Source organism: Clostridium sp. AM49-4BH, from assembly GCF_003478335.1.
Classification (GTDB): domain Bacteria; phylum Bacillota; class Clostridia; order Lachnospirales; family Lachnospiraceae; genus Butyribacter.
Genome location: NZ_QUFB01000025.1, coordinates 1 through 43572, shown reverse-complemented (window position 1 = coordinate 43572; position 43572 = coordinate 1). Strand labels below are relative to the sequence as shown.

General features: G+C 39.0%; 52 protein-coding genes and 2 pseudogenes. 5 read left to right on the top strand and 49 right to left on the bottom strand.

Annotated features, from left to right (window positions below):
- Positions 1-241: 241 nt before the first annotated feature.
- The gene (locus tag DW981_RS08590; RefSeq protein WP_118507421.1) at positions 242-1555 is read left to right on the top strand and encodes an IS30 family transposase; all 1314 of its coding nucleotides are present in this window, start codon (positions 242-244) and stop codon (positions 1553-1555) included.
- A 430-nt stretch (positions 1556-1985) separates the two neighbouring features.
- Here DW981_RS08590 and DW981_RS08585 read toward each other — a convergent pair whose 3' ends face one another.
- The 30 genes from DW981_RS08585 to DW981_RS08440 form a co-directional block, all read right to left on the bottom strand.
- Positions 1986-2603 carry a PBECR4 domain-containing protein gene (locus DW981_RS08585; RefSeq protein ID WP_118507420.1) on the bottom strand — a complete coding sequence of 206 codons (618 nt, stop codon included), beginning with the start codon at positions 2601-2603 and terminating at the stop codon, positions 1986-1988.
- A 633-nt stretch (positions 2604-3236) separates the two neighbouring features.
- The gene (locus DW981_RS08580) at positions 3237-4370 is read right to left on the bottom strand and encodes a site-specific integrase (RefSeq protein WP_118507419.1); all 1134 of its coding nucleotides are present in this window, start codon (positions 4368-4370) and stop codon (positions 3237-3239) included.
- 79 nt (positions 4371-4449) lie between these two features.
- Positions 4450-4656 (bottom strand): excisionase, encoded by a 207-nt coding sequence (locus DW981_RS08575; protein ID WP_118507424.1) that lies wholly within the window; start codon positions 4654-4656, stop codon positions 4450-4452.
- Between the two features lie 5 nt (positions 4657-4661).
- A complete protein-coding gene (locus tag DW981_RS08570) occupies positions 4662-4919 on the bottom strand; it encodes a hypothetical protein (RefSeq protein WP_118507418.1) in 258 nt (85 codons plus the stop codon).
- Between the two features lie 10 nt (positions 4920-4929).
- A complete protein-coding gene (locus tag DW981_RS08565; protein ID WP_182434198.1) occupies positions 4930-6804 on the bottom strand; it encodes a bifunctional DNA primase/helicase in 1875 nt (624 codons plus the stop codon).
- The gene (locus tag DW981_RS08560) at positions 6788-7132 is read right to left on the bottom strand and encodes a hypothetical protein (RefSeq protein WP_118507416.1); all 345 of its coding nucleotides are present in this window, start codon (positions 7130-7132) and stop codon (positions 6788-6790) included. Before DW981_RS08560 ends, DW981_RS08565 begins: the two co-directional genes overlap by 17 nt.
- Positions 7133-7188: 56 nt before the next feature.
- Positions 7189-7497, bottom strand: coding sequence for a hypothetical protein (locus DW981_RS08555; protein ID WP_118507415.1), 309 nt, complete (start codon positions 7495-7497; stop codon positions 7189-7191).
- A gap of 2 nt (positions 7498-7499) precedes the next feature.
- Positions 7500-7673, bottom strand: coding sequence for a hypothetical protein (locus DW981_RS15105; protein WP_022306165.1), 174 nt, complete (start codon positions 7671-7673; stop codon positions 7500-7502).
- A complete protein-coding gene (locus DW981_RS08550; protein ID WP_118507414.1) occupies positions 7666-8016 on the bottom strand; it encodes a hypothetical protein in 351 nt (116 codons plus the stop codon). Before DW981_RS08550 ends, DW981_RS15105 begins: the two co-directional genes overlap by 8 nt.
- 160 nt (positions 8017-8176) lie before the next feature.
- Entirely contained in the window at positions 8177-8923 is a 747-nt protein-coding gene (locus tag DW981_RS08545) for a phosphoadenosine phosphosulfate reductase (protein WP_118507413.1), read from the bottom strand.
- Positions 8924-9095: 172 nt separating this feature from the next.
- Entirely contained in the window at positions 9096-9275 is a 180-nt protein-coding gene (locus DW981_RS08540; protein ID WP_118507412.1) for a hypothetical protein, read from the bottom strand.
- Positions 9276-9316: 41 nt separating this feature from the next.
- On the bottom strand, positions 9317-9877 hold the full coding sequence (locus tag DW981_RS08535; RefSeq protein WP_147352629.1) for a hypothetical protein: 561 nt from the start codon (positions 9875-9877) through the stop codon (positions 9317-9319).
- A complete protein-coding gene (locus tag DW981_RS08530; RefSeq protein WP_118507410.1) occupies positions 9870-10127 on the bottom strand; it encodes a hypothetical protein in 258 nt (85 codons plus the stop codon). Before DW981_RS08530 ends, DW981_RS08535 begins: the two co-directional genes overlap by 8 nt.
- 13 nt (positions 10128-10140) lie before the next feature.
- Complete coding sequence (locus tag DW981_RS08525) at positions 10141-10665, bottom strand: sigma-70 family RNA polymerase sigma factor (RefSeq protein ID WP_118507409.1); 525 nt, start codon at positions 10663-10665, stop codon at positions 10141-10143.
- Complete coding sequence (locus tag DW981_RS08520) at positions 10634-11257, bottom strand: ERCC4 domain-containing protein (protein ID WP_118507408.1); 624 nt, start codon at positions 11255-11257, stop codon at positions 10634-10636. Before DW981_RS08520 ends, DW981_RS08525 begins: the two co-directional genes overlap by 32 nt.
- A 65-nt stretch (positions 11258-11322) precedes the next feature.
- Positions 11323-12039, bottom strand: coding sequence for a hypothetical protein (locus DW981_RS08515; protein ID WP_118507407.1), 717 nt, complete (start codon positions 12037-12039; stop codon positions 11323-11325).
- A gap of 19 nt (positions 12040-12058) precedes the next feature.
- Positions 12059-12475, bottom strand: coding sequence for a hypothetical protein (locus tag DW981_RS08510; protein ID WP_118507406.1), 417 nt, complete (start codon positions 12473-12475; stop codon positions 12059-12061).
- Between the two features lie 90 nt (positions 12476-12565).
- On the bottom strand, positions 12566-13018 hold the full coding sequence (locus DW981_RS08505; RefSeq protein WP_118507405.1) for a single-stranded DNA-binding protein: 453 nt from the start codon (positions 13016-13018) through the stop codon (positions 12566-12568).
- 13 nt (positions 13019-13031) lie between these two features.
- A complete protein-coding gene (locus DW981_RS08500; protein WP_118507404.1) occupies positions 13032-13520 on the bottom strand; it encodes a hypothetical protein in 489 nt (162 codons plus the stop codon).
- A complete protein-coding gene (locus DW981_RS08495; protein WP_118507403.1) occupies positions 13492-13749 on the bottom strand; it encodes an MBL fold metallo-hydrolase in 258 nt (85 codons plus the stop codon). Before DW981_RS08495 ends, DW981_RS08500 begins: the two co-directional genes overlap by 29 nt.
- Positions 13750-13758: 9 nt before the next feature.
- Complete coding sequence (locus tag DW981_RS08490) at positions 13759-14505, bottom strand: hypothetical protein (RefSeq protein WP_118507402.1); 747 nt, start codon at positions 14503-14505, stop codon at positions 13759-13761.
- Entirely contained in the window at positions 14505-14873 is a 369-nt protein-coding gene (locus tag DW981_RS08485; RefSeq protein ID WP_118507401.1) for a hypothetical protein, read from the bottom strand. Before DW981_RS08485 ends, DW981_RS08490 begins: the two co-directional genes overlap by 1 nt.
- Positions 14866-16857, bottom strand: coding sequence for an AAA family ATPase (locus DW981_RS08480; RefSeq protein WP_118507400.1), 1992 nt, complete (start codon positions 16855-16857; stop codon positions 14866-14868). The genes DW981_RS08485 and DW981_RS08480 overlap by 8 nt, the downstream gene beginning before the upstream one ends.
- A 98-nt stretch (positions 16858-16955) precedes the next feature.
- Entirely contained in the window at positions 16956-17162 is a 207-nt protein-coding gene (locus DW981_RS08475) for a hypothetical protein (protein WP_118507399.1), read from the bottom strand.
- Between the two features lie 106 nt (positions 17163-17268).
- The gene (locus DW981_RS16165; protein WP_347474545.1) at positions 17269-17613 is read right to left on the bottom strand and encodes a phage antirepressor KilAC domain-containing protein; all 345 of its coding nucleotides are present in this window, start codon (positions 17611-17613) and stop codon (positions 17269-17271) included.
- A 187-nt stretch (positions 17614-17800) separates the two neighbouring features.
- On the bottom strand, positions 17801-17950 hold the full coding sequence (locus DW981_RS15365) for a hypothetical protein (RefSeq protein ID WP_207663991.1): 150 nt from the start codon (positions 17948-17950) through the stop codon (positions 17801-17803).
- 113 nt (positions 17951-18063) lie between these two features.
- Positions 18064-18501 (bottom strand): hypothetical protein, encoded by a 438-nt coding sequence (locus tag DW981_RS08455; protein ID WP_118507396.1) that lies wholly within the window; start codon positions 18499-18501, stop codon positions 18064-18066.
- An 11-nt stretch (positions 18502-18512) separates the two neighbouring features.
- Positions 18513-18857: a hypothetical protein gene (locus DW981_RS08450; protein WP_147352628.1), complete on the bottom strand. Its 345-nt coding sequence runs from the start codon at positions 18855-18857 to the stop codon at positions 18513-18515.
- 53 nt (positions 18858-18910) lie between these two features.
- Entirely contained in the window at positions 18911-19627 is a 717-nt protein-coding gene (locus DW981_RS08445) for a Rha family transcriptional regulator (protein WP_118507394.1), read from the bottom strand.
- On the bottom strand, positions 19627-19869 hold the full coding sequence (locus DW981_RS08440; protein WP_118507393.1) for a DUF739 family protein: 243 nt from the start codon (positions 19867-19869) through the stop codon (positions 19627-19629). Before DW981_RS08440 ends, DW981_RS08445 begins: the two co-directional genes overlap by 1 nt.
- A 168-nt stretch (positions 19870-20037) precedes the next feature.
- Here DW981_RS08440 and DW981_RS08435 point away from each other — a divergent pair, with 168 nt between their 5' ends.
- The 3 genes from DW981_RS08435 to DW981_RS08425 are packed head-to-tail and all read left to right on the top strand — an operon-like array spanning position 20038 to position 21945.
- Positions 20038-20622, top strand: coding sequence for a transcriptional regulator (locus DW981_RS08435; protein WP_118507392.1), 585 nt, complete (start codon positions 20038-20040; stop codon positions 20620-20622).
- Positions 20623-20640: 18 nt separating this feature from the next.
- Positions 20641-21069: an ImmA/IrrE family metallo-endopeptidase gene (locus DW981_RS08430; RefSeq protein WP_118507423.1), complete on the top strand. Its 429-nt coding sequence runs from the start codon at positions 20641-20643 to the stop codon at positions 21067-21069.
- A gap of 12 nt (positions 21070-21081) precedes the next feature.
- Entirely contained in the window at positions 21082-21945 is an 864-nt protein-coding gene (locus tag DW981_RS08425) for a hypothetical protein (protein ID WP_118507391.1), read from the top strand.
- A 712-nt stretch (positions 21946-22657) separates the two neighbouring features.
- On the opposite strand, the gene DW981_RS08420 is transcribed toward DW981_RS08425, so the two are convergent.
- The 19 genes and pseudogenes from DW981_RS08420 to DW981_RS08330 form a co-directional block, all read right to left on the bottom strand.
- Complete coding sequence (locus DW981_RS08420; RefSeq protein WP_118507390.1) at positions 22658-23458, bottom strand: class B sortase; 801 nt, start codon at positions 23456-23458, stop codon at positions 22658-22660.
- Between the two features lie 42 nt (positions 23459-23500).
- Positions 23501-23875 (bottom strand): DUF3795 domain-containing protein, encoded by a 375-nt coding sequence (locus tag DW981_RS08415; RefSeq protein WP_118507422.1) that lies wholly within the window; start codon positions 23873-23875, stop codon positions 23501-23503.
- Between the two features lie 101 nt (positions 23876-23976).
- A complete protein-coding gene (locus tag DW981_RS08410; RefSeq protein ID WP_118507389.1) occupies positions 23977-24561 on the bottom strand; it encodes an LPXTG cell wall anchor domain-containing protein in 585 nt (194 codons plus the stop codon).
- A gap of 600 nt (positions 24562-25161) precedes the next feature.
- The gene (locus DW981_RS08400; protein ID WP_118507388.1) at positions 25162-26244 is read right to left on the bottom strand and encodes a GGDEF domain-containing protein; all 1083 of its coding nucleotides are present in this window, start codon (positions 26242-26244) and stop codon (positions 25162-25164) included.
- 181 nt (positions 26245-26425) lie between these two features.
- Positions 26426-28117: an EAL domain-containing protein gene (locus DW981_RS08395; protein WP_118507387.1), complete on the bottom strand. Its 1692-nt coding sequence runs from the start codon at positions 28115-28117 to the stop codon at positions 26426-26428.
- 46 nt (positions 28118-28163) lie between these two features.
- Complete coding sequence (locus DW981_RS08390) at positions 28164-29882, bottom strand: methyl-accepting chemotaxis protein (protein ID WP_118507386.1); 1719 nt, start codon at positions 29880-29882, stop codon at positions 28164-28166.
- 399 nt (positions 29883-30281) lie between these two features.
- Entirely contained in the window at positions 30282-30680 is a 399-nt protein-coding gene (locus tag DW981_RS08380; protein ID WP_118507385.1) for a hemerythrin family protein, read from the bottom strand.
- Between the two features lie 55 nt (positions 30681-30735).
- Positions 30736-31107, bottom strand: coding sequence for a transcriptional repressor (locus DW981_RS08375; protein ID WP_347474544.1), 372 nt, complete (start codon positions 31105-31107; stop codon positions 30736-30738).
- A gap of 141 nt (positions 31108-31248) precedes the next feature.
- Positions 31249-31680: a flavodoxin family protein gene (locus tag DW981_RS08370; RefSeq protein WP_118507383.1), complete on the bottom strand. Its 432-nt coding sequence runs from the start codon at positions 31678-31680 to the stop codon at positions 31249-31251.
- 532 nt (positions 31681-32212) lie between these two features.
- Positions 32213-32377, bottom strand: coding sequence for a hypothetical protein (locus DW981_RS15095; RefSeq protein WP_182434196.1), 165 nt, complete (start codon positions 32375-32377; stop codon positions 32213-32215).
- A gap of 113 nt (positions 32378-32490) precedes the next feature.
- On the bottom strand, positions 32491-33081 hold the full coding sequence (locus DW981_RS08365; RefSeq protein ID WP_118507382.1) for a cytidylate kinase-like family protein: 591 nt from the start codon (positions 33079-33081) through the stop codon (positions 32491-32493).
- A gap of 13 nt (positions 33082-33094) precedes the next feature.
- On the bottom strand, positions 33095-34462 hold the full coding sequence (locus DW981_RS08360; RefSeq protein WP_118507381.1) for an MATE family efflux transporter: 1368 nt from the start codon (positions 34460-34462) through the stop codon (positions 33095-33097).
- A gap of 499 nt (positions 34463-34961) precedes the next feature.
- Positions 34962-35687, bottom strand: a complete 726-nt coding sequence (locus DW981_RS08355; RefSeq protein ID WP_022024839.1) for a response regulator transcription factor — start codon at positions 35685-35687, stop codon at positions 34962-34964.
- A complete protein-coding gene (locus DW981_RS16160) occupies positions 35680-35919 on the bottom strand; it encodes an ATP-binding protein (RefSeq protein ID WP_347474543.1) in 240 nt (79 codons plus the stop codon). Before DW981_RS16160 ends, DW981_RS08355 begins: the two co-directional genes overlap by 8 nt.
- Positions 35920-35957: 38 nt before the next feature.
- Positions 35958-37652 carry a DUF4118 domain-containing protein gene (locus DW981_RS08350; RefSeq protein ID WP_347474541.1) on the bottom strand — a complete coding sequence of 565 codons (1695 nt, stop codon included), beginning with the start codon at positions 37650-37652 and terminating at the stop codon, positions 35958-35960.
- A complete protein-coding gene (locus DW981_RS08345) occupies positions 37636-37977 on the bottom strand; it encodes a hypothetical protein (RefSeq protein ID WP_118507380.1) in 342 nt (113 codons plus the stop codon). The genes DW981_RS08350 and DW981_RS08345 overlap by 17 nt, the downstream gene beginning before the upstream one ends.
- 37 nt (positions 37978-38014) lie before the next feature.
- Positions 38015-38661 (bottom strand): annotated as a pseudogene (locus DW981_RS08340) (TrkA family potassium uptake protein).
- A gap of 18 nt (positions 38662-38679) precedes the next feature.
- Positions 38680-40016 (bottom strand): annotated as a pseudogene (locus DW981_RS08335) (potassium transporter TrkG).
- A 134-nt stretch (positions 40017-40150) separates the two neighbouring features.
- On the bottom strand, positions 40151-41353 hold the full coding sequence (locus tag DW981_RS08330; RefSeq protein ID WP_118507379.1) for a helix-turn-helix domain-containing protein: 1203 nt from the start codon (positions 41351-41353) through the stop codon (positions 40151-40153).
- Between the two features lie 326 nt (positions 41354-41679).
- Between DW981_RS08330 and DW981_RS08325 the strand changes: the two genes are divergently transcribed.
- A complete protein-coding gene (locus tag DW981_RS08325; RefSeq protein ID WP_347474542.1) occupies positions 41680-43194 on the top strand; it encodes a methyl-accepting chemotaxis protein in 1515 nt (504 codons plus the stop codon).
- Positions 43195-43572: the final 378 nt, after the last annotated feature.

Sequence of the window (43572 nt, the reverse complement as noted above, 5' to 3'; positions counted from 1 at the left end):
TTTACCCATATTGCAGCTCCTTTCACACAAAAAGAGCCTCAATACTCAAATTTAATCATATCATAAAGAGGCTCAAATGTAAAATCCTATATTTCGATCTGCTCGGACACCTAAAATGAAATTTTAAATTCCACTGCCCCACGGGTCGGTGGAATTCAGTCCTGCACAGTAGATATTTACTCTTTCATACATCCGTGTTATTGTAATAATTCCTTCTGACAGCAGTAGAAGGAGAATTATCATGAGTAAATATATCCCTGGAAACCAAAAGCATTTGACACTTAATGACCGTATCTACATCGAAAACGAATTATCCAAGGGTGCAACTTTTAAAGACATTGCGGCATTCCTTTGTAAAGATCCTACAACCATCTCAAAAGAGGTTAGATCACGACGTCTTTCTGACTGGTGCCACAAAGGAACTTTCTATAATGCCAAAAACTTTTGTGTACACCGCTATCACTGTAAAAAAACAAACGCCTGTGGAAAAATCATTCTCTGCGGTGTCAAATGCACATCCTGTCCAACCTGCAACCAGACCTGTAAGGATTTCGAAAAGGAACGGTGCAGCAGACTTGATAGGGCACCTTATGTATGCAATGGTTGTCCAATGAAAATCAATCATTGTACCATTGCCCATAAATATCGCTATGATGCCCGCTTTGCCGACCGTAAGTACCGTGAATTATTAAGCAGTTCCCGTGCCGGAATAAATATGACCAGGCATCAGCTGCACCAAAAAGATCAGATCATTACTCCGTTGATCGCTCAGGGACAGTCACCCTATCAGATCCTGATCAATCATCCGGAGCTTGATATGTCTGTCCGTTCCATGTATACATACATCGATAAAGGACTGTTCACAGCCAGAAATGTAGATCTGAAAAGGCAGGCAAAATTTAAACCAAGAAAGTGCCACAAAACACAGATCAAAGACCGCAAAGTGTTTACCAACAGAACCTATGCAGACTTCTGTTCTATGGAATTAGATTCTTATGTACAAATGGATACAGTAAAGTCATCAAGGGATTCCCATAAAACACTGTTGACTATGATCTTTACAGAGGAAAAGCTGTTTCTTGCATTTCTTCTTAACCGGTGCACAAAAGGTGCTGTCCGTGCTGTATTTGACCGTTTGGAAAAACGTATGGGAACGTATGAATTTACATCTGTTTTTAAAAATGTCTTAACTGATCGTGGCTCTGAATTTGGTGACCCGGAAAAATTGGAAACCGGTATTAACGGCATCCAAAGAAGCAGCATTTATTATTGTGATCCCATGCGGAGCGGACAGAAGGGAACCATCGAGCAGGCGCATACAATGCTCCGCACGATATTGCCCAAAGGATCATCCTTTGAATTTCTGACTCAGTGGGATGTCAATCTTATTGTAAATCATATAAACTCTACTCCAAGAGAAAGCCTTGGTGGCCAAACACCGTATGATGCTTCCCTGAAAACACTTGGAGAAGATGTTCTTAAAGCATTTCAGCTCAAGCCGATTTCACCAGATGAAGTCAATTTAACGCCTAAGCTGATACGCTTTAAGAAGTAACCAATCAACTGATCGAAATCTGCTGTCAGACTGGAAGTAAACATTTCACATTTTTATAATGTGGCTGGTGGAATTTAGTCTAGCACACCGAATTCCAGTAGCCTGTTTTTCATGCCATAAAATCAACAAAATTTCGATAAGTTGGCTTAATTATAGCAGAAAGTAGGAGATTTTGTTAAAAAATCTCCTGCAAAATCAATAAAATTTAAAAGCCCGTGGAATTTACTCTTGCACTGGAATTTACTTTTTCAAATCAGCTCCACACATTCGACAAAATTCGACACCACTCCTTAACTAACCAGAAATTTTACAATTATTTTTAGTAATTTTCACAAACATAAAATCTTATTTCCAGCTCGTAAAAAATGAATAGCTGCAATGATACTTTTTAAGCTTCATTTATTGATTCATTTCTATACTGCCCCTCACCTTATACCAAATCATCACTAATCTTCATCCTTATTGCTTCCGGTATTGTGCCCATTTCCTTATCCCCCTTATAGGATATTATTTCATATTTTGATTCATTGGTCTGCTTACAAAAAATGAAATCCACTTCATATAATTCTCCGAACTTTTCATTTCCAATTTGTTCTATCCGAAAAGAATATGGCACCAGACAATCATCAATCAATTTTCCGTGCTTATCCCTGTTTTCTCCACACAATAAAATAAACTGCAAATCTGTAATACCTATCTTGTAATTTGCTGTAAAGGTAACCACATCCTCTGTGATCAAAACTTCCATATTCGTAATCCTATATAAATCCTCTAAATGATCCGTCTTTTTTTCTGCCAGATCATATGGATGATTTTTATCAAAGAAAAACTCTTGTACTTTTAATCCATTCTTAGTTTTCGCATGTTTATAAAACTCTTTTGCCCTTAATTTCGTATTTACACCAGTTAAATGTAAAAATGAGGAATTTTTAAAAACTACTTCAATGCTTTTTCCTTCATATACATACATAAAAGTTTTTCCAGCCAAATATCTCTGATAATTCTTCGCAGCATTATGTATCTTCTTCAAAATCGCAGATTTTCCCATTTGTACTCCTCTCTAAATAAAAAAGGGAAGCGAAAACGCTTCCCTCTGAATAACCACTGGCAGTTCGCTTGAACATTTCTGCTCAAACCAAAAGCATATGACTTAATCCTCATACTGGATATGGCAACATCACCTCAGATACTGTGCCACGCAGGTCGCTATAATGTATCACTATAGCAAATCCACAAATATTTTACATCCTTTGTGCGGATGTCCAGTGCTTTCTACTATTATATTATGCCCATGTAATCCATTTGTCAATCAATAAATTGATTTTTTTCAATAATTGACAAGCATCCGTCACGCAATCTATAAGATTCATATTTTTTGAGTACCGAGGCTCGTGATATCACTTCTAGTTTCATATTTTTCTTTTATCCATCAACTTGCCATGTACCAATTATGTACCAATTTTCTACTGAATAACATAAAGTTATAACAACTTTTATCGAACTAATTTTTATCGCAATCTCCCATTTTATAAGGCTTTAAGGACATTTATCAAGATATAGAAACCTACATCGAAATTGCTAGTAAATCACAATTCCTAGTTTCATTTTATCTTATACCTATCCGAAAACATCCCATTTTAAGGGGTTTTCGCCTTTCTATATTTTTTTACTACACAATTTACTACACAATTTTTAGGGCTTTTTCTATCTTTTCTACCTCTTTTACCTTTTCCTCCTCAGTCACATGAACATAAAGATTCATAGTAATTCCCACATTGGAATGTCCGAGAATCACCTGCAAGGTTTTAGGTCGCATATTTGCTTCAATACACCGTGTAGCCATAGTATGTCGAAGTACATGCATCGAAAATCTGTCTATACCAGCCTTATCACACAATTTGAACAATGTTGAGTCGTACGCTGAGTTCTTTGTAGGCTCGCCCTTACGATTCAAAAACACAAACTCTGAAAATTCCATATTAACAACTTTCATTTTTGTCATCTTTTCCTTCTGTGCTTTCAATAATCGAATCGCTTCTTCCGTCAAAGGAACATCCCTGTATCCCGATTTACTTTTAGGTTTGCCTATTCTCCATTCACCAACAGAATGCCGATATTCCATTGATCGTTGAATATGTGCGACCTTCTTTTCAAAATCAATATCAGACCATTTAAGGCCAATCATTTCGCCTGTTCTTAATCCAGTCTGTAATACAAACGCAAACTGATTGTAATTGCTGCTGTCTTTCGCCACTTCCAGAAATTTTTTCTGTTCATGCACTGTCAATGCCCTTATTTTCTTAGGATCTTTACCAATATTGTATTTAACTGCTTTTGTAACCGGATTTTTTGAGATCACATCATTCTCAACCGCATCCGCAAACATACAATACAAAGTAATCCTTGCCTGATATATTGTCGATGTCCTATATCTGGTTTTCATCTGATTTAGAACATTCTGGCAATGCATTGGTTTTACATCAGATAACATCATATTCCCTATGCAATCTTTGATATTGTGTTCAAACCTTTCCCTATAATTTCTTATCGTATTTGGCCTGATAGTATCGCCTTTTATATTATTAAGCCAATACTCAAACCAGGCTGTGACTGTCATATCACCACCGGCATTGATTTCACCATGTTCATCTTGAAACCTTGCATCAGCATACCAATTACGACATTCCTGCAACTTGGGAAAATATCTTTGGACAGACCTTCCTGTGCGCTTGCTAATAAATCTAGCTGTATACAGCCCATCTTTTCGCTGACATATTCCTACGCCAAGCTCTCTTCCTCTTAGATCTTTGCCCATAAAATCAACTCCTTCCAAAAGAAAAGAGCCTTGATACATTTTAATATATTATCATATCAAGGCTTAAAAGTCCATATTTTCAAATTTCAACAGATTTCGCTATATATTGTTCAAACTCTTTTCTTTTAATAAGCTTCTTTCTCCCTATATACAATACAAACGAACAGTTTGGAGCCTTTGCCATCTCATCTATTTTGTTAATTCCTATATTGCTATATGCGGCGGCCTCCTCTATCGTCAAATTCATCTTTTCCCATATCGGCACATCTAATCTTCCTCTTGCCATTTCCGTCATCCCCTTTCCTTTGTTATTGCTTTGCTTCTGCGCCGCACCTCACCGATCAGGTCAAGGCACAATTCCCTAAAAAACGGTTGTAATTGATGCGTCCTGTATTTGTTATTCAAATTCCTCACATCATCACACAGACAATTCCAAAAATGAACTGCCTCTTTGGATTCGTTGTGAATATCCGGAGGAAATCCATATTTTTGCAGTAAAATATACCATTCTCCAAAAAATTCCTTTTCTCCTTCTATTTTCTTTGCCATTCGCATTCCCTCATTTCTCAAATGGATTTTCCATATCGTCTGGCATATTGAAAAATCCATCAAAATTCTGTTGCTCCGGTTCGACCTTCCAACCAGTCTCGTAGAAAAAATCTTTCTTGGATCTGTCTATGATTCGCCGTGATCTTTGATCATACCAGAGATCAATGCCATCTTTCTTTGTCAAATTTCCAAACCAGCGGTTTTTGCTCAGAGACAAATAATTGTGATCCGGTGTATCTTCATCTCGTTTGAATGTCATCACTATATCCGCTGCATTGGTTATATCAGCCGAACCGCTCACCGCATCGTTTTCATCGCTTGTAAAGCTGTTTTTTCGTGGATGTGCGACTAAAATCACGACAACATCCAACCGCTTCGCTAACCGACTCAACTTTTTTACGAACTTGCTTTGACAGCGATATTCATCTGCAGCCATATCCACATCTAACGCCGTCATAAGGTTGTCCACAATGACCAACTCAATGCCATACTGCATCACGGAATGTTCTATTGTCGTTACTAGATCCACAAGCTCATCATCTTCAACATCATTATTGCTATATAAGTAAAATTTACCCCGGTACCAATTTTCAATCTGATCCTGATTGCTATTTGTGATAAAACGCTTTACAGAACCATCCGGTAGTGTATTTTCCACAATATTCTGCGGACCGGCAATTTGAAAATCAATCCAGCTTTTATATTGCCAGTCCGGTAGCTCTCCAGAATAGGCAAATATACTCTTACCCTGCTGCAGTGCAGACACGCAAAACTCATTTGCCACTGTGGATTTTCCTTGTCCACGCTTTCCAGTGAGAATTATAAGCTGCCCACCGTAAAAATACCCGCCAAGGAATGAATCAAGTTGTCGAAATCCTGTCTTGAACTTTGGTATATCCTTTAAGTCGCGCCGTTTAACATCTGCAAGCTCGACCACCTGTTTCACCGGCTGTTCAATAGCATTTTCAACTGCAGTCTTTACAGCATCCTTTCCATACTTTTGCAAGATTTCATTTGCATCTTTGCATCCCCTATAATCTTCCTCTTGCACATAGCGGATCTTGTTCGGGAATCGCTTACGGATGTCTTCAAGCAATGTCATATGATCACGCTCATAATCGCCAAAAACCACAATTTCCTCAAATTCGCACACCCAATTCCAACAATAAGGGATCCAACGGAAGTTATTCATTCCACCCGGTACACTTACTGCGCATCCAATTCCTGCCTCTGCCACCGAAAGGCTGTCCATCTGTCCCTCGCAGATCACCAACCGCTTGCGATCCTTCCCGCATTGTTTCATGCCAAATAAAATCGGCTTGCAATCTTTTTCCATCCATTCCTTTGCAGCTGCCTTCTGCTGTCCATCCCTATCTATATAGGTTTTCCCCTTGAAAAAGGTCGTGTCTCGATATTTGACATATTGTAGCTTTCCATTTTCATCAAAAAACGGAAACACCAAGACATCATCCCGCTTTGCATGCACTGTAATCTCATATTGTCTTGCTACTGCCTCCGAAATTCCTCTACCCTCCAAATACTCAACAGATTCAGGTAGTGGCTCTATAGGCTTGCTAGGCGTCTTCAAACGCCTGTACTGTTTTCTAGGCTGATAGTATTCATCAACCTCTATTCCCAATGAAAAATCAAAGTCCCTTGCCAAGGTGATCATATTGCCGGAAATACTGCAGCTTGATCTGAGACACTTAAACTGTCCAGTTTGTAAATTGATAGAAAAGGTTCCCTTGTCCTTGCCACCTTTGCCGCCTCTACAGTATGGACAATGAAAAAATTGAAGTTCACGCCCTCTTGCCTTAGCCTGAATATGTACATGTCTAGCGAAAGAATAGGCATCCTCTTCCTTAAATTCATACAGTTTCCCCATTTTTCGGTTCATCCTCTCCGTTCCACATATCTATTCCCGGTTCTTCTTCCGGTTGTTGCGGTCCTTTTGGCTTTTCCTCTTTCACTTCATAATCCGAATAAATGCATTTCTGCAGCCACGAATCCGGACAGTTCAAATATTTAGGATCTTGTCCATCCTTTGCTCTAGCATATGCCTTGGCCGATGCAATCAACATTTCCTCTTTAATTCCCTGCACTATCAATTTGGCATATTCCTGCTCTGCCATTGCCTTATGCTCTTTCCTTGGGTAGGCCTTCCAAAATTCATCAAATTTCTCCACAATCTTAACCTGTGAGATGTCATCCACCGATTCTACCGACTTCCCACTTTCGGAACTTAACGTATATACATTGTCGCAAACCTTTAATTTCTTGTATTCGCTCTGATGTACAGTAGGCTTATACCGATCTTTTCGAATGCTATTGCATATTTTCCAATGTGCCACAACCACCAAGCCATTGGCCATCTGTAGTAGGTAACCTCTGTCAAATAAAGTCCTATAATCCTCCTGCGAAGCTCAACAACCTTTCGGATCCGGTTTGCATTGTTCACAAAGCCATCATCATCCGCCTCCATGCAAATATGCATATAAAGCCCCTGTGCGGATAACGGAAGTTCCAAGAACTGATCACTTTCCACCAGTTCACGGGAAAACATTCTTTTTTCTGCCATAGCTATCCCTCACTTTCCTGCCGTAGCCATTCCAATGTGCATTGATAACAGTTTTTATTCATTTCTCCGTTGCATCCGCAACTCTTAGTAAATGCCACATCGTACTCTGCTGGACACATAATAAATATTGCTAAATCTTTGTCCGACATCTGTTTGATTCTTTCAGCATTAGTCATTCTTCGCACCCGCCTTTACTATCTCGATTGCATCATTTGTGGCTTCTATTTTGTAGCCGTATTGCAGACAATCTTTGTCTTGTAATTTTTGTAATCTTTGATACAGAGATAGTCTTTCTTTCAACTGTTTCACAACCCAATCCACATCATATGCTACTGGTACATTTTTAATATTGTTAGCCTCTTTATACCCTTGATTGTACCCCTCTATATTTCTAATCTTTCTATGCTCGTTTTTTAATTCTCTAAGCATTTTCAGCTCTTCTAGCCACTCAGCCAGTTGCTTATTATAGTCGCTTGCATACGCTCCTTTTAGGTCATGTATTGCCCTATCAATCGTCATTTTCTGCTCCTTTCTTGCCTACATCCCACCCGACGGTGTATAATATCCTCATCACCAGTTCCGGGAGGAGTATGGCATTGCTGTATTGTCGGTGTCCGGTCTCAAACTGTTTTATCCCGTGAACACGCGACAGCTGGTGTTATTTTCATGCAAAATGTAATTATTCACTTTCTGCTAAATAGCACATAATCCCACAATCGGGGAAAATCTCTGTATTCATGTTTCCTCTGTTCGGATCTAATTCATCTAAAAAAATCGGCTTACTATTGCTATCTTTCAAGATGGAATATCCTACGTCTCTTTCCAACTTCGCCCGGCTTTCAAATATTTCCGGGAAATCCTTGCGTATATTGTTCCAATAACCCATGCCCCCCTTGATACATCCGATACAGTTATTGTTCGGATAACCAAGTTCGTACATTTTTGGCCGGGCAAAATCAAAAGTCCGTTCAAACAGTCCATGAACCTCTTCTTTTGATAATTGCCTGTCGAGAAGCGGAAACTCATGGTTTGCCTGCGGATTCGCTTCAATCGTCCTCTCTGCCCGGTTCTTCTCTTTTAGATCAAAGCCCCAGATATAGGTCAATTCGTAATCCTTGTGCTGCTCTTCCCATTCTTTCCGCACTCTCTTTTTCAACCAGTTCGTGCATGGTGCGAAGCCATTTCCGGGATTTCTAAATCCCCCGAATACTCTGACGCACCCTTCTACACTGCTGTACTCTTTTGATCGTAGTATCTCGATCTCTTTTCCGATTGCTTTCTCACAATCTTTGATAAATCGAATACTATCCGGGTGCTGGTCAGCTATGTCAATATAGATCCATTTGTCTACATTTCCGGCAAGATAACCTGCCATAAAGCTTGATATTCCTGCGCTGATCCAGCATACTGTTAGTTTTTGTTTCATAACACCACGAAACAAATTCCGTTCGTGGATAGGGCATTACGCTTCCCTTGCTACTTCAACATGGCTTTCACAAGATTGTTCCCACTCATGCCTCTTTCACGCTACTGTCAGCCCTTTTATTCTTGCCACTTTTCACGCTTTGGCAGTCAACCCGGTTTACCGGGATTCGTTATTACTCCTTTCCAAACGTTTCTATTTCTTGTTGCTCTGCATATACTGCTTCTTCCTCCAAAAGATGTATGAACTCTTTTGCTACTTGAACCGATTCACAATCTTTCTTGTCCGAATGCTTTAATACAAAATCATCAATGCGATTTTGCAGCTTTTTGATCACTTTCTTTTCGTCTATCATGTTTATCCCTCCAGATATTCCGCAAGTTCTATCTGTATTTATTAAATAATAATCCCTGTTTTTTCCCTCGTCTGTCGCACATACCATGCCACATCATGCCCATCCGGATCCAGTTGCAATTTCAAGTATTCATTTGCACAGTACTCCAGCATGACATCCAACCTTCCTGTTTTCTTCTGATTAAACGCCATACCATATTCCCCGTTTAGGACAGTAAACATTAGTGCCAGCGATGAAATGAAAAAATCATCTCTTTGATTGCAATAGATATGCTCCACCACATCCGCAGGGTGTTCCATCAGAAGCAGATCATTAAATTTTTCAACAATTCTATCTGCATATACTTTTAGAACAAATTGCAATCCAGAATCATCAAATCTTGCGGCTTCCTTATTGCACTTTTCCAAAAAGTTGTATATTCGCCGCCTGCGGAATCCGTGCAAATCATACAACAAATTAGCTGCTACGCAGAAAGCAATGGTTCTACCGTCCAATTTGCCCTGCTCCGCAGCTCTTAGCATTACGCCAGTGGACGACTTATTCTTCCCAATTTTTGCTCGCTGCTTTCTTTCACGGCGCATTGCCGCTCTTCGGCTACTCACTTTCCAGCGCCCCTTTCACGACCTTTACAATCTGTTCCGCCTTGACAATTCCTATCCCCTTAATGGTAAGAAGTCTCTCGTTTAACATGTTAAAATCCATCTGTCTCGTATTGGATTTTTCCGTTGCCTGTACAGCTCCATCCTTGAAACCACTCTCATACAGTGATCGCGCGAACCGCTCCATCTGATTATGATCATATCTTTTAATATCTTTATATTTTGCCCTGTTTATCAACTGCTGCTTTGCCATAAAGTCCCTCCAATCAATCACAACATAACATCTTTTCCACACGTCTTTTCACTCTGGAAACATTTGCCTGAGTCACTCCCATTATTTCAGCGATTTCCCGTTGCTTAAGACCCATTTCAAAAAATTTCAGTACCTTGCTGTCTGTCTTCCCTAATTCTGCCACGACTTCCAAATACATAATTCTGCTTAACGCCTCGTTTTCCACAGATTCAAAAGACTTAAGCTGATCAAGAAGAATGCTCTCTTCCCCATCTTCATTTTGAACAACCGACGGGGCATCATAACTGATCAAATATTCATTCATCCAACGCTTGGGCATCATTCTTGCCCTGTGATCCAATAGAATTTCGTTTCTGATGCATCTGCAGGCATAATTTGAGAAAGATCCGTTATCTGATTGATAACTTATAGCAGCCTTGCAAAGTGCAATCGCAGCCAGATCATAATATTCTTCTACTGATTCATTCATTTTGTGGATCATAAAATAAATCAGGTTATGGTTATTTTCAACCAACAGCTTTTGTTCTTCTGTCATCATCACAACCACCCTCCAACAATTCAACTACCTTTGCTCCTGCCTCATTTGGATGGCAAAAAAGAAAATGCACACCATATTCTTGTTCCATTGTAAGCATCGCCTTTGCGAGTGTCTCTCCCTTTGTCGGAGGTCTCTTTGGCAATTTAATGTGCTGCCATTTTCCAAGACCATGCATATATTTAATTTTATTGTATCTGTACAATCTCGGATTCTGCCAACGGTATAAATCTCCAATACAAGCTACTCCATCTTCGTTTTCTACTAATATATATAGCTGCACATCGTTATTTTGAGCCAAAATACATTCATCACGAAATCGATCATGCGACTTGCCGCATATGTTATTAACAATCTCACCTATGTTCTCTTTCGTGTCCACAGCCGTAGAATATGTACCCAAGAAGTCCATTTTTTTTGGCTTAATATTGCGTTGTTCTTTGCGCTCCAACACATTTATAGCCTTGTCATTTGCTATAACATAATCTCCCACCGGCAGCGGTACACGCACCACATCAATACCGTTCTCATAAAACCATTGATTTTTAACTGTGTGTTTTTCCTCTTTCTGCCCCATATCTTCCAATATGATCATTGCTTCTCCTTTCATCATACCGGAGCAGGCAGAAGCCTGCCCCTTTTTCTGTGAACAATGTAAGCCTACGAAATGATTGTGAAACCATCGACACCCTTTAACTGCTCCTCAAGATATTCTTGGATGGATTCCATTGCATGCAATTTCCATGCTCCACCATCTGCTTCGAATAACGCACACTGTACTCCATCATATTTGTCTTCCTTCATGCGAAAAACGAACTGGCTTTCAGGCTGTTCTACCTCTGTAAAAGTTCGATATGGCTTTAAAGTAACCGGACTTGGAATTATTGCGTCACTCTTGGATGCAAGTCCTGTCTTAACTGTAGCCTTCTGCGATACTCCGTCATCTCCATAGTCAGCAATCGTTCCACCCTCTACTGTTCCAGCAAACTTCAAAAGCAAATCAGAATCATTATTCGGAATAAACTTTGCCTGCACACCAATGATAAAATCTTCATGGTCAACAAATTTGTTAAACGGAAACTCTGGAAGTTCCGCATGAACCTCTACCATACACTCGCGAATCCGATCAGAATCCAAATTTGAAAACAAATTAACCTGCGTAGGACTCACTACATGGACTATCATCTGATCACTCATAGTATCAGCTTTTGACTTGATATAATCGACTAAACTTCTAAGAGTGGTCATCTTAATCGCCTTAGCCTTTGGGGCGTAGTCCATGCGAATCAACGGCTTGTCCGCATACTTTTTCCCATCAATATCTGTTATGTTGGTTTCGCTTAAACCAACGACATACTGTAATGCTTCTTTAATCATTTTTACCTACCTTCTTTCTTTATGCCTGCTTTGCTCCTCTAAGATCAATTACACCATCTTCTTTGATTTCTCCCGTTTCTGTATCAACCATGTTTCCATTAATCTCTACCATGTTTTGATCCACATCTTCGAAAGACATCTGTCCTCTGATTCCCGGTCCATATTCCTGGGCATAAATCTCACCAGTTGCCAAATCTTTCTGCGTACAAAATTTGGTGCTCACCGGCTTAACCGCTGCAAGTTTTGTATCCACCGAAATATCACAGGTGCAGTCAGTGCGATCCTCATTCTGTGCAAATGTTATCCCAACGGTGATTTTTCTTTTGTTTTTCCACGGCGTGTTTGGATCCTGCATATTTTGCATAACCTTTTCAAACGCCTGATTTACTTTCTCCTGTAAAGCACCGCCAGCTAACTCTTGTAAACTGATTTCCATATTCTCTTTCCTTTCTTGTCATATGCTGTGTCAACTGTTACTATCTCAAAGCGCTCTGATTCGATTCCTAGTTTTATGACATTTCGGTCATTAATTGGTTGCAAATGGCAACTCCTCTTCAATGGCATCTGGAATGTTCATAAATCCATCGCTATCATTCTGTGCCACATTTGGTCTTGTTGGCGCAGACGCATTTTGATTACCATTCTGCGCAGACGCTGCCTTACTCTCCGCAAACTCCTGCGATTCCACCCACACCTCTGTAGTGAAAATCTTCTGGCCATCCTTATTCGTATAGCTTCCGGTCTGAATACGACCTTCCACTACAATCTTGGTTCCCTGATGCAGATACTTCTCCGCAAACTCTCCACCTTTACCCATTGCAACGCATTGAATAAAATCTGCTGTCTGCTCGTCACCCTGACGCTTGAACCTGCGGTCAACAGCCAAGGTATAGTTAGCAATGCAGGTACTGTTTGCATTATTGGCATATCTGATCTCCGGATCGCGGGTCAGTCTGCCCATTAAAATTACTTTGTTCATTTATGCTCCTTTCCTAAAACGGATCCTTATTCAACTCGACTTCCATTCCCTCATCAGCAACATAAACATCTGCCATTCCTACAACTTCCTTTGCTCTGGCGGCAAACATCTCTGCATCGGAATTATCATCGCTCAGATGCAACAGTACTACATTCCGAAGATCCATGCTTTTGTTTACCTTTAGAAACTCCAATGTTGTTTCTAGCTCCATGTGTCCCCGGCATACATGCTCATAGTTCGGATCATCTTCTTGTATGATCTTTTTGGAATAATTTGCTTCCACCAATATCTGATGAACATCATAAAAGCGCCACTTGACCAACTCCGTATCTGTGATATATAGCAATCGTCCCATCTCCGGATGAGAAATCAAAAATCCATAACAAGTACATTCTGTTCCATCGGCATTTGTGTGCATAAATCTTCTATTCTTATCTGTCAATTCAAAATATTGTATCGTCCATCCTGCACCATCAACGCTTATCTTTTTTTGAGCTCTCATATGGCTTAAGCACCGGGATCCCCATCTGCTCCAGATCCTTAACAGATTTCGCGTGATCCGTATGATGATGAGTGCACACAGCACCCACCACACACGAAATATTCCAGTTTAAGGCTTTCTTAATTTCTTTGATCGGGATCCCCGGATCTATGATCAGCGTTTCTCCATTGCTAGCAATAAGCAGATAACAGTTTCCGCTGCTACCGCTACCCAAACACTTCAGTTTCATATGAGCAACCTAACCCTTCATAAAATCCGGAACTTCTTCCTCTATAGTCTCAGTTACAGCAGTGTCTTCTTCCTGCTTCGGAACAACCTCCTCAAAATCCTCTGTATTGGCATTTGCCTTTATCTCATCTTCCACACTCTGCCGCATCTCTTCCACCGGATATTCCTTAAAATCTCCGTCAATGACCTCTTCCTGTGTGTAGAAACCAAGTGTAAGTTCTGGACAATTCATACGGGCAAAGAATGAAGCAGCTCTGTATCGAAGCATGATCTGCGGCATAGTCTTCCATTTACTCATGCTCTTTGTAGTCCATCCTTCTGCCTTTGCCATTTCCATATCAATGACCGGACCAGTTACTTTCCTTCCATCTTTCATCGTCCAACACTGACAGGAATACGGCTTTCCGTTTTTGTCATTCTTTTCGTCATATTGCAATTCCATGTCATACTTGCCACTTCCATTTACAGATGCAATCAGGAACTGCGCCGACCAGCTCGGTCTGCCCTGGATCACATACAAGTTCTGCATAACCATCAATGGACTGGTCTGTAATCTATTGGCAATGTCGATGGCAACCAATGCATTTGCTTCGTTTCCCTGATAATCCTTTGGTACGATCGTACTGCAGGAAAGAGCTTTCGCCATCTGCCCAGCCATCAACCAGTTATCGGAACTTCCCCAAATCCCTTTGCTAAGTTCTGTGTCATGCTTTACTGCTACCTTTGTTTCTTTCTTTTCCACAATCTCTGCCGCCATCAGTCTTCAACCACCTTTCTCAAAATTTCGAACAGAACATCAAGTCCACGATGTTCTACATCCTTTTTACTGCCCTGCTCCTCTTCCTTAGTGTCTTTCATACCATCAGGACGTTCTATCATCGCTTCTGCAAAGCACACTTTAAGTATGGACTCCATTGTTTTGTCCCCCTGTGCAAAAGACTTAATAGAGCATTGCACTAACTTCTGCAATGATTGAATAAAATTATTAGAACTAATTCCTCGTTTTGCAGGCTGACTTACCATCGCAATTTTACAACCATCTTCTCCCAATACTGCCATATTAAGCATTTCTCCTGTTAAAATCTTCTTTTCCTCTCCATCCGCTTCAATAGTTACTTTAATCATTCCGCATGTCCTCTCTTTCCACTTTTAATTCTTTGTCATCAGTCACCTGCAGCAATACAAGCTGCCCCTCCATCTCTGGAATGTTATAATCATTCACGGCCTCGGCATTATCCACAAAAATTGGTGCGGTCACATCATGCATAACAGACAATGCATGGATAATATCCAATTCGGCTACAATACGATGCCCGGTATTAAGGGCAGAATACGGGACACCATTGACCATACACTCGCAACACTCTACCACAGCACCATTGACCTGCTTGTCAAACAACTTCCAATTCACAATGCCAAATTTCTCATTAACCATTTTTGACAGGATCATCATTTTGGCTTTCATGAACTTCTCCAGCAGATAGAGCATTTTTTCTTCATCTGCCACACTTTGAGCAATCTCACGCATTTCTGCCTCTAACTCTTCGATGCGTTCCTCTTTGGCAGAATTATCTGCTGATGCGATCTGCTTTTCCACGATAGCTAGTTCATCCATCAAACCATTCTTTTTGATTTTCAACTGCTGTCTAATCTCGGCACCGCTGTTCATCTTAGATAAATACTCTTCCTTTAGTGTTATCTGTTCCTGCAGTTTCTGATACTCTGCGTTTTCTGAGCAATCAACCTTGTCTGGTAAAGATTTGAGCAGTTTTATCACTCGGTCTCGTTCTGTTTCTGCACTTTGCAAATTGACTTTGATCTTTTCCTGATTGGTGCGCAGATCCACAATTTTTTCCTGCGTTCGGGAAATTAAATCTTTATAACGATTTCCGTCTGCTACAATGCGTTCCAATGCATCGGTGTGTTCCTTTTCCCAATTTGCTTTCAATGCAACCTTTTTCTCTTCAAATTCTGCCTTAATCTGTGCAATTTTATCTGCCGGGTAGCTTTGCCCACACAATGGACAAACCGTTTCTTTTTCGTCAAATGCCAATGTGTCAGAGTAAACCTTTTCCTTTTCCGCAATCCACTTTTCGTGCATTTCCGCACGCTTTTTCTCATAAGCCGAAATCGTTCCATTGGCATCTCTGATGTTCTGATCACATATTTCCATTCTGCGTTTGCAAGAAGTGATATCATTTTCATATTGCGCTAATTCATCGATGAATGAATTCTTTTTTGTCACATTCCTCTCATTTGCCTTGCGCTCCACATCCGAAAGAGCAAATTTGAGATCCATCAGATCATCAGTCACTTTCTGGTGTGCCTCGTATTGTGCTGTCATATCTGCCTCAGATTTCTCTACTGTAGCAATCTGCTCTTTCAGGCCGTTACGCTGCAACTCCAATTCTGCCACATCAATATCTGTCATGGACTTTCTGACCTCATCAACTCTTGCCGGAATCTCAGTCTGCTTTTTCTTGTACTCTGATAATGCCTTTTTAGCTTTAGCCTGCAGATCTTCCGGAGTGTGTAGCGACAACGCCAGATTTAACTCCGACAACACATCTGGGTTGGATGCGATCACTGTATCGTTATCTACACCCGGTATCATCTTCATTAGTTCTTCACGCTGCTCTTTCCATTTCTTGCTTACAAAAGCCTGTGGATTCGTCAGCAGTTGAAAAAGATCTTCATTGATAATGTCTGACACAAATGTTTTGAAATCCTTTTCTTTCTTTGGAACGCCATCAATTTCATAAAGATTGTCATTGCCCTGCAATGTTGCTTCTAAAGTCCCCCTTTTTTTCACCCAATTCTGTTTCTGTGTCTTGGATAATTCGAACTCTCTACCATCAACATCTAGCGTTACGACAACTTTAATATCCACATGATCAATCGGGTTACCAAAGGCATCCAATGGGCGCACCTGAAACTTAGCTTCTCCTAAGCTGTTCTTATTGAACAAACACCACATAAACGCATCCGCCACCGTACTTTTTCCAACTGCATTCTGCCCGCTGATCTTAGTTATATGGCCGAAGTCAATCGTCTGATCCTTCGTTTTCTTGAAGTTCTCCATATGTAACTTCTTCAATAAAATCTTCACTTTGCAATCTCTCCTTTTCCGTGCTACAATGCACTTGTATGTGATGGACTTTTATAGTCCTTTGTTTTTGGCTCATCGGTACTGCAATACCTATGGGCCTATTTTTTGTCTTCTGGATCATCAATCTGCAAAATTGCTTTGACAATGCCGATAGTTCCGTAGTCTCCAGATTCCTTAGAGACTGCATGCCTTATTTGAGACAACATCGCCTCTTTTGCGATTAAATCCGTGTACTCCGACAATGGAATTGTGATTTCCTTTTTGGTAATATCAAAAATCCCCTTATCGCTTGTCACATTTAACATGGCTAATCCTCTCTTTCCTTGATTTCTGCAACTTGTCCTGCTCTCAGAGTAATCTCAAATCCAATAGCATGTAACTCCAACGCCTCTTCTAATGTCATTTCATCCATTAACATATAACCGCCCTCCTTTCCTGTTTGATTAAAAATTTATTGATAAAATACTGCTGCCCCTTACCGGTCACTTTTGTAGTCCGGTTGATGCGAACAGATCCATCCAGGTTGTTGACAGTGCTTATTTTGGTACATATGACAAAGTAAAGAAAGGTACATATATGTGCACAATGTGTAACTCTACAAAACCACACATTGAGATTATTGAATCTGATAATCAAACTTTGCCAAAATGTCCTAATTGTGGCGAATCTTATTGGTCGCTTATTAACGAACAATAGGTTTCTGAAAAATTTGTTTTTCCATTTCGAGCGTATGTTTCGTAACCCGCAAGTTATCATCCAACAGATGCTCGATTTGGTATTTCTTTTCGCAACGAATTCCATCTTTTCCAAATTGTGAAATATGCAAAATTTTCTCTCCCTTGAATTCATATGTCACCAATAGTGATGTATTTAATGAGAAAATTCGCTTCGATAATTTAAATCGTATTTTACGAAACAAATCAAGCATGTCCATATCCTTTCATTACTGTTCTGTCTTTGTAGGTTCACCAAATAACATTTTCTCCATCTCAAGCGTTTCTGCCGTTATTTGCAGTCCTTCATCTAACAAACATTTTATTTGATAATTTCTCTGAACTACTTCTCCATCTGCAAATGTCTTTGTTATCTGCAATATCTTTCTCCCGTCTGAATTCAAGCATATGATCGTGGTGCTTGGAACCCAATGGACTTCATGTTTCACAAAGTGCTTATGAAAAAAGATTTTTACTCTATTTGCTAATTTAATCATTTTTCACCTGCTTTCTCATATACCGGAATCATGCGAACCCTATAACCTGTTATCGCATTCCTTGCATTTGGCGTAATGGTCGCAATAGTTGTTGGATTTTCTTCATCTGTCTCAACAACAATCTTTTTATATTCCCCTAATGTTTTTTCATCTAACCACTGTTCCAATTTCCCATTCTCAGCAGATCGAAACGGTACAATAAAATGCTCCTTTTCCATTTGTAGCGTTTCTTCTGTAATGTTAAAATCTTCATCTAGAAGGTGTTCGATTAAGTAAGTTTTGCTATCCATCTCGCCAGAGAAATAATCTTTCGTCACTCTAAGTATCAGTCTTCCATCAAGATTAAATGGAATAACCATTATATTAGGAATACACTGAACCTTTGCAAAATGATCATCCCAAAACTCTCTTATCCAATTTTTTAATCTTTTCACTCATTTCACCTCTATTCATTATTTCCTTTCAGCAGATCAGAAATATACATTCCTGCATCACAAATAACTATATACTTTCTATATTTATAAGACACTTCATTATCAGCATCATCTCTTGAACTAACAGCATATTCAATAAGCGTTGCATCTTTTAAATAGCCAGAATGCTTCTCTTTAATTTTTACAGAATAAATATGATAAGCAATATCACATGCTGTCGCTCTAGTGTTATACATTTCGCCTGCAAGTTCATTAGAACCATACTCAACTCTATGTAAAAGAATATTCTTATTCTTATTGCATCTCATTTTGATGGAATACCCACCCGCAATGAATTTTAATATAAACATTTTCAAATTTAACTACTCTCCTCTCCACTCAATCTAGCAAAAAACGAATTTATCCACACCTACCTTTCAAAGTAATCCAGCACCTGATCTGCTATGTCCTGCAATTCCCTGTACTCCTCCACAATATCCATAGGATATACCATCGTTCTTCCGTTTTCTCTGCGGTATTCGTCTATTGCACAATCCACATCGTAATATCTACCGCATTCCTCCAGAATGATGTGATACAACTCTTTGAGTTCCATATCCCTGTTGCGTGTGATGCACCATATTCTTGATTTGTTGCGATCGTACCAGGTTTTCTTTTTGGGAACTAAGCGTTGTAACCGTCCAATCTTTGGCTTTTCCTCTTCCTGTCTTTCAATTTTCTGCAATCTTCTATGCAGATCATTCAACTTCCAGTCAACAATTTCTTCTGGAGTCCACTGCGATAAGCTCTTTTTCTCCTGCTTCTGCTCTACCACTTCCTGCTGGCTGATTGCCTGTTCCATTTCGTGGAAACGCTCAATATACTTTACAGTGAACTCCGTCCCCTTAATTCCTGTCATTTTATGAGCAATGAACTCGCATCCTTTCTTGGTAATGTTGTAGCATTTTCGTTCTTTTTCCTGTTCGTCTAAATATGTAGATAACTTAAAATATTGGGTCGGCTCAAAATTGAGCTGGCTAAAATGCTTCATATATGTTTCAATACTTCGGATAAGATTTTTATGAATCTTTCCAGTCATTTCTGCAACTTCCATAGAAGTTATAGACGCAGTTCCTAAATCATTCATTACTTTCCTTCTTTCCGTTCAACATTTTGAACCCTTGTTGCAAAAAAATAATCTCCTATATCACCATCTGATATATCAAGGAGACTTGCAGCCTTACAAATTTCCTTTTGTTTCCACGGAACCTTACTGTTCATCTTTAAGGACAGTGTTCTTTCAGACAAGCCCATAACTACGGAAAATTCTGACTGTGATCCATATTTTTCTACAATTTTACCACGCAGTTTCCTGTAATCAAATGCCATTATTTTTCTCCTTTCACGTTTTGTTCATTTTTTTGAACTAGTCATATCATATCACCCCCAAAAAATAATGTCAATACAAAAATTCAATTTTTTTAACTTCCAATGTTTTTTTTCTTGAATCTACATTGTAATTATGTTATATTCTTATTAGAAAGTGAGGTGACTATAATGAAAAGAAAAAATACTTCTATACGGCTTAAAGAGATAATGAAAGACCGAAATCTAAAGCAAGTTGATATTTTGAAACTAGCACAACCATTCTCTGAAGAATATCATATAAAACTCAACAAATCCGATGTAAGCCAATATTTATCAGGAAAATCAGAACCGGGACAAGATAAACTCTTCATACTTGGTATGGCTTTGGATGTAAACGAATCTTGGTTGATGGGATTTGATGTTCCAAAAGAAAGATATAATGTGCAAACCTCTCAATACATAGAAAACAAACAAGTTCAACAAGAAATGGAAGGAATATCAGGTATATTTGCAGGTATTGATAATCATCATTCAAACCAAAAACATGCCTTTGAATATGATAGACTCAATTCCAGAGACAAAAAGGATATAGCCAAAGACCTAGATAACATTATGCACAAATTACAGTCCGGTGAGGATGGTCCTGCAACTTTCGATGGTCAGGAACTATCTCCTGAATCAGCAGAGTTGTTTAAGATACAGTTGGAATCTATGCTTACACAATTAAAAGTAATAAACAAGGAGAAGTACAATCCAAATAAAAACAAGAAATAAAGGATTAGGGTGATTTTATTGAAAAAGGATATAAAGAAACTTGTAAGCTACTATATCAAAAAATTTGATACAACAAATCCCTTTGAAATAGCCGATGCTCTTGGAATAATTGTTCAAACAGGAAAACTTGGATTTGAAGGATGCTATATGTTCCTTAAAAACCATAGATGCATATTCTTAAGCGAAGATTTATCAGATCACGATAGAACTCTTGTTATGGCACACGAACTTGGACATGCTATCATGCATCGCAAAGTAAACTGCTACTTCATCCGGAATCAAACACTGTTACTTAATTCCAAAAGGGAAATTGAAGCCAACACATTTGCTATGAATCTATTACTTACTGATGATATGCTATACGAATACAAAGATTATACCATCAATCAACTAAGTCGTTTAACTGGTTATGAAAAAAAACTAATTGAGTTACGATTGCAAAAATAAGGAGGAATCACAATGAAATGTAAAAAATGTAATCAAGAAATGCGTTTTGGTCAAGAAGCATGTGGAACTGACATAAACGGTAATCCCATATTCAAGGATTTCGCATATTGCGATAATTGCAGAATTAGGGTAGAAATCCAACAAACTCCACCGGTTCAACCAACTAATAATGGATTTCAGAGTGCCGGGGTTCAAAATATCAATAATGTCCCAAAGAAAAAGAAACATGGATGCCTATGGTCTATTATAATATTTTTCTTAGTATGTGCATTACTATATCAATGCGGTAATTCGGATAAAGATTCTGATACTAAAAATACAAATAGTACATCCGTGTCCAACAAAGTTACTAACACACCAGCAGTCAAAAAAGACTCACAAAAAAGCAAGACAAATTCAAAGCCCAAGCAAGAGGCAAAATCTAAGCAAAAGGCAAAGCCTAAAAAGACAGCGAAGGCTAAGCCAACATTATCACCGAAGCAGATTAAGGCTAAGGAAAAGAAAGCTGCTAAAGCAAAAAAGGCAAAATTCATAAATGCGTGTAAAACATATAACTACAAAAAGGTAATGCGCAATCCAAACAAATACGTTGGCAAAAAAATCAAACTCAAATGCCAAATAAACCAAATTTCCGAAGATGGTTTGTTCACGCAGGGATTTTTGAGATGCTATTCCTATAGTGGATATGATATATATGCAGATGATGAGTATGTAGTATTTGACGAGCGTGCAGCTAAAACGCCTAAATTGCTTTCCAATGATATAATCACTGTATATGGGACTATAGAAAAGCCGGAGGAAATGACTAGAGCACTTACTGGCACTAAAGATACTGTATTTACAATAAAAATGAAATACGTCAAAATACATAATTAGAATCTTTGGTTACAGATTGGTTGTCAAATGGTTACTTGTAGGTCACATAAGTAGATTAGATTAGTATAGTATAGATTAAGTATAGATAAGAATAGAATAATTAGAATAGTATAGGGGAAATTCAGAAAAATTGACCAATATCTAATTTTTGTATATTGTATTTGAATTTTGCATATGCTATAATGCCAATAGGCAAAGAGAAATGAGAAGTCCATGCAGTTCGACTTCAAAACAAAAACCCCGGTGTTCCAGCACCGGGGTTTTCTATTCCTATTTTTTGGTGTGGAACGGCTTAATTCCACAGGCTGGCTACCGACTATTTGTCACCGTCCAACCATTTGATGATGTAATGGCAAATTACACCAGCCGCAACAGTGACAATAAGAGAAATGATATATTCCACGCAGTTCACCTCCCTTCCGTACCAATCTAGGAGGCGGTAACAAACCTATTTTATCATATAAACCTTGTTTATTCTATAAACTTTTTGTTTACGTGACCTACTTTTCCCTTGTATTGTATTTTAGCATACCAAGATTTGGAACTCACAAAAAGAACTTCAACTTTTATCCCAAACAGTCTTGTAATCAGCTAAAGCACTAGACAATTGACTGGTAAGATCGATAGGCTTACTATTCTTATCATCATCCTTTTTTGTCTTATCAGAATTAGTATTGATCACATTAAGCTCGTCAAATCCCATTGCTTCCTGTTATCGTTTCCTGCAGCCGATTACCATGAGCCGCTTATCTTTCCCATCCATCGTCCGGCAAGTGGAAAGCGTTACAAACTTATATTTCCGAAAGAATGCCTCAGCACTACTTTCATCCATTTCCCTTTTCATCTTCTTTGCCGCTTCACTCTGAAACTTGCTGTGACTTAGGATTTTCTCTACCATCCCGTAATAATCCTCTTCGTTTCCGTAATCCGTGAAGGAATAGTAATCTGCATATTTATCCGATTCTAATACCGAAACGATATGATAATCCTGCTCCTTTTTCTCTACCGGAGTAAACGAAAACACGGGATGTTCCTTAAAAAATGTTTCCTCACGGAAATTTTGCAGATAGCCAAAGTACCGTCTCCCGTTGATGTTGTGACCGTAAATGATAAGATTGTCACTGTCTGTCTTACAGCGGACATCTAAAAACGGTGTCCCATAAAAGCTGTAATCACCATGCACATTCCGGTGAAGATAATACTGCCAGTCACCTTCGTGATGACCTTTGATACCTGTCTGCATAACCGGATAAGAAAAGCCGGTGCCTTTGATTTCTAGCCACCCGATCATATCTTTGTACTTTTTGTGGAGGTTCCGTACACCACCCTTTTCTTTCTCCGTGGTAATCTCTTTTTCTATGTTGTCCTGCTTGATCTCCTGATCCATGGTTCTTTTTAACCAAAGCCCCAGAGCCAAAGCAATGGCTGCTAAAATAAAAAAAGAGAAGAAAAGTATTCTTCTTGAAAATACCTTTCTTCCCTTTGGGGTTGAAATGTTATTTAGTTGGTTCATAATTGTCCTTTTTACTATGTATTTGCATCTACAAACTGGAAGTTATCGCACTCCTGTCAATATAAAATCCATTAACTGTTCTACATCATCAAAATCATCATAATCCCCGTTTATGCCATTTCTGTGATACACAATTCCGTTTTTCTCATTTCTCTCTAAACAGTCCAAGAGCTTTTCTTCCCCATACTTTTTAGCAAATAAGGTAAATGCGTACGGTTTGATTTTGCTTAATAGTCCTTTCCTGCAATTTTCTTCACACTCATAACAATGTGTCAGTCCCTTTGTAATCGAACATTTTTTGTTCTCGCAAATATCATTACCTGAACAACCATTTGAGCCACAGCCGTTACAATCAGCTTTTTCTGTGCATAAACAACATGCAAGACCACATCTAGCAATTCCTAATTCTCGTTTCATAAGTACCACCACAACTTCCAATTTTCCGATTTGCAGGGAACAATTCCTTGTCCCCTGCACCATAATTATACCAAATAAACTCCCAGGCATCTACAAAAATCTTATTTCTTTACCACTGTTCTTCTCTTCCAAATCATCACCGCTGCACCAATTACCATAAGCAATCCTGCAGCAATCGGAATGATTGGCATGTTTCCACCAGTCTGCGGTGTATCCGGTACTTCCGGAATCGGCGCATCCTTAACCGTCACTGCCTGTACTTTCCCAGTATCCTTAATCGTCAGCTGTACCGGCTTTGCCAACTGATAACCGGATGGAGTGGAAGCCTCTGTAAAGGTGTAAGTCTCCCCAACGACCAGTTTTCCGGTGATGTCATAAGCATCATCTTTTGCAACAAATTTCATCACTTTATTTCCTTTGGAATCTGTTACAACAAACTTTGCACCGCCAAGAGCCTGTCCTGTCTCCTTGTCCAGTTTCAAAAGCTGGATATGCGCCTGCTCATCCACCATAATGATCTTGTCATCGGTATGATCAGCAAAAGTTCCGTCTTTCTGTTTCACAGCAACTACAGATGTATAAGAAATACCTGTTTCGCCGGATACTGCGCTTCCACTGACCGGATTTACCGTAACTGCACTTCCGCTTGCTACTGTATCTGTTAATACCGCCCAACCCTTTCCCATCTTCGTCCTGCTTATGCAGTGTAATTCTCTGACGGTAATAGGTATGATCTGTTATCGTTTTATAATTTGGATTCTGTAAAATATCTGCATCAACCATGATCAGTTTCTGATAGCCTTTTGTTGCTCCGGTCTTTGAGATGGTATAATAACTCAAACAGACTTCCAATAATATCTCCTAAAATTGCTCCGTACATATATGCCTCCAATCCCCGGATTACTCCGGCGCCTCTCTTTCTCTGTTACAATATGAGTATAATTGAATGGCATCTTTATATGGTCGCTGTCCCGGCGACACTTTTAAGATAAAAAACAAACGCCGATACTATGTGAGTACCGACGTAACATTTACTGATCAATATTTACTTGTAAATTTTTTACTCCAAGAATTTCATTCGTGTACTTAAATAAGGTCACATTCAGCTGCATAATATCATACTGCTTATCTATAATAGCCTTCTGCACGATCAGATCTACCTTACTGCTTGGGCTAAATGCCCAGTCTGCTCTCGCAAGTAAGTCTCTTGTCTGCTGACAGCATACAAGGCTCTGCTAATCTTGTATCTTCCTCAAGTGGATAGTTATCTTCTGCTACTTTAATTACTAGCGAATCGCATCTTCGCCTTTTAATTGTTTTTTATTTGCATACATGGCTGCATCTGCAATAGAACATATATGTTCAAAATCCTCGTCTGCATCCGGCGTGGCAAAACCAATGGCGCAACAATAAAGAGTCTTAGAAAGCTCCCTCCGCATATGATCGATCAGAGCAGGGACATCATCTTTTGAAACCCGTGAACATAAGATCATAAACTCATCACCACCGGTTCGATACAGGTGGCATCCCCTCGGCAGTATATTTTGAATGCACGCTACAATCGTACACAAAGCCGTATCCCCGGCCGCATGGCCATTCTCGTCATTGAATCTCTTCAGATCATTTAAATCAATGGAAATTACCGCTGTCAGACATTTGCTCTTCATCAAACGATCCGCATCCAGATAAAAATACCGACGGTTGAGCGCACGCGTAAGTGGATCCCGCTTGAACTGCTGTGTCGTCAAATACATATAATAATATGCAACACTCACAGCTCCCGTGGTATTGATGAGTCCGTCATAATGGAAAAACGCCTCCAGAATGGCAGCTATCGTGTTCGTCACCGCAATGAAAATTGCGATCAGCGATTCGTATGTATGCTCCATCTTATATAACTTATTAGTCAGGATAACCAACAGAATCAAATAAAAACCGGAGGCAACAAATGCCGAATATCCAAGTGGCCCCCGCACAAATTCATTCTTATCCGAGTATGAAAAACAAACACCTGAAAATAACGCAGTGGAAGCGATCAACATATTCAGAATTCCCGGAAGCGCAATAAATTTCTTAAACTTTTGCGACACTCTGTTACCACAGGAAAGAATGATCACAAAGCATATATTGATTGGTCTAAGCGCATACCCAATAATAGATACTGCCACACGCAGCATTGTCGGATACGGAAGTGTCGCACACCAGTATTCTATACTGTCAACGATAACCAGACACAGTACTGTGCTTATCGCAATGGAAAACAACCGAATTACCTTTCTCTGAAATACAGGATTTACATTGACGAAAATCAACATAAAAAAGGATATTAAGATCGTCGCAAAATTCAACTGTAAAAAATAATGAAGCATAAACTCCTCACCCCTTTTCTATCTGTAAATATACAAATTACACATTATTATAACACAGAAAAGGGAGAATGTCTTTATAGGGACGTTCCTTTTGTCATAGAAAGATGCCGTTATGGATCCATCCTTCTGATAAGACCACAAAATAAGGCAGACCCACATAGCTGAGTCTACCTTACTCTCTTTATTTAACGTTGATGCCACTGGCATATTGCTGCAGAAACTGTTTCTTTCCACATGGTCTTCCAAAATAATATCCCTGCAGATAATCAACCTTCATTTCTTTCATTTTCAGAAGCCATTCTTTTTCCTCGATGCCTTCTGCGCATATCCTGACGTTAATACTATGTACCATGGGGATGATATTTTTATATAATTCATAATCCCTGTCATTGTTCATCGCCTTGGCAGTAAAATCCCTATCCATTTTCACGTAACTTGGATTCATATCACGGATACAATGAAGATTCGAATATCCTGTTCCAAAATCATCAATCACAAAAGGAATCCCGTTCTTATCCAGAGTTTTACGGAATTTACAGAACGAAGGTGTCATATCCATAAATCCGCTTTCTGTCATTTCAACACATAAGCATTCCGGCTGTAATGAATATTTTTGAATTGCACCCAGAATATCCCGCTCCACATTGCCTTGCAGGATCTGAACATAGGATACATTTACATTCATCCGGAAGTCAGGAATATATTTCTGCATTTCACAGCACATTGCTGCAGCTTCGTTCAAAATATATCTTCCAGCGGGAATGATCAATCCGGTCTCTTCCAATAATGGGATAAACTCCATCGGTGAAACAAACTCCCGCCCTTCTTCCGTTATCATGGAAAAACGCATCAGTGCCTCTGCTCCAATGATCTGTTCGGACTGACAGTCCACGATCGGCTGGTAGTATACTTCAAAGCCATCATAATGGTTCACAATAGCATTACGAAGTGTTGCTACGATTCTTCCTTTTCGTAAAAAGACCTCATAGTCATCCTGGTCAAAAATATAGAATCCATTTTTACCCATGCTTTTTGCCTGTTTCAAGGCAAATTCAAACTTTTTGCGGCATTCTTCGGCTCCCTCACAAAATGTTGCTGCATCTATAACACCAATTGAAATAGAAAATATAGCTTCATACTTTTCGGCTACTATGAAATTATGAAGTTTATCTGTAATCTTTTCTTTCAGTGCCACAGCGTCTTCTGCGGAGGAAGCTTCCAGATCCACGATCACATACTGATCCGCTACCAGATGGTAAATTCTCTGCTTGTCTGAAAGGCATTCCTTCATACAGCCGGCTACACTTTTCAGGATATAATTACCATAATCAGCTCCCCTGGAGCTATTGATCGCTCCGAAATCATCAATTCCTACATGCATAAAAAAGCCCTTTGAAATGGGTTCCTTTTGCGAACGCAAGTAAGTAAGGAATTCCGGACCACCAAGCAGTCCGGTGATATTATCAGCCCTTCTCTTGTTGCCGGTCTCATTCAGACACCCGACCAGATATTCCGCATTTCCCTGCTGATCATCGATAACGATACCACGGCAGTTGATCCAGACCGGCATACCTTCTTTATCAAGCCATCTATAATGAAGATTATGTACCTTTTCTCTTCCTTCACATATATCCGCAAGATGCTTTGCAAGCATCTCACGGTCTCCTTCATATACTGCCTTCATAACTTCATTAAACATATCTGTCAGGATATTACTCGGTATATTAAATCGTTTCACAGCTGACTGTGAAATCTCAAAGATATTATTCTGCAGATCAAATATATACAGATAATCGTCCATACATTCTGTAATAATCTCAAATAAAATATCATCTGTCCGCTCTCCAAATAATTGAAATATATCATTAATCACAACAAAAACCTTCCTTCTGACTACTTCACTCTATTCCTGTCATTTTCTAGAATAGCTTAAAGATATTCACACGGTCATGCATCTTGGCTGCTCCCTCTGCCAGATTAATACTGATCGCAGTATTCTCTTCGGAGGATGCAGCATTGCCCTGTACTACGCCGGACAGCTGTTCAATTCCCTGACCGATCTGCTCCAAGGACTCTGCCTGGGAGTTGGCTTTCTCCATGGTGTTCTCTGCAAGCTCTGCAAAGGACTCCATATCTGCAATGATCTGATTGAATGCGTCTGCTGTTGTTCTTGTAATCGTATTGCCCTTTTCGATTTCCACTAAGGTCTTATCGATCAGATCTCTCGTATTCACAACCGACTTCGCACTATCCGCTGCCAGCTTGCCGATCTGATCTGCAACCACCGCAAAGCCTCTTCCTGCTTCTCCTGCTCTGGCAGCTTCAATGGAAGCATTCAGGGATAACAGATTGGTCTGGGCTGCAATATCTTCGATATCTGTGATAATATTACCGATCTCCTTGGAGATTTCTGTAATGTGCTTCATTTCCGTGAGCAGATCGTTCATTTTTTCTTTTTCTTCGTTCGCTTTATTTGCAGAAGCTTTTACACGTGCAGATGCGCTCTGTGTTTCCTTCGCTGTATCTTCCGCCAGATCCACGACTGTATCAACGGTGGCATTCAATTCCTCGATGACTGCTGCCTGCTCTGTTGCACCGTCCGCCAGGGATTTTGATGCATTTTCCACCTCTAATGCATTCGATGATACCTGTTCTGCCAGATTGCTGATCTCGGTCAGGGTACTGTTAAACCGTTTCAGAATATACAGCAGTGATTCCTTCAATTCCGAGAAATCGCCTAGGAAATCTGTAATATCATCACCATTTCTGGTCAGGTCACCCTGCGCTATTGCCTTTACCTCCACAGAAATCTCGCTGACATAATCTGCCAGAATACCCATGGCTTCTTTCAGATTTCTGATGGTATCGCCAAGCTCATCCTCAGACTCATAGGTAAGCATTTCTACATTAGACAGTTCGCCCTTACGCAGGCTGGCAACTGCTGCATCTATCTGTTCTACCGGCTCGGTAATGGATTTGGTAATGATCCCTCCGATCAGTGTCGTCACTACAGCTATCGCAAGACCCGCTGCCACGATCACAATAAATATGATTACAGTGCATACATTAGCCACGGTCTTTGCCCGGTCTAATTCTACCTGGAACTCGTCACGTAATATAGTTAATTTTTCAGTAAAAGCTTTATATTCTTCATACACCTCTCCGATCATCAGCTTTGCTGCTTCCTGCTGTTTACCCTCACGGCTTAACTGCAAAATTTCATCCGAAGCAGCCTTGTATTTTTCCCATCCTTTGCTTGCTGCTTCATAATCAGCTTGTCCTTTTTGAGCATCACTGTCTGCAGCGATGATCGCACCCAGATTCGCACTGGTGTCCTGGATCTGGCTCTCCAGCTTCTGAATTTCTGCTTCGCAGGAGTTCATGATTGCTGTATCTGATTCTACCAGATGCTGATACTGTTTGATTCTGTATTGCGCAGTCATTGTCTCTAAATCCTGCATATATTCCAATGACGGAGACCAGACCTCCGTGATCTTCTCTATATTTGAACGGATCACTAATGTCGATGTCAGTGCCACCAACATTAAAAATAATGTCATAACAAGCACTGTTATTCGATATAGTTTTAATTTTCCTGCAACCTTTAAGTTAGATATACGCTTTTTGAGCTTTTCCATGATAGTTTTCCCTTCCTTTGTAAATTCACATTTGATTATCCATAAACGGTTATAATATAGCATACTTTATTGAAAAAATCTATTAATAAAGTGTTAAATTATCTTCTACTAAATATTAGTGGTTCTATTGCTAGAAACTGGTGAAAATTAATCTAAATTCTGTCTCCTGGATGAACACTTTTCACAATGCTGATTTTTATTCTATTGGCTGAGGTAGACAAAAGAACCGTTGGTTACAGGCGCAGAAAGCTGTCTATAGGAAAGGGAACCCATGCCATGCTTGCACTTCTGGGAACTGCTAAAAAAGCTGCAATTCCGGCAAAATATGTTCTTTTTGACAGCTGGTTTTCATCTCCAAGCACCCTTCATGCTGTCAAACGAATGGATTTAGATGTTATATCAGCCTTTGGGAATTTGACCATCAACATACAGAATGTGGTTTACTAGCCACTCTGTAAGATATGTTAAAATACCCATAATCTGTTCATCCTGATCTTCTACCTCATCATTGTGATGTTCCATAAATTCATCAATCTTATATATAAATTCCTGATGCTGGGTTTTTTGTGTAAATAATTTCTTATAATTGATAGATTCCATATACTGTTCTTCGTCAGCAAAATGCTTTACCGTATAATCACGAAGTTTCTCTAATATCATGTCAATTCTATCATATTTATCTGGTGTGTACTCGTCATGGAGTAGTTCATATGCTTCATCTGCATACAAAAACAATTGCTTATGTTCCTCGTCAATCATATCTATTCCGATATAATATTCTGGTTTCATTTCATACATAACTTAATCCTCCTCTTAGTAATTCTCTACTTCGCTCTTTTCAAATGTTTTAAACTTATTGGTATCCCTTCCTACATTTGGGACAAATGCCTTTAAATGAAATATCATAATCCAAATATTCGATTCCATGCGTGTCATGAATTCTTTCCAGTAAATTCGGTATTTCATCCATATCCACATCTGAAACCTCACCACACTTTACACACCTGACATGGTAATGATTTTTTAATGTGAAATCGAACCGGTTCGGTCCATCCGGAACTTCAACCTTTCTTAAAGCACCTTCTTCTACCAATATATCAAGGTTTCTATATACAGTCCCTTTTCCAATTGTAGGATGTGCTTCTTTTATAAATTCATACACTTCATTTGCTGTAACATGTCTTTTCATCTCATACACAGCGTTTCTTACTAAATCTTTTTGAATGGTATTTCTTCTAATAATTATTCGGCCCCCTTATTAGGATTTATTCTTAACAAGGATTATATATTACTTTTCAGTCGATGTCAAGAAATATAGTAATTATTCCTATTATCACATAATTTTCGCAGCAAAAATACAACCATGTCATAAAGACTGATAAAACTCCATCGCTGCCGCCAGGTCCTTCTCATTCGGATGTCCCTTGGCAATCCCACCAACCAACTTAAAAGGTCCGAATGTATCATATCCCTTACATGAGAATTTCCCTATAACATTACAATGTTTATCTTTTATAATTGTTTCAATGGACTGATATGCAGCACTTCCACCATGCGTGCAGATCAGGAAAACCTCCTTATATTCCGGCAAATTCACAGATGCAAAATTCAACACGGATTGATGAAATTTTCCATAATAAATGCCCGAAGCAAAGCCTATCCGATCATATTCCGATAGATCTTTCTCTTTTACCTGTGTTGCATCAATAAGATCTACATCATTATTCTGGGCAATTTGCTCCACGACCTTTCGTGTATTGCCATGATGTACTGATGCAAATATGATTGCTATTTTCATTACTTACTCATCCTTCCTGCAGTCTTTCTAGAAAATGATGTGAACATCCGCCTTTGCAAATTCAGTATTTAATTGTTCCTGTATGTTTTGTAAGTCCATCTTTTCACCTTCTACATGAATTTATGCAGACGGTCTGCACAAATTACTCTTATTCAATCAGTATGATAATTAGTATCCGGTAGCTGGTCAGTAATGGATACTTATCGGAGATTTGTATCCTATAATCTGCCAAAAGTGTTCGATATTGACCAGTAACTGATCACTTTTTTGACCACTCACTTATAAAATGACCAGTAACTGAACACTTATTGACCACTTTTTTCATCACAGATACTGTATCGGATACTTGCTCCTTTTCCTTCTTTCTACTTCATCAATTCTTTTTTTATCTGCCATATCGATCACCCGCCTTTGTGTTTTTATCTTAACACATTTTTGTCATCTTATGTCGCATCCCAAGGGACATTTTCGACCCTCAAGCTTCCATTAAGCAATATCTCCGCCCGGTCTTTCGCCAATAACTCCTGATTGTTCACAATTTGTTGCGGTAATCATATTTGGAATACCTAAGTTCCTCATTAAGCTCTTCATCAAGAGCCCCTTCCAATAAAACAGACATATCATTCTCCCTGAGATATCCCTGCATCATTTCACGCATTGCTGCTTTTTGTGGTGAATCACTTTTTCTTCTTGCCATAATAAAAAACCTCCAAACTGAGTAATGTTATCTTACATCAGTTTGAAGATTTACACAAACTTTGGGACACTCCTGACAAATAACCCTTTTAGATTTATTCGTCCCTATTATTCTTATATTTTTGCACAGTCCATTATAATTTTATGACACATATCATATCCTAATACAGAGCTGTTCAAAGACAATGTATAATTGCCTGCCATTCCCCACTTCTGTTCCGTATAAAAATTATAGTTTGTTCTGCGTCTTTTATCTGTATCATTTATCATATTTATAGCATCAGTTTCTGTAACATTATACAATTTACATATGCGCTGTACTTTTTCCGGCATATCCCCATGAATAAACACATTTAACACATCATCCCTGTCTTTCAAAATGTAATCAGCATTTCTTCCAACAATTACACAAGGCTCCTTTCCAGCCAACTCCAAAATAACTTTTCTCTGTGCCTCATATACCATATCTTCTATGGACTTTCCTGTAATGTCACGTCCGGCAAAGGCATATGCAAATAAACCTTTCTTTGGAGATAACTCTGCATTTTCCTTAATGTACTCTGGTGACAATCCTGACTGTTCTGCAATCTGTCCAATAATATCTTTGTCATAATATGCAATGCCAAGTTTCTTTGCCACTTCTTCACCGATAAATCGACCACCGCTTCCAAATTCCCTGCTGATTGTAATAATCCTTTTTTCCATTTCCGGTTCCTCCTTAATTCAAAACATCTACTTTATTCTTTCTAATTCTCTTTAAAAATACATATCCTACCAGACATGAAATAACCTCAGTTATTGGAAATGCCCACCAGATAAGTGAAACTCCTATCTGACCATTTCTGACAAACGTAGAAAAAATTCCAGCCAGTGGCAGGATAATGATAAGCTGTCTCAGAAGAGAGATAACCAAAGATTCAACGCCGCCATCCAGTGCCTGATAAATTCCCTGGTAAGCAACATTTATTCCAGCAAACAGAAAGCTTATTGAGATTATCCTCATTGCTCCGATAAAATATTCCCTTGACTGTCCTGCATTGAACAAAGTTGCAAAAGCTCCAGGAAAAATTTCAGTAATTGCAATTCCAAGAATCATTAATACAACTGTATAGATCAGTCCATACCTGATCCCATCCCGAATTCTCTTTTTACTTCTCATTCCATAAGCAAATGCAATAATCGGAGTGATTGCATCTCTAAGCCCAAAGGCAAGGAATAATACAAACTGCTGTACTTTATAGAACAATCCATATGCAGTCTGTGCGGAAGGGCTGAATTTCAAAATCAGATTCATCACATATACCATGATAGACATAAGTGCCTGTGCAATAATTGCAGGAAGTCCAATAGCATATATTTCCTTGATTATTCCGCTATCCGGTTTCATATACTTTACATCATGTTCAAATTCCTTATTCAGTTTCATATGAAATACAAACAATACTATTGCAGACGCAACCTGTCCAATAACAGTTGCATATGCAGCTCCCTTCACTCCCATTTCAGGAACCGGTCCAATACCATAAATCAAAATCGGATCAAGAACAATATTCACCACCGCACCCACAACCTGACCGATTGTAGAATATAATGAACGTCCTGTTGCCTGTAAGAGTTTTTCAAATAATGAAAAGAAAATAATTCCAAATGAAATTACGCAGCATATTCTTAAGTAGTCTGTTCCCATTGATGTAACTTCAGGGTCAATTGTCTGTGATGAAATATATGCCCTTACTCCAAAAATCCCAAACAACAGGCACACCACATAAATAATCACTCCAAGAAACAAACTGTTTCCCGCAACTTTTGCTGCTTTTTTACCATTTTCCTGTCCAAGTGTTCTTGCAAGAAGTGCATTTGTTCCCACACCTGTTCCGATTCCAACTGCTACCATGAGCATCTGAACCGGAAACACCAGTGTAAGTGCATTAAGTGCCGCCTCACTTCCTGATCTCATGTTTCCAACAAAGGCACTGTCTACAATGTTGTAAACCGCCTGCAATGCCATAGATAAGATCATCGGTATTCCCATCTGAACCATGAGCTTATTTACCGGCATCTCTCTCATCTTGTTACTTTCTGCCATCTTAATAATCCTCCTTTTCTGCATAAAAAAAAGTGTATACTTACCTCATAAGCTGGACTTACGCTGATAAGCTACACACTTTTAACTGCATGATATATTTTCATAATGTGCGACAGCAGGTGCACAAAAAAAGAGTAGTAAAACTGGATTTACGCTAGTCTGCTACTCGTTTACCAGTATTATATTTTTCTTTTTCGAAAAAGTCAAACAAAAATTTTCTTGCATTTTTTCTCTTTTATACATTTATAATAGGCACGAAACAAAAAACATTAGATGTTCAACCTGCATCCATTCTCTATGTGCAAAGCCAGCGCAATAAAACGGAAGCGAAAACGCTTCCCTCTGAATAACCACTGGCAGTTTGCTTGAACATTTCCGCTCAAACCAAAAGCATATGACTTAATCCTCATACTGGATATGACAACATCATCTCAGATACTGTGCCACGCAACTAATAGAAGTAAAAATTTGAGCATATACTCGAACAAGAAACTACTTCTTAGCTGTTTGTCTCATGCTCTGTTTTCTCAATTCTAAGCATACGATATCCAATACCAATATGCGTCTGGATATATTTTTCCCCGTTTTTCTCAGGTTCTAGTTTTTTCCGCAGTGTTGCCATAAAAACCCTAAGAGAAGCGACATCATTTTCCAAACATCGTCCCCAAATCCGCTGGGTAATATAGGTATGTGTCAGTACCCTGCCCACATTGCGAGATAAAAGGCAGAGCAGCTTATACTCTATGGGCGTCAAATGTAGTTCTTCTCCCTTCAGATATGTGCAGCCGGCAGTATAATCTATCTTTAATTCCCCATTTTCAAAAATAGAGGTTTCCAGCTGATCCCCTGTCTGTGTTATAGCAAGCCTCCTTTGAGTGACACGGATACGTGCAAGTAATTCCTCTACTGAAAATGGTTTTGTAATGTAATCATCAGCCCCTGCATCCAATGCTTCTATTTTATCCGTATCCTCACTTCTGGCACTGATCACAATAATCGGCATATTCGACCATGTCCGAATTTTCTTTATTACCTCTACTCCTTCTAGATCCGGGAGCCCCAGATCCAGAAGAACAATATCCGGATTATGAGACGAAGCTTCCAGAATAGCTGAAGATCCGTTTTCTGCTGCCAGATATTTATAATCATGTGTTTTTAATGTAGTAATGATCAGGTTACGTATGGGCCTGTCATCCTCAACCACAAGTATTAATGCTTTATTCATTTAATGTCACCTCACTTAATGGTAATGTAAAAATAAAATTGCACCCATGGGGAGCATGATCCGTAAGAATCAGAGTTCCGTTATGTGCTTCTATGATAGAATGGCAAAGTGCCAAACCAAGTCCCAGACTCCGATGACTATCTGCAACTGTTGTTTTTCCTGTATAAAACATCTCAAAAATATGTGACTTCATCTCTTCCGGAATTCCAGGTCCATTATCTTCTACACTTATCTGTGCTTTCCCCTCTGTTTTAATTCCCCGAATGCAGATTACGGACCTGGCGGCGTATATTTTATTGCATTATCAATTAAATTTACCAGAACCTGTATAATAAGCTGTACATCCATACGTACAAGAACAAGTTCTTCACAGTCTGTCATAATTTTATAATCATCATGTTTCCGGCTAATATGCCGAAGTGACTCCGCAATCACTTCATCCAAAAGCTGATCCGTAAATTTAAATTTCAATCTTCCATCATTCAACCTGGTAATGGAAAGAAGATTCTCCACAACTCCGATCAGCCATTCGGAATCATCATAGATGTCGGTGTAAATCTGATGCCTAGTAGCTTCGTCCAAGCGTTCGCTGTTGCCAAGGAGCATATCTGCATTGCCGGAAATGGAACAGAGCGGGGTCCGAAGATCATGAGAGATTGCCCGGAGAAGATCTGCACGGAGCTGCTCATTTTTGGCTAAAATCGCATTTTTCTCTTTTTCCATAGCGTTTTGTGCGTTCTCCATAGCAAGTGCACATCCATTTATCACAGAAAGCAGAATACTGTATTCATAAGAATCCAGTGTTTCTTTTTGCATCGGTATCCCAATTACGCCATAAACATTATTCCCACTTCGAATTGCCAGATATAAACATTTGGCCTGGGGAAAATGATGTGTGGATACACCGGCACGCTGTCTGTTTTCGTAGGTCCATCTGGCTACATCCTGCTCTTCTTGCGTCAAAAAATCATCCGAATTTTCTTTTTCCCCAGAGAAAAGTTTCCCCTCTGATAAAGTTCCATTTTTCACAATATACGCTGTAATATTGCGGTTTAATAAGCGAATCAACTGTGTACAGGCAACTCCAAGAATCTCCGTTTCTCCTTTTTCCCTTTGCAGCAGGCGATCTGTGTCAAACAGAATCTGTGTACGAAAGGCAAGCTGCGCGGACAGTTTTGCATGTGTTTTCAGCTTTGCCGCAAGTGTTCCTGTAAGCACAGACGAAATAAGCATGATAAGAAATGTTACCGGATATCCCACCGCATACGTCTGAAAAGACATTCTCGGCTCTGTAAGAAAAAAACAAAATAAAAATACGCTTAAAAAAGACCCGGCTATGCTGCAAAAATATCCATCTGTCACGATTGAAGTAATCAAAACCCCAAAAATGTATATAGTTACAATATTTGTATCCGTGAAATTCAGCTTTTGAAACAATAGACCGATTAAAGTACATACTACAAATATAAAAGCTGTTAAGACATAGTCTTTTACAGATGGTTTTTCCGCAAGTTCTGTAAATGATCGTTTCGAATAGGTTCTATTTTTCACCGCATCCTGAACTATATGAATATCAATGTCCGGTATAATTTCAATTAGCTTTTCCGTCAAAGTTGATTTGCTGAAAAAGTGATTTCGTCTGGCATTGCTTTGTCCTATAACAATTATTGTAACACCGGAAAGTCTGGCATATTCTGCAATCTGCACGGGCACATTTTCCCCATGGGTCATTACTATTTCTGCCCCAAGTGTTTCCGCATACCGGATATGTTCTTCCAGCTTTTCTTTATCCATGGCTTCTGCTTTTGTACCAGTCTGCACATACAGAGCCGTAAAACGCGCCTGCAGCGCATTTGCCATCTTTGCTGCTGTATCTATTATTTTTAGATTCGAGGGTGCTGCGGACAGACAAACAAGAATATGGTCATCTGCCTTTTGAATATCATCTTCAATTTTCTGATTCATCCTTCCAATCCCCTTTTTCTAACGTTTTGGAAATTATATCATTCGACTGCGTTATAGTCAAAATCTTTTCTGCCTCTTCAGCCTGTCCATCAAAAATGATAATTTTCGCTTCTTTATATTGCCTTTTACACTCGTGAACCTCTTTTAGTAAGTCATTATCTGAAAGAGTGTTCAAAAGCAGTATCTTTAATCCTGTCTGCTTTCTTTCCGGTTTATCTTTGACCGTTTCCTGGATGGCATCAAAAAACTGATCTATTTTATTGGCAATATAAAAGCAAAAAACAAACATACAAAACACAGCAACCGCTAACATTCCCTGTACCATTAGCATCACCTCTTTACCAGTCTATCCGGCAACTTAATTATATACGGAAGCATTTCTGAAGTGCCCTGTATTCTCCTAACACCAGTAATTTATTATTCTCTGCTAAATACGTATCCGGGGAAATTGCAATACTAAATTCCCCTTCATCCTTTACTGCCAGGATATTAATGTTATAACGTTTCCTGACATCCAGCTCACCCACTGTCTTTCCAGCCCATCCTTCTGGCACTTCTACCTCAAAGATCGCATTGGACGCATCTACCTCCATATAGTCAAGGATATGGTCATCTGTGTAACGGATAGAGGCCCATTTTGCAACCTGTTTTTCGGGATAAACCACTTTATCGGCACCATTACGTAAAAGAAATTTTTCCTGAACATCACGTTCAGCCCTGGAGATTACCAGTTTTGCTCCCAATTCTTTAAGAAGTGACGTTGTTTCAAGGGAATTTTGGAAGCTTCCCCCAATGGCCACAAAACAAATATCATAGTTTCCAATCCCAAGAGAGCTCAAAAATTCCGCATTAGTGCTGTCACCGATTTGTGCATTGGTCACAAACGGCAGTACCTCGCCCACCCTTTCTTCATTCCAGTCAACCGCCATAATTTCATGTCCCAGCTGGCTTAACTGCATAGCATATGCTTTCCAAATCTTCCAAGTCCAACAAGCAATACATTCTTCATAATTCTATCTCTCTCCTTCTATCCAACTGTAATCTTCTCCATGGGCAGTTTTGCATTCCCCTTGCTTCTTCCGGAAAATACCGCATATATCAAAGTCAGACCGCCCACACGTCCCAGATACATAAGTATAATCAGCACGGTTTGCGAAAAAACATGCAGTCCCGGTGTAATCCCCAGTGTCAGTCCTACCGTGCCTACAGCTGAAGCAGCTTCATACAGACAATCTAAAAGTGGAAGACCTTCGTATACACTGATTGCGATTCCACCGCAAAAAAACATGGTAAAATAAAGCATAGCTATCGTTGCTGCATTTTTTATCACATAATGGTCCAATCTTCTTCCAAAAGCCTCTACGTTTTCCCGGCTTCTAAATGTCGCAATCGCATTTAAAATAAGCACCGTGAAGGTTGTCGTTTTCATTCCACCTGCTGTAGAACCCGGTGAACCACCTACTAACATCAACAGGATCATAACAGCTTTTGAAGCCTCACTCATCTTTGAAATATTTATCGTGTTAAATCCAGCTGTCCTTGTCGTTACCGATTGGAACGCCGCAGCTAGCAGGCGTTTTCCTGCGGATAAATTTTTTAGATCACAGACAAAGAAAAAAACTGTAGGAATTAAGATCAGGCCTGCAGTAGTCATCAGAATAATCTTGCTTTGCATACGGTAACGTTTAATATTCAGTTTATTCGTATAAATATCATCCCAGGTGAGAAAACCAATCCCTCCTACAATGATCAACAGCATAATTCCCACATTTACATGGACATTTCCAGAATACCCGGTCAACGAAGGAAAGGGATTGTCAGCCGTCCCCAGAATATCAAACCCGGCATTACAAAAAGCAGAGATTGAATGAAACACTGACATCCAGATTCCCTTTCCGCCATAATCAGAAAAAAAAGCCGGCAGTAACAACAGCGTTCCTGCAGCCTCTATCAGAAATGTCCCCTTTAAGATAAATCTTGTCAGTCTGACAATTCCGCCCACTTTAGGTGCTGATATCGCATCCTGCATGGTGCTCCTTTGCATAAGTGATATCTTTTTCCAGAAAAAAGGGAAACAGATGCTGCCACCGTTACCACACCAAGCCCGCCAATTTGTATGAGTACAAGAATAATCGTCTGTCCTGCCACAGACCAGTAGCTTCCAGTATCCTTCACAACAAGGCCTGTCACACATACTGCGGAAGTGGCTGTAAAAAGAGCCTCATGAAATGAAGTTGGTACTTTATCTAAAGTAGAAAATGGAAGCATCAGCAGAACGGTTCCCAAAAGGATCACTCCTGCAAACCCCAAAATAATTAACTGAAAGGATGTCAGATGTTTTTTCTTATATGTTTTTTCTAGCATAAATAATCAGCACTCCTTCTTATTGATTCTAAATACTGCTATCTTTGTGCTGTTTTTATTATATATAGTTGCTTTCAAAGATAGTATAAAAGTCTCTAATTCGGTATTAAGATTGTATAAAGATTTAACATATGTCAGTTCGTGTATTTCTCACGGTATTCCTTAGGTGAAACAGAAGCATATTTCCGGAAGACACGCGAAAAATGTCCGGGCGAAGAAAAACCAAGATGAAGACTGATAGCAGTTAGAGATTGTTTCGTGTAACGGAGCAGATGTTTGGCTTCATCTGTTTTTTTAGTAAGAATAAAATCTGTTAAAGTAACAGTGCTTTCAGCCTTAAAACGTTTTGAAAGATAAGACCGGCTCATAAAAAAATCTTTTGACATTGCTTCTACGGTAATTGCCTCTGACATATGACGGTTAATGTAATTTGATACATCCAAAATAAGGTGCGATGCTTGTGTTCCTTTGTATAATTGATTTACGCGTTTTGCAAAGTCTATGACCATAAGACGACCAAGCTTATTGATCCGATTGCAATCATCTAGTAATTCACACATAAGAATGTAGTTATCAATTAGTGTAAAAGCATCGTCAGGATTCATACCACCCTGGATTGCTGCACGTGAAGCAAGTGTTGCAACGGCAACAAATGAATTTTTAAAAAAGCGCAGATGGTTACTTTCCATTACATCTTTCTTGAATATCTGTGAGTTTTCAAGTAGATTCGATATAGAAATGTAATCTCCTTTTCGAATCATATTCATAAAATTTTCTTCCAGATCATACGTACTGTGGAATATTATATCCTGCTCAGAAAGCTTATCCGAGAGAGAATGGCCTGTTCCATGACGGCTTGTTTTTTTTGCAAAATGCTCCTGTAAGGAATCATCAATAAAAATATCTTCAAGAGAACATTTTTCATTGTTTAGTATATAATTTAAAAAGCACATGATCTGCATAAGATTTTCAAAAGGTATGTGTTTAATTTCCTGCATGGCAATTATAAATTCATCAATATCTTCTTTTGGGATATCTAATTGAATTGCTAGTTCCAGCAGGTTTGAAGCAGTGCTGGAAACTTGTTTTGTTGGTCCGATCACAAATTTATATTCATTAGAATTGACAATGCCATAGCAACTGAAATTATCTGTCAGCAAATAACCGATGTGATCAGAGATTTTAAGAATATCTGACTGATGTATGGAAATGGGATCTTTTATAAAATGAGTTATAGAATAATAAAAAATAAGTTCATTGTTTTTATAAATATGTACTGGAACTCTGGAAAAATCACCTATCATTGTGGCGATATAATTGTAATCAACAAATTTCATATTAGATGCCTCCTAATGCATTTTCGACACAATTATATCATTTATAAACACAATTATGCAAGAAAATATATATATGAGAATGATAAAATCTTGCAGAATTAAGAATACAAACTATAAGAAAGGAACTAGAGAATTAATGTACAACTAAATTTTTTAAGAAAAAAATCGAAAATATGCAGTTACGAGAAAGAATAGGCTACGGATATAAAAAAGTAATTATAATGATGCTTATTTCTGGAATACTTTCTATTGCAGCGATAGGCATGTTGTTTTCAAGTCTTGTACATTATGTTAATAAAATTAATGCTTCTGATATAGCTGTTAAGATGTGCAGAGTGGATGTAAATTCTGCAGCAAGAAATGTGAGAGAAATGGCACTAAAGGATGACACATCATCTTATACTAGTTATGAACAGACCATAGCAAACTTACTTAACGATGTTGATTCACAGCTGAAAATAATAAAAAACTCGGGCGTTGTTCCAAAGAAGAAGTATGAGGAATATGCAACAGCCTTATCTGATTGGGAAACTATATGTTCATCTATTGTGAATGAGATCAAATCGGGACAGAAAGAGAAAGGGACTGAGGATATTCTTACAAAATGTACTCCTGCATTAAATAAATTGGTAAATCTTGCTCTAGAACTAGATGATTTTACTGATAAAGTCAGCAGCGAGGCAGTAAGAAACACCATACTTTATGCTGTTGTAGGCATTATTTTTATTATTTTCCTTTTAACTTTGGCATGGATCAGTGCAAGAAAAACGAGCAAGAAAGTTCTTCACAGTATTTTAGAGCCTTTACATGCCATTGAGGATGTTGCAAAAGAATTAACAGAGGGAAACTTGCATAGTACATTAGATTATCGTTCAGAAGATGAAATTGGACGATTGGCACATAGTATGCGTAAATCTATTCGGATTCTTGGTTCATATGTAGATGATATTGATCGTGCGATGAAGCTGTTTTCAGAAGGAAATTTTGATGTGCAGCCTAATGTAGAATGGAAGGGCGACTTTATTGGAATTTTACGCTCTTTTATGGATTTTGAAAAAAGTATGGCGAAGATGGTAAAAGGGATACAACGAGCTTCCAATCAGGTGTCAGGTGGCGCAGAACAGGTGTCAGCAGGGTCAACAGAGTTGGCGGATGGAGCTACGAATCAAGCAGCATCCGTAGAAGAATTGACGGCAACGGTTGAGAATGTTTCAGAACAGGTAAGACATAATTCAGAGGCAGCCAGCGAAATAAGTACAAAGGTAGTGGAACTAGGAGATCATATTTTAGAAAATGATTCTAAGATGCATGAGATGGTTCAATCCATGCTTGAAATCAAGGATTCATCTATGCAGATAGATAAGATTATTGAAACAATTAATGATATTGCATCGCAGACGAATCTTCTTGCATTAAATGCTTCCATTGAAGCAGCAAGAGCCGGAGAAGCAGGAAGAGGATTTGCAGTTGTAGCTAATCAGGTAAATCAGCTGGCAGATCAAAGTGCACAGGCAGTAAAAGAATCGGCTGCTTTAATTAAAACATCTGTCAATGCTGTCGGAAAAGGAGTCTTGCTTGCAGAAGAGACTGCCCAACAGCTTGAAGAAATCGCAAAAAGTTCGAAAATGATTACCGAAGAAGTATCAGGAATTGCAGATACACTTGCAACCCAGACAGAGGAAATCCAGCAGATAAATGTAGGAATCGAACAGATTAATGATGTTGTACAAAGCAATTCGGCAACTTCTGAAGAGTGTGCTGCAGCAAGCCAGGAAATGAATAACGAAGCAGAACATTTACGTGATATGATACGCGAACTCAAAGTGGCCAAATTTGAATAGAACGAAAAGCCCGAGACCGTTTCAAGTTTTGTGTAAACTCAAAAAACAGACATAAGATTTTATTAATAGTTATACTAAGAGCAGAGACCAGATTTTGGTTCTCTGCTCTATCTGCATTATACAGGTATAAATGCTCATGTCAAATAGATTTCCCTAGAATTCTGCTTTTTCCATCCGTTCTTCAAAATAAATCTCCAGCTGGGCTCGTATCTGGGACCAGTCCCTGCTCTAGGTTTTAGCGTCTTGTCACTCTTAGTAATTAATCACTATCTTTCTACATTCTTCGCAGCAGTTTGCTACCACTCTTGTCCTGTGACCTGGCTTGAGTTTTGTTATCTCTACAAAACCATCTGCGTTTTTGCGTTTCGAAACGACCCG

Coding starts and splice junctions, on each gene's coding strand:
- DW981_RS08440 (WP_118507393.1), bottom strand. CDS start 19,869: ATGGCATTTGATTACAGGAAACTGCGTGGTAAAATTGTAGAAAAATAT.
- DW981_RS08500 (WP_118507404.1), bottom strand. CDS start 13,520: ATGAGAGCTCAAAAAAAGATAAGCGTTGATGGTGCAGGATGGACGATA.
- DW981_RS08400 (WP_118507388.1), bottom strand. CDS start 26,244: ATGCTTCATTATTTTTTACAGTTGAATTTTGCGACGATCTTAATATCC.
- DW981_RS08585 (WP_118507420.1), bottom strand. CDS start 2,603: ATGGGAAAATCTGCGATTTTGAAGAAGATACATAATGCTGCGAAGAAT.
- DW981_RS15105 (WP_022306165.1), bottom strand. CDS start 7,673: ATGACTAATGCTGAAAGAATCAAACAGATGTCGGACAAAGATTTAGCA.
- DW981_RS08355 (WP_022024839.1), bottom strand. CDS start 35,687: ATGAATAAAGCATTAATACTTGTGGTTGAGGATGACAGGCCCATACGT.
- DW981_RS08510 (WP_118507406.1), bottom strand. CDS start 12,475: ATGGAAATCAGTTTACAAGAGTTAGCTGGCGGTGCTTTACAGGAGAAA.
- DW981_RS08540 (WP_118507412.1), bottom strand. CDS start 9,275: ATGATAGACGAAAAGAAAGTGATCAAAAAGCTGCAAAATCGCATTGAT.
- DW981_RS08490 (WP_118507402.1), bottom strand. CDS start 14,505: ATGGCGGCAGAGATTGTGGAAAAGAAAGAAACAAAGGTAGCAGTAAAG.
- DW981_RS08580 (WP_118507419.1), bottom strand. CDS start 4,370: ATGGGCAAAGATCTAAGAGGAAGAGAGCTTGGCGTAGGAATATGTCAG.
- DW981_RS08590 (WP_118507421.1), top strand. CDS start 242: ATGAGTAAATATATCCCTGGAAACCAAAAGCATTTGACACTTAATGAC.
- DW981_RS08345 (WP_118507380.1), bottom strand. CDS start 37,977: ATGGTACAGGGAATGTTAGCGGTTGCTGTGTTTTGTATGTTTGTTTTT.
- DW981_RS08380 (WP_118507385.1), bottom strand. CDS start 30,680: ATGTATGAAATGAAACCAGAATATTATATCGGAATAGATATGATTGAC.
- DW981_RS08370 (WP_118507383.1), bottom strand. CDS start 31,680: ATGAAAATAGCAATCATATTTGCATCAGTACATCATGGCAATACACGA.
- DW981_RS08365 (WP_118507382.1), bottom strand. CDS start 33,081: ATGGAAAAAAGGATTATTACAATCAGCAGGGAATTTGGAAGCGGTGGT.
- DW981_RS08545 (WP_118507413.1), bottom strand. CDS start 8,923: ATGAAACAAAAACTAACAGTATGCTGGATCAGCGCAGGAATATCAAGC.
- DW981_RS08505 (WP_118507405.1), bottom strand. CDS start 13,018: ATGAACAAAGTAATTTTAATGGGCAGACTGACCCGCGATCCGGAGATC.
- DW981_RS16165 (WP_347474545.1), bottom strand. CDS start 17,613: ATGATAACTTGCGGGTTACGAAACATACGCTCGAAATGGAAAAACAAA.
- DW981_RS08555 (WP_118507415.1), bottom strand. CDS start 7,497: ATGGCAGAAAAAAGAATGTTTTCCCGTGAACTGGTGGAAAGTGATCAG.
- DW981_RS08525 (WP_118507409.1), bottom strand. CDS start 10,665: ATGATGACAGAAGAACAAAAGCTGTTGGTTGAAAATAACCATAACCTG.
- DW981_RS08390 (WP_118507386.1), bottom strand. CDS start 29,882: ATGGAAAAGCTCAAAAAGCGTATATCTAACTTAAAGGTTGCAGGAAAA.
- DW981_RS08325 (WP_347474542.1), top strand. CDS start 41,680: ATGTGCAGAGTGGATGTAAATTCTGCAGCAAGAAATGTGAGAGAAATG.
- DW981_RS08530 (WP_118507410.1), bottom strand. CDS start 10,127: ATGGCAAAGCAGCAGTTGATAAACAGGGCAAAATATAAAGATATTAAA.
- DW981_RS08520 (WP_118507408.1), bottom strand. CDS start 11,257: ATGATCATATTGGAAGATATGGGGCAGAAAGAGGAAAAACACACAGTT.
- DW981_RS08350 (WP_347474541.1), bottom strand. CDS start 37,652: ATGAATCAGAAAATTGAAGATGATATTCAAAAGGCAGATGACCATATT.
- DW981_RS08425 (WP_118507391.1), top strand. CDS start 21,082: ATGAAATGTAAAAAATGTAATCAAGAAATGCGTTTTGGTCAAGAAGCA.
- DW981_RS08495 (WP_118507403.1), bottom strand. CDS start 13,749: ATGAAACTGAAGTGTTTGGGTAGCGGTAGCAGCGGAAACTGTTATCTG.
- DW981_RS08410 (WP_118507389.1), bottom strand. CDS start 24,561: ATGGGAAAGGGTTGGGCGGTATTAACAGATACAGTAGCAAGCGGAAGT.
- DW981_RS08575 (WP_118507424.1), bottom strand. CDS start 4,656: ATGGCAAGAGGAAGATTAGATGTGCCGATATGGGAAAAGATGAATTTG.
- DW981_RS08420 (WP_118507390.1), bottom strand. CDS start 23,458: ATGAACCAACTAAATAACATTTCAACCCCAAAGGGAAGAAAGGTATTT.
- DW981_RS08565 (WP_182434198.1), bottom strand. CDS start 6,804: ATGGGGAAACTGTATGAATTTAAGGAAGAGGATGCCTATTCTTTCGCT.
- DW981_RS08550 (WP_118507414.1), bottom strand. CDS start 8,016: ATGACGATTGATAGGGCAATACATGACCTAAAAGGAGCGTATGCAAGC.
- DW981_RS08330 (WP_118507379.1), bottom strand. CDS start 41,353: ATGAAATTTGTTGATTACAATTATATCGCCACAATGATAGGTGATTTT.
- DW981_RS08415 (WP_118507422.1), bottom strand. CDS start 23,875: ATGAAACGAGAATTAGGAATTGCTAGATGTGGTCTTGCATGTTGTTTA.
- DW981_RS15095 (WP_182434196.1), bottom strand. CDS start 32,377: ATGGCAAGAAGAAAAAGTGATTCACCACAAAAAGCAGCAATGCGTGAA.
- DW981_RS08360 (WP_118507381.1), bottom strand. CDS start 34,462: ATGGCAGAAAGTAACAAGATGAGAGAGATGCCGGTAAATAAGCTCATG.
- DW981_RS08435 (WP_118507392.1), top strand. CDS start 20,038: ATGAAAAGAAAAAATACTTCTATACGGCTTAAAGAGATAATGAAAGAC.
- DW981_RS08515 (WP_118507407.1), bottom strand. CDS start 12,039: ATGATTAAAGAAGCATTACAGTATGTCGTTGGTTTAAGCGAAACCAAC.
- DW981_RS08445 (WP_118507394.1), bottom strand. CDS start 19,627: ATGAATGATTTAGGAACTGCGTCTATAACTTCTATGGAAGTTGCAGAA.
- DW981_RS08475 (WP_118507399.1), bottom strand. CDS start 17,162: ATGTTAAATGTGACAAGCGATAAGGGGATTTTTGATATTACCAAAAAG.
- DW981_RS08485 (WP_118507401.1), bottom strand. CDS start 14,873: ATGATTAAAGTAACTATTGAAGCGGATGGAGAGGAAAAGAAGATTTTA.
- DW981_RS08570 (WP_118507418.1), bottom strand. CDS start 4,919: ATGGCAAAGAAAATAGAAGGAGAAAAGGAATTTTTTGGAGAATGGTAT.